Raw genomic sequence first — 57,671 nt, forward strand, 5'->3', positions numbered from 1 at the left:
TCACCCATGCCATAAAGATGATAAATCTCAGTAGTAAGCCTCGTTTATGTGGCTCATTGCGATTGTGTGCCCCGTCACGGGCTTTTAGATTGGTTTTGGTATGATTATCACACATAGCGCGTTACCTCCTGTGGTGCTGACAGTAGGCTGTCTAACTGGTCGCTTAAGTCCTCACTGATAGCGGCATTGCCTGATAGTGCCATGATGACCGCATTAATAACGCCCTTTGATACCGCGCAATCAACTTGTACCGCTTGCAGCGCCATTAATAAATGCTCAGTATCGAGCGTTAATAACACTAGGCGTTCATTGATATGCTCTAACTGATCGCTTGATACGCTGATATTATTTTTCACTGTCAGTATCTCCTACAAAATTAAGGCTAGGCTGCATCTGTTTAAGCGTGCTATCAATTTGCTGTTTTAGTTGTGGCTTGATCTGCTTGCCACCAACACAAAGAAAACGACCTGCACTGGTAAGCCCATCATCAACAATTTTGAGGTCATGGCATAGATCATTAAGCCGCTGGCTAAGTGCTGTCTGCTGGTTTGCGATTGCATCAAAAGCCCGTATGACCAATAACTGAAAGCGTGGACTGATCCACATGGCATAACTATAGACAAGCTCACGGCATACAAACGTGCCTTGTTGCGAGTTACCACCTTGAACGGTGTTGTAAGCTATTGATTTTGCTCCGTTGCTCATATCTGAGCATCGCTCTATTTCACTAATCAAAGACTTTGTATTCTCTAATCGCATAAAGTTTGCTGGCTTATGTTTTTTATTACTGCCACTGGCTCTATGTAGGTCGTTGAGTGAGTAAAGCCCATCTTTCATGCCTATGGTGCTGTTTGAGATAGTAAGCATAATTAAGCCCCCTCTACTGTTTGCTGTGCTGGCTGGTCTATCCAATAACGCTTAAACCGTTTGCCATTCTGTGTGACCATCTCATCATCAATACTCACGCCGCTGGCGCGTAGCTCACTGATCCTCTGTGCTAAGCAAGTCATGCCATATTCATCATAGGCTTGCATGTTGGTGATGGTCTTGCCTGCGAGTAGGTGCGCCATGATGATTTGGCCATAGGTCTGCTTTGTTTGCCGTGTGTTCATGGTTTACACCTCGCTAGTGGTTGAGGTGTGAGAGTTCAGCCATTCGTGGATCTCTGCATAGCTCCATGCTGTCATGGTGGGGCTTAGTTTTCTGCCAGCTGGGAAACGTCCATCTTTTGACCATTCAAACAAGGTGGTTTTGCTGAAAGGTAGGAACGGCAAAATATCCTTAGCTCTGCCCATGCCTGTAGTAGGCAGTTGCATAGCTGGACTGTTTGCGTTGGTTGGTTCGGTGTCGTTCGAGGTGTTATCAGTAAAAGGAATTACTGGCGTGTTTTGGTTTGGGTGTGTCATGTTCATATCTCCATGTCAGCTGTAGCGGTGTGCTACGGCTTTCAACATGGTTCTATGGTATGTGTTGATACTTCACGGAGGTTCTATAGTAGATAGCAAGTTATCTATAATAGATTACTTACTATCTACATTCATAAAAAAACCGCCTTTTAAGACGGTTGCTATTATTAGATATTAAGTTTTAATCATTGAGCTGTTTATGCAGTTGCAGCATACTTTTTAAACTATCAATACTATCAGGATATTTCTTAGCAAATTCCATAACAGCATTGTTATCATTCAAATTAAGACTGCTCATTTCCTGCATTGCTTTCTCATGCTGTTTTCTAGCTTTTCGAGCGTCCCATGCTTTCCTTATATCTTGACCTTCTTTAAAGCTCTTACTCCAATCGCTAGTGTCAATTACTGCATTATTTGCCTTTAATGGTGCATCGTTGTGCTGTTGCCATGATTGATCATGAACGTAAACGTCATAACGTTGGGCATGAGACAACATAGCAAGACTAAATCCCAAGGTAATTACAATTAGCTTACCCATCAAACACTCCTTGTCTTTTTTCTAAATTGTAAATAGTAAGTTATCTATAATAGATTACTTTAGTGGTTTTATATCGTTAATACGTGACAGCCATTTACCTACTGCTTGGTACTCAAGCGTCAACCCATCATTTTGCAATAGGGTAGTAATACTAGCGTTCAATGACGGGTTATTTTGGCTATATGGTTCTGTATTATCCAAGTTAGTAAGTTTAGCCATTGCATACATTACTCTATCTACAGTTCTGTATGATTGGTGTGGTACGTCTTTTAGGTCATCGGCTGGCTTATCTGATGGTTCATTTTTTGTTTGTACTAGCTGGCTTTCTAGACTAGCAATTCGCTTATCTTTACTTTCTAGTTTATCTTTTAAAAATCTGTTTTCACCTGATAATCTAATAATTTGTTGATCTCTATTTTCTTCTAGATCCGACGGAGAAAACATTTTTAATAACTCATCTTTTTTAAAGTACAGATCCTTAAGCTCTGTTTTAGCTGTTGTATCTAATATCATACTAAAGTCATTTGAGAATGGTTTGCTCGAACCCAGTACAACTTTTTGTTTCTCTTTTAATTCTATTGGATCTATTGGTTCAAGCTCTTGTGGAAGATATTTGGTAGCTATATGTTTTGATGTCATAATCTTATCTAGAAACCCCCTGCCAGTATTCACATAGTCTAAATTTAAGTCAGATGTCTTATCCTTTAATCGACGCAGCAAACGACTTCTTGAAAAGCCTAACAATTTAATCCATGCGTGAATATAGTTGCACTGAGTATAAATCTGGTAAGGTGTATTTTCGGCTTGATCAATTAAAGTATAGCCTTTGAAATTAATATAAAGTCTCACTGTTATTTCTGAATTCTCTAACCAACTTATAACCTGCGCTTCACCCTCATCTCTAGTTACTCCTAACAGTTCTTCCGAAAAATCAATAAAATCGTAAACTTTAATATATTCATGTTCAGACTTATCCCACATTATCATTTTTACACCCCTACACCCTTCAATCAAAATAGGTGCAAGGCAGTGACAGCATAAGGGTGTGTAAATAGCTGTCGTTCGGGTAATTAGTCCTAGCCTTGCATAGTTGGTGCTAAGCCTTAGCCTAGCTTTTGTTTTTGTTGTTTGAAGTCTGCACGGATCACGTTATCCAACTTGCCAGCGTAAGCATCATCAATGAAGTTTGCCCATTGGTGCATCATGTCGGTTCTATACTTTAGGTGCTGCGCCCCGTTATAGGCTGCACTTATCTTGTTTTCTCTATCGTGTGCCAATTGCAGCTCTATAGCTTCGTGCATGTATTCTTGTTCGTGTAGCGTGGTACTGGCTAACCCCCTAAAGCCGTGCCCCGTCATCTCACCTTTATAGCCCATATTCCATAAGGCATTAATAAATGCGTTTTGACTGTATGGCTTGCGGGTTGAGGTATTAAAGAAAACGTACTGATCCGAAAAACCTAGCTCTTTGATCTGCTCTAATATTGCTAGTGCTTGCGGTGCTAATGGCACGATATGCAAGCGCCCTGCTTTCATCTTGTCAGCTGGTATCGTCCATAAGCCGCGCTTAAAATCTATATCTTGCCATTCCATGAAGCGGATCTCATTGGTACGTACAAACGTATAGCATAAAAACCATAAGCCCAGCTTCACCAGTACATCACCACCATAAGCATCAATGTCTTTTAGTAGCTTAGGTAGTTGCTGGCTAGTGATACGGTGGTGATTGGTCGTTTTGTGTGGTTTGATCGCTTCGGCTAGGTCGGTGGCTGGGTTGTGTGTGGCTAGTCCATTGCGTATGGCGTGTTTGAATATCTGCCCTACTTCTCTAATGGTACGCCTTGCCATTTCGTTAGCGCCGCGGCTCTCTACTGCTTTGCCAATAGCCAGTATGTCAGGCGCGGTTATGTCGTTGATGCTCTTATGACCAATAGAGGGCTTTACATCGCGCATATAGGCGGAATAGTTACGGGAAAAGGTGCTTTCTGCTAGGTAGGTCTTGCGCTCGCTATACCATGACTGGGCTATGTTATCGAAAACATTTAAACCATTTTGACTGGCTTGCTGCTCTTTCTTATGGTCTTTTGGGTTCACACCATCGGCTATTAAGCGTTTTATCTCAATATTGCGTTGCCTTGCATCTTGTAGGCTCATGACTGGATAAGTGCCAATAGTGAGGGTTTGCTGCTTACCTTGCCAACGATAGGCGCTAATCCATGACTTCACGCCCGTATATCTAACCCATAATTGCAGCCCGTTACCGTCACTATGCTTGTCAGGTCGCTTGCTCTCGATAGCCTTTGCGCTAGGTTGTAGCTTATTGATGACCGTATGAGTTAAGGGCATTGGACTATCCTTTGTTGGTATTGAATAGGTGTATAAACTCTAATACCAACAATAATACCAACATTCTATATAGGACGCTATACCCCTATATGATACTCAAAACCCAAAAAACGCCCAAAATAAAGGGCTGACGGTCTATGACGGTCAGCCCTTTATCAATGTTTGGTGGAGATGGCGGGAGTTGAACCCGCGTCCGCCAGCATTACGCTCATGAATCTACATGTTTAGTTTCTGTCTTTAGTTTTAATCCGCACCGATCCGACAGTCAGGATGGATTGGACGATTCTCTACTTTTGAACCCAAGCGATTGAGACAATCACTTGTGGCGAACCTATATGCGGACGCTTCAACTGGGCTAACCAACTATAGGTAATCGGCAGCGCAGTAAGCAGGGTTTAAGCTGCTAGAGCGTAAGTTTCGTCGTTTGCGACTATAACAATATATGTTTGATTAACGAGAGGACATACACTCTCGACATGCATCATTGAGTTTCATCACCAGCGTCGAAGCCAGAACATCCCCAATAAGACTGAGTATTTTAGACTAACTTAAGCGTTGACTCAACCTATAACCGTTAGTTATTACATTAATTTACAGGTTGGCTATTACGTTTAAAGCTTATCCATCTGTCTGTCTTAATTACTCTACTTACTATATAGGGTCAACTCACCTGATTTCAATAGCTAAGAGACTATTTATAAGGCAATATTTATAAGAAAAAGTTAAGCTAAAACCTTATTTAACCATCTACCGATATTTTGAATCTGCGGCATACAGACTTGATGTGCCATCGGGTAAGTATGGTATTCAACGTTGTAGCCTTTATTTGTCAATAACTGCTGCGCCTGCTCGCCGAGCATCACGGGTACGACTGGATCATGCGTACCATGCTCAATCAAAATCGGCAGGTCTCTATTGGCAGCACTATACTCAATATTGTCATTGGTTGCTAAGTAGGTAGAGAGCGTCATCAGACCCGCCAAGCGCTCTGGATGACTGAGCGCCACATGATAAGCAACCGCCCCGCCCTGCGAAAACCCAGCGATAACGATATGTTCAGGTTTGACGCCGCGCTCAATTTCACGGGCAATCAAATCGCGAATCTGCTGCGCGGATGTCTCAATTTGTGTCACATCAACTTTGCGCTCAAGACTCATCTCCAAGATATCATACCAAGCCGGCATCACCATCCCACCATTGACCGTGACAGGACGCTTGGGCGCATGCGGAAAGATAAACCGTACTGCCATGTCGTCAGCCAGTCCGAGCTGCGGCACGACTGGCTCAAAATCATGTCCGCTCGCGCCAAGACCGTGCAGCCAAATCACCGCGCGATCTATCTTTTTTTGAGAGGGATTATGCTCAACGACGACGGCGTCTAAATAGTTACTCATAATTATCCTTAATAATGTAGTGAGATATGCCCTAAGCATTTCTATGTTTTTTGTCAAAATTATGTATGTGTCATTATATGGTCAATATCATCTGTTAGTTTGAGAATATGGTCAATAGTGATGTACTAAATGGACAATAGCAAAAATGAGAACAGTATAAGAAGGCACGTAAAATTTTACGACCGATAAGCCCAATACTATCAAGCTTATATACTGTCAACTGTCTACTCTTTAGTACATTTTCCTACAATTGTATCTGCATTAATGTTAAGTTCTTACAAAAATAAGCTCATACAAGAATGTCACGACCTTTAGCTTCTTTTAGCGAACAACAAGTAGCAACCAACGCTCAAACGTTATTTTTTGATTCCTACCAATATAACTGATGGGATTTTTTTATAATTTTGCAGGAACATTTTACATGACAATTTTTGATAAATCAGCGCTTGAGCTGAGTAAGCAAACGCTGGCTAAAGTTAACAAGATGAATCTTGCCTTACCTTTAACGCTTATCAGCTCATTATTGATAGTAGGCTGCACTACTGATAGCCGCTCAACACTCACATCAAAAGCATCTTCATCAATAGCGCAACCGCAATCACAGCCACAGCCTTCCTCACCTGTCGCATATACCTATGGAGTGCGTCCGTTTTACCTGATAAATGATATGGATGAAGGACCATTAAAAGAAGAGCTCCAAGCATGCAAAGGGCAATTACCAAGTAAGACAGACTTCTCTATTGCGCATCGAGGTGCGCCATTACAGCTTCCTGAACATACTTATGATAGCTACGTGGCGTCAGCACAAATGGGTGCTGGCATCTTGGAATGTGATGTTGCATTTACCAATGATGGAGAGCTTGTCTGTCGTCATGCCCAAAACGATTTGCACACCACGACTAATATTCTAACCACGCCGCTGGCCAAGCAATGTACCGTACCGCCTGTATTGGATGCTCAGGGTAAACTTACCAATGCCGATAGTATCGAATGTCGCACCTCAGATATCAGTGCCGCTCAATTTAAAACCTTGACGGGTAAGATGGATGCTGCCAATAAAAAAGCAACCAGTATTAGCGAGTATATGAATGCAACCGCACCTTGGCGAACGGACTTGTATTCACAAAATGGTCAGGTATTGACGTTAAAAGAGCATATCGCATTGGCTCGCCAGCTAGGCATGAAGCACACGCCTGAGCTAAAAGCACCAGCCGTGACCATGCCGTTTAATGGCTATCGTTTGAACGATTACCGCCAACAGCTGATAGATACTTATAAGGCAGCGGGCGTGCCTGCAAGCGATGTATTTGCCCAGTCATTCAATATAGAAGATCTGGATTACTGGATCAAAAACGAGCCAGCTTATGGCGCCAATGCCGTCTATCTTATTGATGACAGCAATGAGACCGCTAATAATAAGACATTTGATAAAAACGACGCAAGTACATGGAAGCACTCATTGGCTGATATCAAAGCACGCGGTATCAATACCATTGCACCAGCACTTTGGTTGTTAGTCACTACTGATGGTAAGGGAAATATGCAACCATCAGAATACGCGAAACAAGCCAAAGCCAATGGTCTAAAAATCATTACTTGGTCGATAGAGCGTTCAGGACCATTAACCGATGGTGGCGATTGGTACTATAGCGGTCTTGGAGATGCTATCAACAATGATGGTGATATGATGAATTATATTGATATACTAGCGCAGGATGTCGGTGTCCAAGGCATTTTTTCAGATTGGCCCGCTACGGTGAGCTACTATGCCAACTGCAAAGGTCTTAAATAGATTTAGTCTATTAATAGATAATCACGCTTAGTTTGTATTACCAAGGCCAGCTTATCCATTGAGCTGGCCTTTTTATTAAATGCATTAAAATGATTACCTCACAAACTATCTATTTAGCGCCCTACTTTTCCATTAATTTTTCACACCATTCGGTTCCTAGTAGCAAGAGCAGTCTGCTGTTTTGTGCTACGATAATTTACTAAGATTATAAGATGATGTAGAGACTATGACCCATATTTTACTGGTAGAAGATGATCCTGCGATTGCCATGTCACTCAAAGTTACTTGCAAGCGTGAGGGCTGGCAGATGACGTGGCTCGATAACGCCAGTAGTGTATTACCGATGCTACACAGTAATGAGACACAAGATTTATCGGCTATTATTCTAGATGTTGGGCTGCCCGATGGTGATGGGCTCAGTCTCTGTCAACAGATACGCCATACACCTGATATAGGCCGATTAAAAGATATCCCTGTGGTGTTTTTGACCGCGCGTAGCGATGAGGTTGATCGTATCTTGGGGCTAGAGATGGGCGGCGATGACTACTGCGCCAAGCCTTTTAGCCCTCGTGAGCTGGTCGCACGCCTAAAAGCCATTTGGCGTCGTGAGCAGCTGCTCTTTGAGCAATCAGCGGCCACGGCGGCTGTTACTGAGGCGGCTGAGAACGCAAATCAGGATGTATCTGCCCTTTCATCTAGCAGCACTCCTGCTCACCATCTATCAGGGCAAGCCTTAAGCTTTGAGTGTCAATCTGGCATCTGGCATTACCAGCCGCTCAATTACTCTTTGATGTGGCAAGATACAAAACTGGAGCTGAGTAATACCGAGCGTAAGATTTTATTAACCTTATTACAAGCGCCCAACCAAGTCTTTAGCCGTGAGCAGCTGCTAAATGCGGTAAGCGACTATCCTGATCATCGCCTCGCGCGGACGATAGACAGTCATATCAAATCCATCCGTAAGCAGCTGGCGATCGTCGATCCTAGCCGCGATGTTATCTACACGCATCGCGGTTTGGGATATGCCTTATGCCCAGCTTAGCTCATCCGCTATACTCAATTTATGATATTACTAAAGTGCTAAAGACATGAACGCTCCTGATAAGAGTCATCGTCACCTTGACAAAACACCTGCTAATCAGAGCAATTGGTATGCCAAACTGCACCCCATTGGAACCGCGCAACAAACCCGCAGTCCGAAACGCCTGCTAAATTTGAGCATATTTTTTCGGATTTGGCTTGCAGTCGCATTAGTGCTAAGCATTTGCGGTGTGGTCGCTTTCACGCAGCTGTTTGGCTACGTCAAACCCACCGCCCAACAAGTCATCGAAGACACGTTGCTAGATACCAGTAAACTGCTGGCTGCGACGCTGCAGCTGCCATTGGCATCAGGGCAATTGTACGATGATACTTATCAAGCCACCCTTGATGCGACGCTCAAGCACACTTCAGGCGCGAACTCTACCCTCGAGCCTACCCAAGAATCCTCAAATAATAATAACTCTCGCGTTTATGTAACAGACGCGAATGGCGTGGTCATATATGACTCTTTGCCTACCCCGCTCAATGCCGAAGGTCAGGACTATAGCCGCTGGAATGATGTGTACCTTACGCTGCAGGGGCGCTACGGCGCGAGGAGCACGGCAGATATCGATAGCACTCGTGGTAGCTCTATTATGTATGTAGCGCAGCCTATCATCGATAGCAGAGGTGCCGTGATCGGTGTCGTCAGTGTTGGCAAACCGGTCGATAGTGTGCTGCCGTATCTTGATAATACCCGCAATCGCATGCTCATTACCGCGCTGCTGATGAGCATTGCCGCTCTTATCCTCGCAGGACTGGTGGCATGGTGGCTCAAACAGAGCATTACTTTGGTCACGCACTACACCAATGCCTTAGCTGAAGACACCAAAAAACCCTATTTTTATTTCGGTCATGAGCTCAACAGCTTGACAGATACGATCGAGTCTATGAAACATCGGTTAGAAAACCGCGCCTATGTCACCGACTATGTCCATACCTTGACTCACGAACTCAAAAGCCCGCTAACCGCCATTCGTGCTAGTAGCGAGCTATTAGAAGATGAGCAACTAGATGTAGAAGATCGGCAGATGTTAAACCACTCGGTCGCTGAACAAAGCATCAAAATGCAGCAGCTGATTGATCGTTTATTACTACTGGCCAAGGTCGAGCAACCTACCTTTAAGCTCAATCGGCAACTGACAGCGCTACTGCCAGTATTGCAAACCCTCACAAAAAATAACAGCGCCAAACTACAACAGCAAAACCTACCACCTATCAATATTTATAGTGAGGATAAGTGTGTGACTGACTTGGTCATCGCCGAGGCTCCAATACGGGCTAATGCGTTGACAAACCCGCATGTCTTTGCTGATCCGTTTTGGTTGGTACAAGCGCTACAAAACGTGTTAGATAATGCCATTTATTTTGCCAACACTGAGGTCACCCTTACTGTGTATAGCCACTCTCACGATAGTAGCGACAAAACCGTGACCATTGATATCTTTAATGATGGCAAACCACTGCCCGAATACGCCCTCTCTAAAGCGTTTGATCGCTATTTTAGTCTCTCTCATCAAAGCCTGCAGACCCATCCCTCAACCTATCAAGCACCCGATCAAACCAATCAGACTGCGCCTGATCAGGCTAATACAGCGCTTAAAAAAGGCACGGGTCTGGGCCTCACCTTAGTCAAGCAAGTAATCGAACACCATGGCGGTCATGTGAAGATCAGTAATATCGGCACAGAGCAAGCCTTTGCTAGACATGACAAAAGTCCAAACGCTGGTGTCAGCGTACGCATTACCTTACCGCTGGCTTAAAACACACCCGTTATACCAATTCATCGATTTTTCATCAGAACTGCACAGGATTTCTACTCGCTTGTCTTACGATGACGTTATACACATTCATCACTTATCTTAGGAGTAGAGACCGCATGCCACAGTTATCAATGCATCCATCTATTGTCAAAAACTTAGTGGGGCAAAGCCGTCAGCGCTGTGCTCAGACTTTATCCGGCCAAGGGATAGATAGTATCGCGTTTGGTCATTGGCTTGCCATACCCAGTCAGCAGCTACTATTGATATTTCGGCATCAGCAGTGCGTGGCGATTGATACCTATCCGCTGGCAGCGTAACTGATTGACCACTCACAAAAAAGCCCTTTAGCATTTTTAGTCATGGCACACTAAAGACGCTAAAGGGCTGATACGCTAGATAACTGATACTATCTCACGATATTACGTAATTGAGGAGACCGGCGGCTCGACATCGGCGTTTTGACCACGGTGGCGCAGATAATGATCGAGTAACACAATCGCTAGCATCGCCTCGGCGATCGGGGTGGCACGTACTCCAACGCAAGGATCATGACGACCTTTGGTCAGCATGTCGACAGCTTCGCCTTGGGTATTGATGCTCTTGCCAGCCGTGGTGATACTAGAAGTTGGCTTGAGGGCGATGCTCACGCGGATATCTTGTCCTGATGAAATACCGCCCAAAATACCACCAGCATGATTGGCCGTAAAACCCTCTGGCGTCAGCTCATCACGAGAGCGATGACCGAACTGCCCTGCTACCGCCATACCATCGCCAATCTCCACCCCTTTGACCGCATTGATACTCATCATGGCGTGAGCGATATCCGCATCCAGACGGTCAAATACCGGCTCGCCCAGACCCACAGGCACGCCACTGGCGATCACTTCTAGACGCGCGCCGCAGCTGCTTCCTTCGCGGCGCAGACTGTCTATCAAAGCCTCAAACCGACCAATAGCGTCTTTATCCGCCGTAAAAAACGGATTGCTATTGACAAAGTCCCAATCAATTTGGCTAGTATCAGTGACGCTGCTATATTGATCGCCTATCTGCGTTACATGGCCACGGATTTGCACGCCCAAGCGCTCTTGCAGGTATCTTTTGGCGATAGCACCAGCCGCTACCCGCATCGCCGTCTCACGCGCTGACGAGCGACCGCCACCGCGATAATCGCGAAAGCCGTACTTTATGCTATATGTATAGTCGGCATGACCCGGGCGAAAGGTATCTTTGATATCGCTATAATCTTTGGATTTTTGATTGGTATTTCGAATCAGCAGCCCGATCGAAGTGCCTGTGGTCTTACCTTCAAAGACGCCTGAGAGTATCTCGACTTCATCGGCCTCACGGCGCTGGGTTGAGTATTTAGAGGTGCCTGGCTTGCGGCGATCCAGATCTACCTGCAAATCCTCTGCCGACAGTGCCAAACCAGGTGGCACGCCATCGACAATGGCCATCAATCCAGCGCCATGTGACTCACCGCACGTCGTGACGGTAAAAACCTGCCCAATACTATTGCCTGCCATATCTGTCCTTAAATCCGTAAAATCTATTGCGCTATCCTATTGAGGTGTTGACGCATGGTCGCAGCTTTTATTTGTCATCTAACAGCACCACCTACATACGACTACTGCGCGCTATCCAATAACTGCACATAAGCGGCAAACAGCTCGCGGTTTGCCACCAGCTCATCATAAGTCATGGCAAACACTCCATGACCACCACGAGCAAATTTTAGCCAGTCAAAACTGATATCAGGATAGGCTTGTTTTAGCGCCCATTCACTATCGCCCACCTCGCAGACAAGCAAGCCTTCAGGGCTCAAATAATCTGGCGCTTCAAATAAGATACGATGTACCAAGTCCAAACCGTCTTGACCCGCTGCCAATGCATGCTCAGGCTCATATAAAAACTCAGGCGGCAAATCAGCCATGATGGCAGCATCGACGTACGGCGGGTTGGTGACGATTAGCTCGTACTGGTTTTCAGCAGGTATCTTGGCAAACAAATCTGACTCAATGACATTGATTTGATGACCAAGCTCATGATGATCAACGTTGACCATCGCCACCTCTAGCGCCCCTTTATCGATATCGACTGCATCAACCAGCGCATCGACAAAACGGGTCGCAAGCGCAATGGCAATACAGCCAGAGCCTGTACATAGGTCTAAGATACGCTCAGGCTGTGATAGCTGTTTGACGTCCAAACCATGGTCATAAAATACCGAGGTTTGCTCATTGACATCGACGCCGAGCGGTTTGGCCAGCTCATTGACCTCAAAGTACGGATGAAACTGCTGGCGAATCAGCTCGGCGATGGGCGAGCGCGGGATGAGCACGCGCTCATCGACATAAAACGGTAAATCACAAAAGTACGATAAGTTGATTAAGTAGCTCAACGGTTTGCGCTCAGCGATACGCTCTTCTAATAAGCTCAGCACCAGCTGCTTTTCTGAAGACGTCAGGCGACAATCGAGGATTTGCTCATTGGCCGACCAGTCCAAAGACAAAGAATGTAAGACGATAGCAGAGGCTTCGGCAAACTCATCCGTGGTGCCTTGAGCGACGACCACATCATAATTGCGCAGCTGGGTGACCGAAAAACGGATAAAATCACGAATACTCACAAGCTGCTCACGTGCTTCTGCAAGCTCAGCATGTAAATTGGCAAATTGCTCATGCTCACCGAGCAGACCGGTCTCTAAATCATACGCCATATCACCTTCTGCGACCTGCGCGCCCTCTTCATTGAAGTACTGATTTTGAAACGCTTCTGCGCTCATTGTTTGCTCTTCTGACATATCGCACCTTGCTGATTGCATGCTCACGGATAGCATGCGGATGGATTAAATCGCCTGATAATAAAAGCCGATCTACTAAATAAAAATCTCGTTTACCATTATAGACGCAAACCGTAACTTGCGCCAATACTTGCATTTATACTGTCACATTTATCTTTGTTTCTATTTACTTTTATGTATCAGATTGCCTCAGCAGCTTACTTGGCCGTCTACACATTTTCACTATATTATTGCCCAACTGTAGTGAATACGTCAGCAGTTGACGTTTAGACGTCTTAAGATAGAAAAACATGTATCAAAAGTTTGCGAAGCGCCACAATTATGCGCATAATAACCCCATTAGTAGCAACCACAAGTAATGTCATATGATGAAAAAAAAGCCACTTATTACCGCTATCTCAATCGCTATCATTAGCGCCAGTGTTAGCGCGCTTGCCGCGCCAGATGAGACCGCGCGCACATTGCCAGTACGTACGGCTGAGACCCTACCAAGTCTTGCCCAAAAAGTCAGTCTTGATGTGCAAGAAAACCGGAGTCACGCGATTGAGCCGCGTGCGGCTGAGGCGACGTCCAGCGTCAAGCCAAACAAATCCGCCTCAAGCGATAGCATGACGCAGCTGATTGACTCAAAACAAGCCTCAGATACCGCCCCCAAGGCAAAAACGGCTGATAATATGAGTGCCGCCGATCTGACTTTAAAGGATGAGCAGTCTGAGCGCACAGATGACATCAGTGAAGGCCAAGCCGTTGCTGCGCCCAGCAATATCGATGCTATCGACTCCTCTGACCCGTTGTCTTTTGAGCTACCAGACAACGAAAAACGCCAAGACTTCAGCGACGACCCTACCATCAAAAGCATCGAAGACAAAAACGGTAAGCGCTATACCACGCTGAACTTGTCAAGCTATGCCAAACAAGTCAACGACGCCGTTTGGTCGCCGAACATGAAAGTCAACTCAGCGATGACGATAAAAATGCAGGCACTGCTAGATTGGAACCATGCCTCTCCTGGTCCTATCGATGGTGGCTGGGGTATGAACAGCAAAAAAGCATTGATCAACTTTCAAACCATGAAAGGCTTGCCCGCCACCGGCAGGATGGATCAAAAAACGTGGAATGCCTTAACCAAAAACATCCCCGCCAACAAGCCGGTACTGGTGACTTATACACTAACTGATGACGACATCAAAACCAACTTTGCCACTACACCTGCAGGCTCAGAAGCCAAGTCGAAAATGAAGGGCCTATACTACCAAGACATCAAAGAGATGCTGGCTGAGCGCTTTCATATGGACATTCGCTACTTGGACAAACTCAATAAAAACAAAACCTACAAAGCAGGCGAGACCATCACTGTCCTAAATACCCGCGACCCTCTCAACCAACGGATCAACCGCGTGGTCGCCAACAAAGCCGACAAAACACTGTATGCTTATAATGGTGACAAGCTTGTAGCCACTTATCCGACTACCGTAGGTAGTGACGCCACCCCGTCTCCACAAGGTACCTTCAAAATCATCAATAAGGTCAAGATGCCTTGGTACAAAGCGACTGTCGGTAAAGGCTCGCAGAAAAAAGTACACATGCTGCCACCAGGCCCAAACAACCCAGTCGGCGTCGTATGGATGGGTCTGTCTAAGCCATCATATGGTCTACATGGCTCGCCAAAGCCTGAAGGCATCAGCCGTCAAGCATCAGCAGGCTGTGTGCGTCTGACCAACTGGGATGTGCTCGAGGTATATGCCAATATCGAAAATGGCGCAACCGTCGAGTTAAAATAACTGTTTAACTGGTATTGTATACGCCAAAAAAAAGACCTTGCTTGCAAGGTCTTTTTTTTGGCGTATATAAAACAAGAGGCTTAAAGCAGTGGCTAGGTATAGGTTTGGTGCAAATCCAAAAACAGAAAGTCACCCATTCAGCTAAGATGCGATTACGTATTATAGCCTTCCTCATTACCCGTGATGCTGCCGACTTTTTTGGTAAAAAACAAACCTGCAGGAATAGAGAGCAAAAGACCGGCGACTACCGCGATTTGTACATGCGGAATTTGATTAAAACCTGTCACCAAAGCACCAATGATAAAGACACCGACTGTCACGGTCGCAGCGATTGAGTAAATAACAGAGAATAATGGCCAATTCATGAATTACTCCTTACTTTTTTTGTAGGTATAACTCCTTTATACACTAAATCCACAAAAAAAGTAAGTGTTTCTCACAAACCCTCAGGCCAGTTATAGCAAGTAACAACGGGCAAAGACCTTGCTATTATTAAGGTTTTTATAATAAACCTCTTTATCATTATTGCTACATCATTTTTATACTACCGATTTTTCCTATTGCCACGTCTCTGACTGAGTCCACCGTCCGTAGTTCATAGCCATCAACCGTGTTGCGCTAAATAACCATCCATTACTATCTTCGGTGCTGCCTGCTCTGATGCTGCTCGATGACGACTCGCAAAAAACCCACACATCTGCGGCCATTTATCATTACAATAGCGAGTGTCTTTTTTTGATAGAAAGCTACCTATTATGACGTCTGTTGATAAACAAAAAGCCCACCACTCATCCAGCCACACCGCTGATACAACGGCACCATCTCGCACGGATGAAAGCTTAGAGACGCCAACGACTAAGACAGACACTGATGTCGAACCTACTGTCACTGATGACGCCGAAATAGAAAATAGCGCTGATAACAGTAGAGGTGATGACGATGATAAAGATGACGATATGGCATGTGCCAAACCTCCTGAGTCTAAGATTAGCATGGAGTCCATCGCACCTGATGTCGTCGTTGCGACCTTAGAGACCACGGACCCCGATGCACCATCAGCAAACGACCAGCCAACCTCAGAATCAGAGCCTTTAAACCCTGATGCTGATGCTGAGCAAACGCCGACACAAACAGCCGAGCAAGCCTCTACATCCGTATCTCAGCAACAGACAGATACTAACGCCCTTGACCAAGAATATGATAAAGAAAATGACCAAGGACACGATAACAGCGAAGTAAATGAGGAGCAGCAAAACCCAGAGAATGCTGAGCAACAAACCAAAACTACCGACGCAGAGCAGCTAAAAGCGAGCAAAACAACAGACGAGCCAGCAACAGATGATAGCGACCAGCAAGAGGATGAGATAAAAGAAGAAAAAGAAGCCAAACTAGAGTCTTATAAGCAGTTTGCAGCGGAGCAGTTTAGCAACCAAAAAATCGACTATCCTGAGGTACGGGTAAAGATAGAGGCCAACGCCCTGCCCAGCAGGATGTATTTTATCATGAATATCCTCTCAGCCATCATTGCCAGCTATGGGCTGGTGACCAACTCAGCTGCGGTGGTGATTGGTGCGATGCTGGTGGCTATGATGCTCGGGCCCATCACGGGCGTGGCATTGGCCATTATCGATCACCGGATGCCGCTGCTGCGTAAATCGCTGATTACGGTACTTTTGGGCATCACTTTAGTGTTGATAGTTGGTTTCATCGTCGGCTGGCTGCACAAAGACCAACCTCTCACCGCCGAGATTTTATCGCGTACGCAGCCGACCTCTATGGATTTGATGATTGCCTTAGCAGGTGGCACAGCCGGCGCTTATGCTATGGTATCCCCGCATCTTTCGGTTGCCGTTGTTGGGGTGGCGGTGGCGACTGCTTTGGTACCACCACTGGCCGCCAGCGGGATTTTGTTTGCCAATGGTGAGATGCAGCTAGGCTTTGGCGCGCTGTTACTGGCAGTGACCAACATCATTGCGATTCAGTTTACCAACGCCTTAGTGCTGTGGGTGCTTGGGTTTCGGCGACTGGTCGATGACGACTACAAGTCCAGCAACTACCTGACTTTTTTGCAGCGTAACGCGGTGACGTTGTTATTGTTAGGCGGCCTCGGTACCTATCTAACCATCAACCTACAAACCAACGCCAAGCAGCAAGTGTTTGAAAGCAGTGTCAAAGAAGCCATCAATCGCTATTTTATTGATAAAGGCAACGTGCTGACCAACACTCAGTTTGATAGCACTGAGCAAAACCAAGTGGTCCGCGCTGTCATCCGCGGTGAGACGACACCGAGCGCTTATGACGTGCAGCAAATAGAAACCCGCATCACCCAAGATATGGCAAAAAACTTCCCTGATTATCTGCCGATAAAACTCCAGCTGCGTTACCTACCCGTACAGGTCATTGAGTCCAATCCGCTGACACAAGACAAACTCGACAAAACAGATGCCGCGATTTTGACCAATTCACGCTGAGGGCGTGTAAATCAAACGTATCGGCTGTACTCGATTGCTGACTTCCCAATGCCGTGTTAGTATCTAGGCTTTTTTTTACAGCCTTACTGCCATGCTCTTGTTGTCTGACGCGCAGTCGTCTGTCAATAAAGCATTGAATACTATACTTTGCGCCGCAGCAACAATTCAGGCAGATTAGCCTCACCAACCTAAACTTCAGGGATAGGAGTACATCATAGTGAACAAACAATCTTGGCAAATAGCCGCAGCCTATATGTCAGTAGTCGTTGGCGGTGGTTTTGCCTCTGGCCAAGAAGTCCTTCAGTTTTTTACCGGCTACGGGATAGCAAGTGTTATTGGCACACTGGTTAGTGCCGCGCTGTTTGCTTTTTTGGGTATGCAAATTGCGCGCATGAGCTCAAATATGCAGGCCCACTCACACAAAAAAGTACTGTATACCTTATTTGGTACGCGCGCTGGGTTTGTTGTAGATGTGGTGTTATCATTCTTTTTATTTGGTGTGGGCGTGGTCATGCTGGCTGGTAGTGGTTCCATCTTTACGCAGCAGTACGGTTGGCCACCACTGGTAGGCAGTGTTTTTATGACGGTACTGGTCGTCGCCACACTCTGCTTAAAAGTAAAAGGCATTATCAGGCTAATCAGTATCATCATGCCTGTGCTGCTGCTATTGATATTGGCGATTACCACCTACTCATTTTTTAACAGCACCGCCTCAAGTGAGACGCTAAATAAGGTAGCGCAAGAAATACCTACTATCAGCTCAGACTGGCCGATCTCAAATTGGTTTTTTGGGGCGGTGCTTTATGCCTCATTTAATATCGCGGTTGGCTTTCCTATGCTGGCAGTCATTGGCGGTATGACTCGCTCCGAAAAAACAGCAGCCAGCGGTGGCGCGATGGGCGGGCTCGGCTTGGGCTTGCTAGTATTTTTACTCAATATTGGCCTTTTCGCTAACATCGACACACTCATCGGTGTTGAGATGCCTACTCTAGGACTGGCTTCAAACATCTCACCCGTGTTGGCGATCATCATGTCAGCGACGCTCATTTGTATGATATACAGCACCGCCGTGGGTATGTTTTTTGCCTTTAGTACCCGCTTTGCAACACCAGGGACAAACCGCTTCAAAGCACTTAGCGCGTTTTTTGCTATCGTGGGTCTTGGTTTAAGCCAGCTCGGTTTTAGCACACTCATTAGCACCGTGTATCCCATGCTGGGCATTATTGGTCTCATCATGATCGTGGCTATTATTTGGGTATGGGTACGCAATCGCAAGCAGCCAATACAAGCGCAAGCTCAAACATCAAGTTAGCAGTTGAACGATTCATGCCGTCATTTGCGGTAAGACGTTCACGCTGATTGTTTGTAAATGAAAGCCTCATTGACCTTGGCACAATACCCCAACAGTGATAACTCTTATACCAAGAGCTTGGGCGTTTGTGCTAAAATCGCTTGCAAAATTATTTTACTCAATTCTATCCGTCAGTAAGGAGCCGCTGTGAGCCAGCCATCTCAAACAGCCGATATTCGCCAAGCCTTTATCGATTTTTTTATCAGCAAGCAGCATACCCAAGTGTCATCGTCTAGCTTGATTCCGCACAATGACCCGACATTGTTATTTACCAACGCGGGCATGAATCAGTTTAAAGAAACCTTTTTGGGCATGGAAACGCGCGACTATACGCGTGCGGTGACCTCGCAAAAATGCGTACGGGCTGGCGGCAAACACAATGATTTGGACAATGTAGGCTATACCGCGCGCCACCATACGTTTTTTGAGATGCTCGGTAACTTCTCGTTTGGCGATTACTTCAAAAAATCTGGTATCGAATATATCTGGGAGTTTTTGACCTCAGATAAGTGGTTGGCCATTGATAAAGACCGTCTGTATGTGACCATTTACGAAACGGATGATGAAGCGTTCGATATTTGGCACCATGACATCGGCATCCCAAGCGACCGTATTATCCGCATCGGTGATAATAAGGGCGCGCCTTATGCGTCAGATAACTTTTGGACCATGGGCGACACCGGTCCTTGTGGCCCATGTACCGAGGTCTTTTATGATCATGGTGCCGATGTCGAAGGCGGCCTGCCGGGTACGCCTGAAGAAGACGGCGACCGCTATATCGAGATTTGGAACTGCGTCTTTATGCAGTTTAATCGCCAAAAAGACGGCACAATGCTGCCGCTGCCTGCGCCAAGTGTCGATACGGGCATGGGGCTTGAGCGTATCAGCGCCATTATGCAAGGCGTCCATAGCAACTATGAGATAGATCTATTTGTACATCTCATGGAGGCAGCGGCTGAGATTTTAGAGATTGACAATCAGCAGCAGTCATCACTCAAAGTCATCGCCGACCACATTCGTGCAGTGGCGTTTTTGATTGCAGATGGCGTCACACCAAGCAACGAAGGCCGCGGTTATGTACTGCGCCGTGTCATTCGCCGCGCGGTACGTCATGGCAACAAACTGGGCGCTGATAGTGAATTTTTCTATAAAATGGTCGCGCCTTTAGTGGCAGAGATGGGCGACGCTTATCCCGAGCTAAAAGACAAACAAAGCGCGATTGAGAGCGCCATTCAAAAAGAAGAAGCGCAGTTTGCTAAGACACTCGCGCAAGGTCTGCGCCTGCTCGCCTCTGAGCTTGAAGGCCTAAAAGATGGTGATATCCTCTCTGGCGAAGCGGCGTTTAAGCTTTATGATACCTACGGCTTCCCGCTTGATTTGACAGCTGACATCACACGCGAGCGCGGTATCGCCATCAATGAGGCTGAGTTCGATGAACACATGCAAGCACAGCGCGAGCGGGCTCGTGATGCTGGTAAGTTTGATGTGGACTATAGCAGCGTCATTCAAGTTGAGAGTCCTACTGAATTTATTGGTTATGAGCAGCTAGAAGAAGATGGCGTGAGCATCGATGCCCTTTATCAAGATGGCAACCCTGTTGAGCGTTTGGCTGAAGGGATGGAAGGCGTCGTGGTCCTAGATCGCACCCCGTTTTATGCTGAAGGCGGTGGTCAAGTCGGTGAGCTGGGCGAAATCCACACTGCAACAGGCGTGTTTGCCGTACAAGACACCAAAAAATCTGGGCAAGCCATCATTCATCATGGCGTCGTGACCATGGGCGAGATTTGTAGCAGACAAACCGCCAATGCTCAAGTGCTCTCAAGCATCCGCGCGGCGAGTGCCAAAAACCACTCAGCCACTCACCTATTGCACGCAGCCCTAAGAGAAGTGCTGGGCGATGCGGTCACCCAAAAAGGCTCATTGGTATCCAGTGAGGTTTTGCGTTTTGACTTTGCTTACGACAAACCTGTCACGCCCGATGAGATTAGCCGTATTGAGCGCCTCGTCAATGAGCAAATTCAAGCCAACACCCCGACCCGTATCGAGCATATGTCCATCGATGAAGCCATGAACCAAGGGGCGATGGCGCTGTTTGGCGAAAAGTATGGCAGTGACGTCCGTGTATTGACGATGGGCACAGAGCGCATCGTAGATGGTCAGCGCAAGCCTTTCTCTATCGAGCTGTGCGGCGGTCTGCATGTGCAGCGCACCGGTGATATAGGCCTACTCAAAATCACCAGCGAATCTGGTATCGCCGCTGGTATCCGCCGTATTGAAGCCGTCACTGGCATGAACGCCATCAAAAACATACAGCAAGGCGAGCAGCAACTCAGCGAGCTGGCAAGTCAGCTAAAAGCCAAGCGCCCTGACGTGGCACAGCGTGTACGTACGATGGTCGACAAGCAGCGCGAGCTAGAAAAAGAGCTTGGGCGTTTGCAGCAAAAGATGGCCAGTGCCCAAGCAGCCAATCTACTCGATGAAGTACAGACCATCGCAGACACGCCTGTACTCATCAGCACCCTAAGCGGTATCGATGGCAAATCCATCCGTACCCTGATGGATGATATCAAATCCAAACTGCCAGATAGCGTCATTGTCCTGATCGGTGATAAAAACGAGCAATTGGCATTGGCCGCCAGTGTGGCAAAATCTGTCACCGACAAAATAAAGGCGGGCGATATTATTCGTCATCTAGCAAGCGAGCTGGGCGGTAAAGGCGGCGGCAAGCCTGACTATGCGCAAGGCGGCGCACCAAAATCTGACAGTGCAAAAGCCGTCATCGACGCACTACCCGCTTGGATTGCCGAGCAGTTAGGTTAGGGCATCTCGGGCATGGCGCTGGGACGAAAACCTAAGCGCTACCTAAACCAAATGCTATCCAGCCTAAATGCTATCTGAGTGTCATAGAGCAATCCTTGTCGCATGATGCGGGTTGGTTATGGCCTTCATAACCAATCGCCATGCATCTAAGCACTGCTGGCACTTAACGTTGCTTAGCAGATATGATATAAAGGTCAACGTTTGAACATATCGTTCATTCACTTGCTCAGCAGCACAACATAGCAAACAGCATAGGGCGCAACTCTTATAATACGGCTTTATCTATGCAGACATTGATTGGGCGTCACATAGATGCACAGCGATGATAAAAAAGGCCATTATTGAATAATAGGTAGATTTTTATGGCGTTAATAGTACAAAAATATGGCGGCACCTCGATGGGTAGTATCGACCGCATAAAAAACGTCGCCAAACGAGTCAAACGCTGGCATGATAACGGTCACCAAGTGGTCGTCGTGGTCTCAGCCATGAGCGGCGAAACCAACCGTTTGATCGATTTGGCACGCCAAATCAGTACCCAACCTGACCCACGTGAATACGACCAAATGGTCTCAACAGGAGAGCAAGTCTCCATCTCATTACTTGCGATGGCGTTAAAAGATCTGGGCGTGGGGGCGCGCTCATTGACGGGTCGCCAAGTGGCGATTAAAACCGATAACGCGTATAACAAAGCCCGTATCGAGAGCATCGATGACGAAAACATCCGCGAACAGCTCGATGCTGGCAATGTCGTCATCGTCGCAGGCTTTCAGGGTATCGACGCAGAAGGCAATGCCACCACCCTAGGCCGCGGCGGCTCTGATACTACCGGCGTGGCGATTGCAGCAGCACTAGGCGCTGATGAGTGTCAAATCTATACCGACGTCGATGGCGTCTATACCACCGATCCACGCGTGACCTCAAAAGCCAAAAAGCTTGAAAAAATTACCTTTGAAGAAATGCTTGAGATGGCAAGCCTTGGCTCCAAAATCCTACAGATTCGTTCGGTAGAGTTCGCTGGTAAATATGGCGTGCCGCTGCGTGTGCTATCTAGCTTTGATGAAAATACTGACGGTAGCTTTGACCAAGAATTTCAAGACAATGTCGGCACCCTAATTACGATAGACGAAGGAGACAGTATGGAACAGGCAATCATCTCAGGTATCGCCTTTAACCGAGACGAAGCAAAAATTGTAGTGCGCGGCGTACCTGATCACCCTGGTATTGCCTCTGCTATTTTAAGCCCGATTGGACGTGCCAATATCGAAATCGATATGATTGTACAAAACCTATCGGATCAAGGTACCACTGACTTCACCTTTACCGTCAACCGTACTGACTTAGACAAAGCTATGAAAGTGCTAAACGACGAAGTCAAAGACGACATCGGTGCCAAAGAAATTTTGGGTAACAGTGAAGTGGTCAAAGTATCTTTGGTCGGTGTGGGCATGCGCTCACACGCAGGGGTTGCAAGCCTGATGTTCCAAACCTTGGCCGAGCACAACATCAACATTCAGATGATCTCGACCAGTGAAATCAAAGTCTCTGTCTTGATTCAAGATCAGCATCTAGAAAAAGCGGTCAAATCATTGCATACAGCGTTCGGTCTAGACCGCGACGATGGCGATAGCAAAGTCGCTGGGCTATAATTTATAATTGATATCACCATTAAACCTATCAACTTAGCATCAACGGTTATCAATTAAATCAGTATCAATTACTTTGTCTAATATATTTAATAAAATAGGGTCTTTTTAGATCCTATTTTTATTTTTTATTATTACTAGGCTGCGTATTTACCCAATAGTTTTGTGAAAACCCGTGACAGTAACTGTTATGCCCCCTATAATGGGGGCTTCATTTGGGCTAAATGAATCTACCTATCATCGCCGTTATTGGCACAATCATTATGTTGTGATCAACACATGGTTTGTTTTGTGCTGCGGCGATGTCCTGCAATCGAGAAGTAATCTGATGAGTAATAATTTGTTGATGCGACATAAGGAGTGTGACGCATGTTAATTTTGACACGCCGCGTGGGCGAAACGCTAATGATTGGTGATGAGGTCAGTGTGACTGTCCTTGGTGTCAAAGGCAATCAAGTACGTATCGGTGTAAACGCACCCAAAGATATTGCCGTACACCGCGAAGAGATTTACCAACGTATTCAGCATGAGCGTTCTGTACAGTCGCAAATGCAGCATCTTGAGCAAGGCAATTTTGCGCCTTCATTTGATGACGAAGACTATTTTAATCGTTGAGCGATAAAACTGAACGATTAATCACGAATAATCATTGAGCATCTATTAGAAGTGTGTTTTTATAAATACGCTGTGTTTTTAGAAGTACTGTCGTTTTTATAACTATATAATCTAATAGGTTTATTTTTTAATCTGCTCTGAGGTCATTTATTTATGAGTATCCGCCAATCAGATGTATCGGCCCTACTTAATGGTTTGGACAAAAAAGCCATTGGATTCAATGATGTCATCAGTTTTATTGATGATTTTTATCGTTATGCGCCAGCGCCTTTTGTCAACGGTATGGTACATAATGCTGCTGGTGAAAACGAAGGCAGTGCCAAGATTTTTGGGTTTGCCAAGCATCATGGCCTAAACCAATTAGACACGCTAAAACTGTTTGGCGAGCATTATGCCAAAGTCCTAGCGACGCCTAACGGCACAGATCATGCCAATATTCGCAACTTTTTACATTGGGGCTGGCAAGGGTTTTTGATGCAAAAAAACCCACTAACGGTTCGCCCTAGTGTGGATACCACTGCACTTTAAAACCTAATCTATCAAACCAAAAAAAGCCACGCTCATGAGCGTGGCTTTTTGCTGTGTGCTCCTCAGTCAACTCAATACAAAGATAACTTCAATACACAATCAACTGAGCGCTTATTTTGCTTATCACGGTCTGTTTACTGCTTATTGCGAAACTTCACAGGCTGTACCGCGCCTTTGGGATTGGGCATGTTTGGATAGTGATGCTCATGCTCGACATCACACTCTGCCCCAACGACTGAGCCATCGTCTTTTACTGGCTTATGAATATAGCCGGTACGCTCAGAGGGCGGCAGATGCTCGTGCTCCCATACCATCACCGCTTGCATGCAAGTCTCGCGCTGCTCCGCGCTTAGCTTACGACCATCTGGCCATTTACCCAGCTCAATCGCCATACGAAACTTATCGACCACCTCTGGCGTCAAACTCGCTAATATCGTTTCTTTATCCATCGTGCCTACTCTCACTATGTATGACTGTGTTTTTTATCATCTAAGATATTTGTGTCTTAAAAACGCTTATTCATCGTCTATGATATCATCATCGACATCCATACTGAATTCTTCAGCATGGACGTTCCAGTGTAGCTTGGTGCGACATGCCTCATAAAAATCAAAACCTGGCGGGTGCAGTAGCGTCAATTTGTCGGGGTGCTTACGGATATATAGGCGCTGCTCTTGATCTAAGGGTACGCTTGGCTTGCCATCTGCGCTCACCATCGGCTGGGTGCGGTTGTCTTCATGTATGCGAATACACACCTCACTGTTTCCGCTCACCACAATCGGCCTGCTCGAGAGCGTATGAGGATGCATGGGCACCAGACAAATGGCATCCATACTTGGATGGATGATAGGGCCACCGCCTGATAGCGCGTAGGCTGTGGAGCCGGTTGGCGTCGCCGCGATCAAGCCATCACTATGCTGCCGATAGACATCTTGATCATCGATTTTCATCTGAAAGTCGATCATATGGACTGACTTACCGGCATGCAGCACCACGTCGTTGAGTGCCATGTCTTCATGAATGATGTTGCGCCCTTCTCGTATCTCCATGGTCAATAAAAACCGATGATCCAGCTGATAATTACCCATCAGTACTTGGCGCAGTTTAAAGGCCGCCTCGTCCGGCTTTACGTCCGCCAAAAACCCAAGGCGACCGCGGTTGACCCCAAGAACAGGCACACGGTAGCGTGCCAACGCCTCGGCCGCATGCAGGATAGAGCCATCCCCACCGACAACGATGACCAAATCACAAATCTCGCCGATCAAGCTGCGTTTGACGATTTTGACTTTTTCGATTTCGGTAAGGTTTAACGTCGGTAAGTTGGCGGTTTGCATATCCATGATCAACGTCAAGTTCATGTCATTGATGGTTTGGGCAATTTGCACCAGACTTTGGGTCACACTGCGCTTGCCGGCACGCCCCATGAGGCCAATACGCCGAAAAGCTGGGTTTTTGATGGCGTGGAACAGCTCGGATTCGTGTAAATGTGGCAATCTTGCAGACTGCGCTGAGTTTTCCATAAAAAGACTCGGTATAACAGTAAAATACCAGCTCATGATAGCGATAAATACGTGCTTAGACTAGCATGTTTATGCATTATCGTTGTTAACAGTCGTAATCGACCCCAGATAAAAACCAGTGCACGCTACCACTAGATGAGTTTGTAGCTGTGCTTGTTTGGCTACCAAAATGCTGCCATTGCTGGGTGTAGATCAGCGCTTTATAACGCCGCGCAGCCTTGCTTTTCATCACGCAAACACAGTTGACAATGATGGCGGTTTTGCTAAAGTAGCTGACATTACTATTTTTATATTTAATTAAGGACATATGTATGGCCAATCCTATTGTCAGTCGCGCAGAGCTTGCGATCGGCGGTAACCCAATGACGGTCAAGGGCGTGATTCAAAAGACCAGTCTGCTACTCGGGTTATCTGCCATCACTGGTGTGGGTTTTTTCTTTTATGCACTGATGGCAGGCCTATCACAAGGCTTTATCACGATGGCCGCCATGGTAAGTATGTTTGCCGCGTTTGGTCTTGCCATTTTTATCACCTTTAAACCACAAAAAGCCAAGACGTTTGCTGTCCCTTATGCTCTGTTAGAGGGTGTGTTTTTGGGCGGTATCTCGCTGTTTTTTATGCGCATGTACCCAAGCGTGCCGGTCACGGCGATGTGTGCGACGTTTGTGACGGCAGCGGTGATGCTGGGGCTATACCGCTCAGGGCTGGTAAAGGTCACTGAAAAGTTCCGCTCTATCGTCACCTCAGCGGTCATTGCCATTATGCTTGTCTATGTCGCGCAGTGGGTGTTGTCGTTGGTATTTGGCTCGACCTTGCCTTTCTTGTTTGAGGGCGGCGCTATCGCTATTGGTTTTAGCTTATTTGTCATCGTCATTGCTTCTTTTACCTTGCTACTAGACTTCGATAATATCGATCGCGGTGTGGCAATGGGCGTATCAGAGGATTACGAGTGGTTATTTAGTATCGGCATTCTTGCCACGCTAGTCTGGATGTACATTGAGTTTATGCGCTTATTAAGCTACCTACAAGACTAAATGATATACAACGCTATCACCGTGAACAAAAACCGCCTTGGTTAAGGCGGTTTTTTTATGCATAAGCTTATAGAGTCCCAGTGACTCGGTGGCAGCTACGCGCGTTTTAGCCGCAGGGCGTTTAACACCACAAACAAAGAGCTAAGCGACATGCCAATGGCCGCTAACCATGGCGGTACATAACCGAGCGCCGCTGGTATCAGTACACTGCCATTATAAATAATTGCCCAGCGAAAATTTTGTTTGATGATGCGTTCGGTTTTATCAGCGATACGCTTGGCTGCGGTAATGGCTTCGATTTGACCGTCCAAAATAATACTATCACTCGATACCTGTGCTAAGTCTGCCGCGCCTGCTATCGAGGTTGACACATCGGCAGCAGCAAGCACTGGCGCATCATTGATGCCATCTCCGACCATCAGCACCACCGCCCCTTGTGCCTGTAGGCTTTGGATATGATCGACCTTATCTGTCGGCGACAAACCATTGTAGGCGGCCTGCATGCCCAAACTCTCAGCCATACGCAGCGCTTGCGGGCTTGGGTCACCTGTCAGCATGACAGACTCGATACCCAAATCCTTTAACGCATCGAGCATCGGCTTGGCACTATCACGCACTTTGTCATTAAAATAAAAGCAGGCCAACGCTTGCCATGACGCACCCGCACTTTGCTGACAAGACAACACCACCGCCGAGCTTGCGCGCTCAGCCACCAAGTCAATATGTCGCCCATGATCTGTACTGTCTAAGGCAAAATCCACATGGCCAATACGATAGCGTACATCATCAATTACCGCCTCGACGCCGCCTGCAGGATAGTACTGCAACAACTGAGTGGTAGGCAGATGCAACTGATACGCTGCGGTCAACAGTGCATGGGCAATCGGGTGACGGCTACCGACTTCTAAGGCGGCGGCTATCGCCAGCATTTTGTCTTTTTGCTCAGCGCGTGTCTGCCCTGCTTGCTCGCTGTCTGGCAACAGAGTCATCAGCTCAATATTTAATAAGTTAGGCTTGCCGTACGTCAGGGTACCTGTTTTATCAAACGCCACATGAGTAATCTCTGCAAGCGTCTGTAGCGTATGTCCACGCGTGGTCAAAAACCCATAGCTTGCCAAACGGTTGGTCGAAACCGTCAAGGCAATAGGCGTGGCCAAAGATAGCGCGCAAGGACAAGTCGCCACTAGTACTGCGACCGTTGCCCAAATCGCTTGGCTAGGATCGACGATATACCAGCCGACAAACACCAATACCGACAGTACTAAGATACGCGCCACAAACCAGCGTGCCAGCTTATCTGCCTGCTGAGCAAGCTTGGGTTTTTCGCTCATGGCGCGGTTCATCAGTCTATCGATCAAGCCGATTTGGCTGTCTTTTGGCAAGGCGGTAATCAACATCTCAAACGGCTGACTGTCGTTTTGTGCGCCGCCGACGATATAGTCGCCTTGCGTTTTGAGAATCAAATCGCCCTCACCGGTCAACAAACTCTGCGAGACGGTGGCTGTCTGACTGAGCAATATCCCATCACTGATGATCTCAGAGCCTGCCTCTACCAAAATAATATCGCCCACTTGCAAGCTATGCGCAGTGACCATCTGCTTGTCTTCTGTATCGTATGCAGCGTTTGCGCGCTGTGCTTGCCACGCTTGCGCGATGCGCACTGTCAGCTGCTGCAGACTGCTATCCATACTTTGGGTAAAGTCCGCGATGGCGTCTGATGCGCCGCCTGTGTTTTTTTGGGCCGCTGCTATGCTCGCGTCACCAAGTTTAGCAGCACTCGAGGGGTTTTTCGCGCCATCTTGTATCGAGGGGCTCTGCTCAAAATGCTGTAATATCTGTGCAGCGGCATCCTTGTTTTCAGCAATTTTTTGTACCAATACCGGCTCAACCACCACCAAGTCATTGGCCATGGTCGCCGCTTTTAGGCGAGCATTATGCTCGATATAACGCCCCGCCAATAAAAAGAAAATAAACATACTGACCGAATCATAGTATGTCTCACCTTGCCCAGTAACGGTGGCGTACAGACTGGCAAAAAAAGTGACAACCAGTGCGATACTGACGGGCACATCCATATTCACCTGACGTGCGCGAATCGCAGACCATGCCGAGGTAAAAAACGGAATACCTGCATAAAAGAAAACCGGCGTACTGACAAACAACGACACCCAGCGCAAAAAATCACGCTGAAATATCAGCATATCGCTGTATTCCCCAAAATAAATCGCAACGGCATACATCATCGCTTGCATCGAGCCCAGCGCTGCAATACCCAAGCGCAGGAGCATTTGATTGTTATGACGTGCCAGCATCGCCTCGTGAGTGTCTTGACGGTATGGCTTGGCTTCGTAGCCGATCTCGTTGATGACTGCTAAAATACGGCTGATCGGTAGGCGGCTTTCATCCCAGATCACACGCATGCGCTGGTTGGTCAAGTTGACTTGGCATTTGCTAATGCCCTCTAGCTCATCTAAGCGCGACTCAATCAGCCAAGTACAGGCGGCGCAGCGCAGGTTGTTGACCGACAGCTCAGCCACCGACATACCGTCTTGTGCGTAGACAAATTGTGATTTGATCTCTTCATGATCATAGGCTTCAAGACGCGTCAGCTGCGTAGGTAGGCTGGCGGTGCGGTTGATCTCTGAGCGGTCCAAATAATACTGCTCAAGCCCAGCCTCTACGATGCTCTCAGAGGCAAGCTGACACCCCATACAGCACATTTCACGCGATTGCCCCAATATCTCAGTATAAAATGGCGGCTCAGGCACAGGGTCTCCGCAGTGAAAACAATGGCCTGCAAGAGGCAACACCAAACCTTCGGTGATAGAGCTATCTTCATAGCGTTGACTGGTAGATGCCGTTTGTGATGGAACACTAGACATAATCGCCCTTATTTCCTTTAGACAGGTTTGCTCGAACCTTATTTGCTTTAAATTTGCGTTACATAAACTGACTAGGTCGTGTCTGCATTGTAAATAAATAGGCCACGCCGTCGCGGATTCATAAAAATTACATCATGGTCGCCTAGACAAACTGCTATCGTGTGTCAGTAGCTGACATGCTCTTTAGACTGCCCGTAACATTCTGCTGGTGACGAGGGTATGACCTGTATCAGCTTAGTGTCTATTAGCTTAGAATCTATCAACTTAGAATCACTGTGCAGTTTGACTATCGATTATACTATAAGCAACTCCCTCAAGCAGCGGTAACTACTGACCGCTAAATACCCATGAATACTGTCGTTGACGATGATAGATTGAAAAAGTTGTCAATTTGCGTCATTATGAGGCAGTTTTTTTATCCCAAAACGGTGCGACATCAGTGCAAAAATCCAATTTTAAGCGATCCACTCTCACTTTGCCTCAGTCTTCTAGACCTGCTATCGGCACGCTGCCTTCACAGCAGCGTGGTATCGTCTTTAGTAGTCTGATTTTACTTGTTATCATCGCAGGCATGGTGTTGTTGGCGCTCTATTTGATCAAACTTGATCGCACTATTACTCATAAGTTTGAGGGTAAGCGCTGGGATATTCCGGCCAAAGTCTACTCGCAGCCGCTTGAGCTATACCAAGGGGCAAACGTCGATCGCGAAACGATGAAAACCTGGCTTGAGCTGCTCAATTATCAAAGTAACAAATCCTATGATCGCACAGGGACTTATCACCGCTCGGGCAATACTTATTTTATTCACACGCGCGGCTTTACCTACAGTGCCAATGACAAAGACGCCGAGCAAGTCATTAAGATGACCATCTCAGGCAATAAGGTTGCGTCTATTCAAAGCACACTGCCGGCCAAAAGTGGCATCATTCGTTTGGAGCCAGTAAATATCGGCGGTATCTATCCAGACAGCAACGAAGATCGCTTGGTGGTGTCGTTAGATGAAGTGCCGCAGCCATTGATTGATGCGCTGATTGCCACCGAAGATCGGGCGTTTTATGAGCATAAAGGGGTCTCGATACGCGGTATCGCGCGCGCCGTGCTCAACAACTTCTCTGGCGGCTCGATGCAAGGCGGCTCGACCATCACTCAGCAGCTTATCAAAAACTTTTATCTCAACTCAGATCGCACGCTCAAACGTAAGGCCAACGAAGCGTTGATGGCGGTTTTATTGGAGCTGCACTACAGCAAAGATGAGATTTTGCAGACGTATCTTAATGAGATTTATTTGGGTCAAAACGGCAACCGTTCTATTAACGGCTTTGGATTGGCATCACAGTTTTATTTTGACAAACCCCTAAAAGAGCTACGTATAGATCAGCAAGCCATGCTGGTCGGTATGGCAAAAGGCCCTAGTATCTATAATCCGCGCCGTCATCCAAACGACTCAAAAGCGCGCCGTGACGTCGTGCTAAACAACATGCTGGCGATGGGTACTTTGAGCCAAGAAGACTACGAAAAAGCTTTGGAGCAGCCGCTGGGCGTGGTGGATAAGCCAGTTGAAGGCAAAAGCCAATTCCCTGACTTCTTAGATATCGTCAAGCGTGAGCTAAATACTGTTTACTATGCTGACGATCTCAAAAACGAAGGTCTGATCATCATCAGTACCTTAGACCCTATTGCTCAGTTGGCCGCTGACAAAGCGGTCGATAAAAAACTGAGCGAGCTGCGCCGTAATAGTAGTAAAACCAAAGATCTACAAGGCGCGCTGGTCAGTGCCAACCCTGAAACAGGTGAGCTGGTCTCTGTGGTGGGCAGTGGCAGTGAGTTTACAGGCTTTAACCGTGCGGTCGATGCCAAACGCCAGGTCGGCTCTTTATTAAAACCAGTCATTTATATGACCGCGCTCGAAAGTGGCCGTTATAACTTGGCAAGTCCAGTAGATGATTCGCCGATTACCGTCACCCTAGCCGATGGCACCAAGTGGAGCCCCAAAAACTACTCAAACCGTGATCATGGCTATGTCCCCTTGACCACCGCTCTTGCCAAGTCTTATAACCAAAGCACGGTACGTTTGGGCATGGAGTTTGGTGTCGACACTTTTGCCAGACAGTTGCGTCGTCTGGGTGTACAAGAAAAAATCCCGCCTTACCCTTCAGCATTATTGGGCTCTGTCAATCTAAGCCCCATGGATATGCTTGGTGTTTATCAAGTCTTTGCCACCGGCGGCTTTCGTACGCCCATTCATAGTATTCGTACGGTGATCGACAATCGTGGCCGGATTTTGCAGCGTACGGGGCTAAACACGCAGCGCAGCATCCCGCCTGAGACCAACTTTTTAACCAATTACGCCTTACAACAAGTGGTGTCAAACGGTACGGCCAGACGCGCCCAGTCGCTGGGTAGTCACTTAAATCTGGCGGGCAAGACAGGTACGACCAACAACTATCGCGACGCCTGGTTTGCCGGCTATAGTGGCAACTATGTCAGCGTAGTATGGGTTGGCCGTGATGACAACAAACCTATCGGCTTGAGCGGTGGTACTGGCGCCCTACCCGTTTGGATTGACTACATGAAACGCCTGAAGCTGACGCCCGTGGCGCTACCGGAGCCTGAAGGCATCGAGTGGCTCTGGCTAGAAAACAACTCAGGCAAACTCTCTGATGAGCGCTGTGCCGATGCACGCTATTTGCCTGTCTTATCCGCGCACCTACCAAAAGAAGCCAGTGCCTGTGCTCTTGAATTATACCAGCAAGAGCGAGCGCGTGAGCAGCTGCAATGGCAAAGCCAGCAAGGCGTCATCAATCAACAACGTCGCCGCGAAGGTTTGGAGATTCCAAATGGCGAAGCGGTCGATTCTGACAATGATGAGGGGCAAGCTGACAGCAATGATGCACAAAGTCGTGCAGATACATGGTATGACCGCGCTGTTGAATGGTTTTAATATTTTGGTAATTTATAAAGGGGCTCTCTATGCTGTCATTGATCAAACACACTGTCTTAGGTAACCATCGTCTGATGCCAACCTCTATAAGAACCACATTGAGTACCGTTAAGTTCACTCGCCGTTTGGTTTTTTCTGGCGCTGTGATAGGCATGCTGAGTTTGAGCGCTTGTCAAACGGTACCTAGCACGCCTACTTCAGCTAAACAGACGCCATCAGGGGCATCAAGCACCGCCGACCCCGCGCGACATGACACGACCTATCCGGTGACACAAGCCCCCATTGTCAAACAAGACGGCACAGGCAGCGCTGGTGCTTACCCAAATGACGGCTCTTCTGAGTCAGCAAACCCACTGACAAAAGATACGCCGCAGACCCACCTACCCAGTCAAGATCCCATCGTCAGTCAGCCAGATGTGGTCATTCTCACGCCTTCTCGTGAAGACTATATGATCTCTGAGCCTGCAGCACCCTCACACAATGAGCTGCTAGAGCGCGCTAGAAAAAACTCACAACAACGCAGCCAGAGTACCACCAGCAATAACAGCGACCTGCCTGCATTTCGCAATCTGATGCAAGCGGGTATCAGTCAGCTCAAAGCTGGCAGCCTGACCAATGCCGAAAACAGTTTTACCCGCGCCCAGCGCTTGGCACCCAGATCCTCTGCCGTCTATTTTTATCTGGCACAAGTTGCACTAAAAAAGAACCAACCACGTAAAGCAGAAGCCATGGCGCGCCGCGGCCTTAGCGTGTCGCAAGACGCCAGTCGTAGACGTGCGCTATGGCAAGTCATCCTGCAATCAGGGCAAGCTCAGGGCAATGGGCGAGTGATTAACGAAGCAAAACGAGCACTGCGTTAATCTGGCGCCAACGTATGACCTCAGCAGCTAAAAGCACACGCGTAGAATATCGCGAATGAGGTCAAGCCCACCTATCTCAATGGATATCAAGTAGCCATCGTAGCAATACATGAGCTGCTTTTTCACTACTGTTTCTTGTTGAAATACGTATTTATTTTTCTCACTTTTTTCTTTTATTTAAGGGTATCGTTATGGCATGGCAACAACTACATTTACAATGCGAAAAGGCAAACGTTGATTTGGCCGAAGCGCTGCTATTAGAAGCAGGCGCACTCTCAATCGCGCTCGATGACGCAGGCGATCAACCTTTGTTTGAGCCGTTGCCTGGTGAGTCGCCGCTTTGGGACGAGGTTATTTTGACTGGGCTCTTTGATGCGAGCACTGATGACGGCAGTCGGCAGGCCGTCGAGCAGCTAAGCCACGAAATCGCCGCACAAGTACAAGCCAGCCGCATTTGGCTGACCGCTGTCGACGATAAAGACTGGGAACGCGAATGGATGAGCAACTACCAGCCGATAGAATGCGCCAACGATCTTTGGATTGTGCCCAACTGGCTTACGCCGCCGAGCCCTGAAGCGACCAACATCATTATGGACCCAGGTTTGGCATTTGGTACTGGCTATCATGCCACCACGCGTTTATGCCTCGACTGGCTCACAGAGCAAGACCTAACAGACAAGGTGGTGATTGACTATGGCTGCGGCTCAGGTATTTTGGGCATCGCCGCCTTGCTGCTAGGCGCACGAAAAGTCTACGCTGTCGATATCGATCCACAAGCAGTGCTGGCCACCAATCAAAATGCAGAGCGCAACCAAGTTGATGATCGTCTGCAAGCATTTTTGCCAGAAGCATTTAATGAATACTGTGCTGAGCATGAAGTTGTGCCAGTCGAAGTACTGGTCGCCAATATTTTGGCGAAACCCCTGATCGGCTTAGCCCCGTATTTTGCTACATTGGTCAAACCCAGCAGCCGTATCGTACTGGCAGGCTTGATTGAATCACAAACCGACGACGTCGTCGCCGCTTATCAGCCTTACTTTGCTATGGATCCTAAGCATGCTTTTACTGACCAAGAAGACCAGCACTGGCAACGATTATCTGGTACATTTACAGGCTAGCAACATTTAATTACATCTGTTACGATAGAGGGCAGTCAAATGTTATGTGTTTGACGCCACTCTGTCCTTGCCCATGATTCATACATGAGATATTTTGTTAATGCGCAGTATATACCCCATAGGCAGCTGTTGGTGAGTGGAAAAGCGGTATTGATCACCATACTTTTTTGGACTCGACCCTATGACCACGCCCATAAAAACTCAGTGCCCCCATTGTCACGCTTGCTCTAAAGTACAACAAACCCAATTGAACAAAGTAAACGCCACTGTCAACTGCGAGCAGTGTCATCAGAGCTTCTTAGTCAATCAGCACCTCATCGTCACCGCCGACACTGCCCCCAGCCCTCACGCTGCGACCGATACCGCCACTTCTACATCAAACAAAGCCGCAGCTCACAATGAGCTTATTCACGACGATTTGATTCATGATGATCTGATTGATGACGATCTCATCCACGATGAGCTGATTCATGATGACATGGATATAGAGGAGTCAGAAACCGACTTATTAGAGTACGATTCGCTTGACAGTATGGATGCATGGCTGACACAGGCGAGTCATCGCAACCATACCTCCAACCAGCAGCCATCTGCAGCGCAGACAAGCCCGGACTCATCGGCACAAGCAGCGCTAAGCTCTGCCGCCGCCAATGATATTCATGCCAATGTCGATGACAATGCGGACAATGCTTGGCTTGAGGCGTTGTTGAAAGAAGAAAGCCAAAACACACACAAAACACCAGACAACACCGACCTATCACAAATCTTACAAAAAATGGGTGTGCCGTTTAGTGACGAAGAAAAAAGCCAAAACGCCCGTATAAAAGAAGCACAAGCAAGGTTTTCACCAACGCCTGCGCGGCGCTCAGTGGCATCATTACTATGGACCCTTGGTTGCTTGGTATTGGCGCTGCTCTTATTGGCGCAATATGTCATCTTTAATATAGACACCTTGGTCAAAGACCCTGCCCACGCCGAGCGCCTACACCGCATCTGCTCCGTTGCCGTTTGTAGCTTGCCTAGTGCGGACCTAACAGCATTGAGCATTAGTCACATTACTCACCAAAAAAGCCGTATCAACACCACAGGCGCGTTTAGCGATGTCAGCGCCGCCCTTTATAATCAAAGCACCAAAGCGCAGCTCTATCCGAGCGTAAAGGTCAGTGTGTACGGCAAAGATACTATGATTGGTGAGTTTATCGCAGCGCCAGCAGATTACTTATTAAGCAAGCAAAAACAACTCGCCGCCAATAGTCAGCAGCAGTTATTGTTTACCATCCCTGTGGCCAATACTCAGATTCGCGACGTTCAGATAACGCCTTTGTATTAACGCTTCATTGAGCGACTTGATGGTCATGTATTTGATAACTGAGTACTTGATAACTGGGTATCGGATATAACCTCGAATCTATCAGCGCCAAAGGCCATTAATTTGATATAATACCCTGATATCTGATGGTTTGATTTTCTCTAACCCAAGGACTTTATCTTATGGCACCTCATGCACAGCATAATGCCCACCATTTTGCTACCAGCTCTGAGCATCCTGCCGACTACTCCAAACCCCATACCAACACTGCTCATGAGCCACTGCGTGTACATGTTGAGCGTGTGGTGCGCCAGTACTTTGCCTTGTTAGGTGATGAGGTGCCAACCGATTTATACGAGCTGATTTTAAGACAAGTTGAAGAACCGCTACTATCGGTCGTCCTCGAACAAACGCGCGGCAATCAAACCAAATGCGCCCAAATCCTCGGGCTAAATCGCGGTACACTACGCAAAAAACTCAAAACTTATGACTTAATGTAGCATCAGCTATATGCGCCTATCTATTTTGATTGACAGTCATTATGCAGGGCAATTGAGCGGTGATGATCTCAGTTTTTTTGAGGTTATCTGCCACCATTGTCGTTATCATCTTGCCAGACGTTGATGTCGGGCTTTTTTTATGGAAGTTTTTTTATGAGTACAACCCCACTCGCCTTATTATCAGTCTCTGATAAATCCAATATCGTTGAATTTGCTCAAGGTCTCATCAAGGCAGGCTTTGGTTTGTTATCTACTGGCGGTACGTATCGGCTACTCACCGAAAATAACGTCGCTGTAACCGAGGTCTCAGACTATACTGGCTTTCCTGAGATGATGGACGGCCGCGTCAAGACACTACATCCTAAAATCCATGGCGGTATCTTAGGTCGACGCGGGACTGATGATGGCGTCATGAGTGACCATCAAATCGAGCGTATTGATCTGGTGGTGGTAAACTTATATCCATTTGCGCAAACCATCGCGCGCGCCGATGTGACCATGGCTGATGCTATCGAAAACATCGATATCGGCGGCCCTACTATGGTACGGGCAGCAGCAAAAAACCATGCCCATGTCGGTATCGTCACGGACCCTGCTGACTATGAGCGCGTCCTTACCGCTCTCGGTGACAGCACTGAGCTGACTTCGGCGCTGCGTTATGACTTAGCGGTCAAAGCTTTCGAGCATACTGCCCAGTATGACGGTATGATTGCCAACTTCTTGGGCAGCCGCCTCAGCACCACGCAGGAGCCAGAAAACTTCCCACGCACCTTTAACGTGCAGCTCGAAAAAGCACAAGACTTACGTTATGGTGAGAACCCGCATCAAAACGCCGCTTTTTATGTTGAAAACCACCCATTAAAGAGCCAGCAAGCCTCTATCGCGACCGCCTCGCAGTTGCAAGGCAAAGCGCTGTCGTATAATAACATCGCCGATACAGATGCCGCACTGGAGTGTGTCAAAGCCTTTAGCGCACCTGCTTGTGTGATCGTCAAACACGCCAACCCTTGCGGCGTGGCTGTGGATCAAGACCAAGTTGCTGCATACCAAACGGCCTTTAGTACCGACCCTGAGTCTTCTTTTGGTGGCATCATTGCCTTTAACCGTCCCTTGACGCTAGCCGCGGCTAAAGCCATCATTGACAATCAGTTCGTCGAAGTCATCATCGCACCAAGTATCGAAGAAGGCGTCCTCGATATCACAGCCAGCAAGAAAAACGTCCGCGTCTTGGTGTGCGGCGAGCTGCCAGCACCAGACCAACGCGACGCTCAGCTTGATTATAAGCGCGTCAATGGTGGCCTACTCGTACAAGAACAAGACCTTGGCTTAATCACTGCCAATGATCTAAAAATTGTCACCGACGTACAGCCAACAGAGGCGCAGATTGCAGACTTGCTATTTAGCTGGAACGTCGCAAAATATGTCAAATCAAACGCCATCGTCTATGCCAAAGCGCAGCGCACCATCGGTGTTGGTGCCGGTCAAATGAGCCGTGTCAACTCAGCCCGTATCGCCGCTATCAAAGCTGAACACGCAGGACTTGCCACCGAAGGCGCGGTTATGGCCTCAGATGCCTTCTTCCCATTCCGTGATGGCATCGATAATGCAGCGGATGTCGGCATCTCTGCTATCATTCAGCCGGGTGGCTCGATGCGCGATGACGAAACCATCGCAGCGGCCAATGAGCATGGTATCGCCATGGTGTTCACAGGTATGCGTCATTTCCGCCACTAGTCTTTTGTAACTGAGCCGGCGCGCATGAGGCGGGTCGGTTTTGATTGCTAAATTACAGATCAAAAAAAAGCCACTGTCCTTGATACAGTGGCTTTTTTACGTCTTTATGTGCGAGCGGTTATCGTCATTTAAACCATTTAAGATGACTCAATTATCGATATTTAACGATTTGTATTTAACGACCTTGCGCGTTGGCCATGTTGGTGTCGTTAATCTCAACCTGATACACCATCCGCAGATGCTCTAAGTAATCTTGCAGTTGATCTTGGCCTAAATTATCACGAATAATAGCCGCCGTTTGCGCTCTTTGCACATCAGATAATGGTGATTGCTGCTCCGTTTTGATGCGGTCACCGACCAACAAGCTGGCACCCACTTCCGTCTCGCCTGCGATGGCTACCACAGCGTTATCATCAGCTTGCTGGCTAAAGGCCATGCTACGCTCTTTTTCGGTCAATTGTGTCGTTTGACGATTGATCTGACCGAGCGCTTGCAGTGTTACAGGCTGCTTGCTGATATCTGCTGGCGTTTTGATACTAGCAGCGATGGCTTTGGCTTCTTTTAGGGCCAATGCTGTGGCTTTTTGGCGACGTAGTATCTGCGTAATTTTTGGCGTCGCCGCTGACAAAGATAAGGTTTTAGTAGGACGATAATTGCTCGGTTGTACCCACACCTTGCTGTTACCTACTTCGATACCTGCGGTTACTGCCTGATCTTGAATGGTAAATTCATCAAAGGCTTGTTTGAGCACAGCTGGCTGTGACAGGACCGATTGGTTATTTTCTTTACGGTAGTCTTTGATGCGTTTTAGTGGGACGTTTTCTTGCTGAGCAATATCTTCGATACTAAAACCATCAGCCGCCAAATCATTAATGGCCGTGACTTTGTCGGCATAAATCTCTTGACGCTTGTACTCTTTTGCTTTCGCCGTTAGCTCATCGCGCATGCTCTCCAGACTTGGCACCTTGCTACCATTATCTTCGGTCACTGTAAATATCTGATAGCCAAAGCTGGTTTTGATGGGTGCGGTGACATCCCCAACACTTAGGCCCTCAAGCGCTTTTTCGACCGCAGCAGCATCGCTACCAAACACCGAGGTATTCAGACGACCGATATCGCCGCCGTTCTCTCCTGACGGATCATCGGACTCGGCTTTGGCAAGCGCGGCAAACGACTCACCTTTGTCTAAACGTGCCTGAATTTTTTCAGCACGCGCCTTGGCGTTGTCACCTGTGAGGAGTATTTGGCTGATTCTACGCTCGTCTACCACCGCTTGGCTTTGCTTATACGCTTCATACTGCTGCTGTAGATCCGCTTCAGTGACCTCATCAACCTGAATGGCTTGCGGGTCTAGTTGAATATAAGCCAAATCCACCATCGCGGCACTTTTTAGTGTGTCTTTATTCGCATCATAATAAGCCTGAATATCGCTTTTGCTGACCTCGACTTGATCGGCATAGTCTTGCCAATTAAACCGATGGAGCCAGATGTTGCGCGACTCCATTTGCAAATCAATCAATTGACTGACCGCTTGCATCGGATAAATCGCAGTACCGACGATACTGGCATTGAGCTGATCGAGGCTTAACTGATTGCGAAACTCAGCAAACAGCTGGTTTTTTGTCATACCACGATTGCGCAAAAAGTTTGCAAACTGCTCATTAGAAAAATTGCCGTCCGCATCTTTAAATGCTTCTTCTTGACGCAGCAAACGGTTGATGGTGTCATCAGAGACCGTCATCCCAAGCTTACCTGCCTGCTGCTCTAACAATGTGCGATCTATAAGGCCTTTTAGCACCTGCTCGTGTAGCACATCCTCATTTAAGAGGCTGGCATCATCAACTTGCTCTAAGATTTCGGTACGACGGTTATTTACCGCAGCTTGATACTCAGACAGTCCCACACTTGCCTCACCCACCTGAGCGACTTGGTTTGGGTCGACACTACCGCCAAAGTAGCTTTCGACACCCAATAGCGCAAGCGGTGACAGGCATAAAATCAATAAAATGCGACCTGGCCAGCTTTTTAAAAAATCGCGCAATTTATCCATAGTTATCTCTGCTTTATTAACCTATGTTGATGAAAAACCATTGTAATATTATGCCTATCGACGCTGTGGTAACGATGCTATCTAAGCCGGCAATGGTATGAGTAAGGGCGTGTGAGTTTTGGTGCAAAACCAAGAGATATCAATCAATCTTGATTTAGACAATGCATCTACAGCGCGCCCTATGATACGTGATTTTTAAGACAGACTCAAAATATTCATGATGTCTGATACAAACTATCGCAATAAAAAAAGCACCTAAATATTAGGTGCTTTTTGCTATTTGGCTCATGGCTTAAATAATAAGCAAATCCATGAGCGACCTTCTATCTTTTTACGGCCTACAGACACTGCATTTATACGTATCTTGTATCCAATTTTAGTCTCTGCCTAATAGGTGGCCGTAGTTTTATAGTGGTCTATACCTTATATAGTCTTAAAAAGTACTATCTTAACAAAGGCTTAGTTTAAGCGCTCTTTTAAGTTTTTACCAGCTTTAAAGCTTGGTACTTTGCTTGCTGGGATGTTTAGCTCTTCACCAGTCTTAGGGTTACGGCCAGTACGTGCTTTGCGGTCTTTTACGCTAAAAGTACCAAAACCAACCAAAGAGATGCTGTCGCCAGCTTCTAAAGCTTCACCAACACTTTCCATGACAGCGTTTAGTGCATCGCCAGCTTGGGTTTTGTTCAGACCACTTTTTTCTGCGATGCTATCAATCAATTCTGACTTATTCATAAAATTTCCTTCAAGTTTAAGGGGGATAATACACGCTCACGCCAGGTATTGTAACGCTCTCATAGCACTTAAGCAATAAAAACTACCTGACTTGCGTATTAACAGGTTTCGCTTTGTTATCGTCTTTATATCAAGGCCGCATAAGGAGCGCAAGCGATTTTACATATTTTTGTGCCGCTTACTACGTATTTGACACTCAATGTTACGCAAAACCCCTGCAATTTTTTTATCAACTCACTACTTTACCTTAGACAGCTTGACTACCTACTGTTTTGTCCAGTAAATTGCTCTCATTATAGTATTTGAACCTATCCTTAGCTTAAAAATACTAATGAGTCATCAACAAGCCACTACTGGCTCTAAGACAACAGGCAGCCAAAGCCGAAAATAGCACAAAAAATATCGACTTATCAATACACTTGACACATCGACTTATCAATACACTTGACACAAAGGGTACCAAGAGTCAGAAACTTGCGTTACTTTTTATTATAAAGACGTTACTATAAGCAAAATATAATCGCATATTTTGGGTGTATCTTGATTTTTAAGTTGTTTTTTATTGATCAAATCCTCATTTTACGACACGTTACTAAAATAACCACGGATTATCTACATGAAGCGTTCTACGTTATCTCACTCTTTTCTCAATATCTTTTTGGTGTTCATCGAGTCAGCATTGACCTTACTGTTACGCCTAGATCCTGAATTACGTAAAGCAGCTTATCCTTTAGCCAAGCAAGGTACTGTCGTCGCGCTGCGCTTGTACCTCCCCCATGTAGAAGTTTTTGCCACCTTTAGTACCAAAGGCGTATTATTAGACGCGCAACTGCCGATAGGCCGTAGTGAGCCTGATGTCGTCATCAATGCCTACAGTATCCAAGTCATCAACGCCATCACCACTCACGATAGCGAAAGCACCGAAAAGCTACAAATGCGCGGGGAGTCAGTGCAAGTACAGTTGGTCAAGCAATTTATCATGCAATTGGGTCTAGGCAGCCTCATCCAAGGACTGGTGAAAAAGTTCAAAGGCGGTAAAGGCAAATCTAAGCCCACTGAAGCGGAGATGGCAGAAAAAAAGGAAAGCTACAAACTGCGTATCAAAGAGCAACAAACGCAAATCAACACCTTAACCATCAAAAACCGCGAGCTTGAAACCACGGTCAAAGAGCTACAAAGCAAACAAAAAACACTGACGATTGTAACTGTCGTCGCCCTGCTTGTCATGATTGGCGCGATTATCGCATTATTAATAAATTAGGTGGTGGTTCAAAAAGTAGGCTAACATTAGACATACCCATGATTGATGTAAAAGAAAGCTAAATCAAAGGCTTTAAAGTGATTTTCCAGCTTTTTAGAAAAGTTACAACTTCGCCTAAATGCTCGCCTTACTCGATGTCTGATAGTGCAATTATTACCTTCAATGCCTTTTGCAGTCTTTGTATTTATAGTTTCGCTTACCATAGCTTTTGAAACCATTTTTCTTTATATAGTCGATACACTCTAAAAATGTCATAGCGCTACTGGGATGAATTTTGCGTAGCCTCTGGGAACGCAGCACGCAAGTAAAATTTATACCAGTAGCGCGTTTAAATCCATAACAGTTTTACATTCAGCTAACTATATTGTCACTTAGACAGGCTGGGCATTTGATGTATAGTGTCATTTGCATTTCACTATTTATCAATTTCTCAGCCTGTTTTTTTCCAGCCTACTTTTTGAACCACCACCCGGATATAAATGTAGCTATGAATAAAACAACTTTTAAAATATCGAAGATGGACTGCCCTTCGGAGGAAAACCTAATCCGAATGAAATTAGAGGGCCACTCGAATATTGAACATCTTGAGTTCGACATTCCTAACCGTCAATTAACTGTGTTTCATCATGACAATATAGAAGGGATAGAGACTGCTATTCATGACCTAAAATTAGGAGACACCCTACTCTCGACCGAAACCATTGACCCCTCTGATCCCAACAATAATTTTAAAATTGATGCTGACTCTAGTCACAAAAAAGATGCTGAGCAAAGAAAGCTACTATGGATAGTGCTGGTCATTAACTTTGCTTTCTTTATTATTGAAATGAGCACGGGACTGATTTCTCGTTCGATGGGGTTGGTCGCCGACAGCTTAGATATGTTAGCAGATAGCTTCGTGTACGGAATTAGCTTATTTGCGGTCGGTGGAACGGTCATTAAGAAAAAACGGATTGCTAGAATTGCCGGATATTTTCAAATTACGCTAGCGATTCTTGGTTTTTTAGAAGTACTAAGACGTTTCTTTGGCAATGAGCAGTTACCTGACTTTTCTACCATGATAGTCATATCGATTCTTGCGCTAATTGCAAACTCGATTTGCCTCTATTTACTACAAAAATCGAAAAGCAAAGAAGAAGCCCATATGCAAGCCAGTATGATTTTCACTTCAAACGATGTGATTATCAATTTAGGGGTAATTGTTGCAGGGATTTTGGTTAATTGGTTACACTCTAGTACGCCTGATTTGATTATTGGTAGCATCGTATTTGCTTTAGTTATTCAGGGCGCCTTTAGAATATTGAAGTTGAGTAAGTAGCCAAGCCTAATAACTGAAGCAAATAGCTCAAGTAAGTAGCTTAATTAAACCGCTAAGTGTAAAGTAACTGGGTTTGAAGCAAATAAACATCATAAGGATATGAGACCTCAAGCAATGATTGAACAAACTTTAAATCTAGTCACCACCAAAGACCATCAGCAAGTTGCCGTTTGGCGAATAATAGATGATGAAGTCTTTGATAAGAATCTGGTGGTGGTCAACTAATTTAGGACACTAATAAAATTCAAACCTACATCGCCATTACTTATAACCCTACCTTCTCCTACCTTGCCTTTTATCAAGTATCGTTAATTCTAAACCAAAAAAAATGTAGCTATTATGCCGCATGCGACTGGTATCAACTTTTCTTGCGTGCTGCTTATTTTTGAAGCTTTACGGCATTTATACCTATAACACTGGGTTTGTTTTATAGTGCACCCACTATATCTTTACTCCTCATTTGTTTTTACTCTTGATTATTATCCATCATTGCTTTTATGCATCATTGTTTTTATCAACCATAGCCATCAGCTTGATTAACCATTCAACCATACTTTAATCTTGACTAAATTACTCAGGATTAAGTATAATTGGCTTAATCGTTGCACACATCGGGTTGACCATCTGTTGTTTAACGACGATAAGACACCACTTAGCAGATGACTTTTATTTGAGCATGGCAGAGGTTTTGCCTTTTTTATCTTTCGCTTTGGTAGAGAGTCTCTTACTAAGATCGTTGTTAAATAAAAATGATATATAAGTTTGGAGATAACACATGCGTTTGACTACTCGAGGCAGATACGCCGTGACCGCGTTGCTAGATTTGGCGCTACAAACCAGCCAACAAGACAGTGCGGTATCCTTATCTGATATCGCTAAACGGCAATCAATATCTATCTCTTACCTCGAACAGTTATTTTCCAAACTACGCAAAGGTGGGCTTGTCACCAGTATACGTGGTGCCGCTGGTGGTTATCACTTAGCCAAACCGCTAAACGAGATAGATGTGATGAGCATCATATCTGCGGTCGATGAGTCGGTTAATGCGATGCAGTGTGAAGGACGTGGCGACTGCCAAGGTGGTACAATGTGCCTAACCCATGATCTATGGTGTGCATTGTCCAATCACATCGAGCAGTACTTGAAAAACATAACATTAGCGCAATTATTAGATATGGAAAATGTGCAGTCCGTCTCAGAGCGACAGCACACTTCCACCAAAGAAGTTTCTATAAAAGACATTAATACCATTACCCTATCGAACAGCGAGGCAAACCCAGCATGAGCCAACATAACAACCTTATATATTTAGATTATGCCGCCACCACGCCAGTTGCTAAATCAGTAGCTGCCAAGATGAGCGAGTATCTGACTGTAGATGGCATCTTTGGTAACCCAGCCTCGCGCTCGCACGGCTACGGCTGGCAAGCAGAAGAAGCTGTAGAAACCGCGCGTCAGCAAGTAGCTGAAGTCATCAACGCTGATCCTCGTGAAATCGTCTTTACCTCTGGTGCGACTGAATCCGACAACCTTGCCATCAAAGGCGCGGCGCATTTTTATCAATCGCGCGGCAAGCACATCATTACCAGTAAAATTGAGCACAAAGCAGTTTTAGATACCTGCCGTGAGCTTGAGCAAGAAGGTTTTGAGATTACTTACTTAGAGCCACAAGCCGGTACGGGTCTTATTTTGCCAGAGCAAGTAAAAGATGCATTACGTGACGATACGATTTTGGTATCACTGATGATGGTAAACAATGAGCTTGGTACCATCACCGATGTCGCAGCGATTGGTGAAATCACTCGTGACGCTGGCGTGGTTTTCCATGTCGATGGCGCGCAGTCTGTCGGTAAAGTAAAAATCAATCTTGAAGAAATGAAAATTGATTTGATGAGTTTCTCAGGACACAAAGTCTATGGTCCTAAAGGGATTGGCGCCTTGTTTGTCCGCCGTAAGCCGCGCATTCGCCTAAAAGCTGAGCAGCATGGTGGTGGTCATGAGCGTGGTATGCGCTCAGGTACATTACCGACGCATCAAATTGTAGGTTTAGGAGCGGCATTTGCCCTAGCCAATGAGCGCTTTGAAGAGGATCATGCTCACGTTGCCAAGCTCCGCCAAAAACTATGGGATGGCCTGCAAGACATCGAAGAGATCTACCTAAATGGTGATCTTGAGAATAGCGTGCCAAACATTGTAAACATTAGCTTTAACTTTGTTGAAGGCGAGTCATTGATGATGTCGCTAAAAGACTTAGCTGTTTCATCAGGCTCAGCCTGTACGTCTGCGACGCTTGAGCCATCATATGTATTACGTGCTATTGGTCGTCCAGATGAGTTGGCTCACAGCTCAATCCGCTTCAGCTTTGGCCGTTATACTACCGAAGAAGACATCGACCGTGTAATCAAACAAATGCACGAAGCGGTTGAGAAACTGCGCGCCCTATCACCACTTTGGGATATGTATCAAGAAGGTGTGGATTTAGATTCAGTGGAATGGGCTGAGCACTAACATTTACCAAACAAATCGCCTTTGCGCGCTTTGTTTTAAATATTTATAAAACGATTGATCAGACAATTACAGTAAGCGTTTGACCCCAATTATCGATGAGCGACGGATACATAGTAAACAATCTATCGCTCATCCCCTAACTAGGAGAAAACCCCATGGCCTATAGTGACCAAGTTATTGATCATTACGAAAACCCACGCAACGTCGGCAATCTTGATAAAAACGCCAAAAACGTTGGTACAGGTATGGTCGGCGCCCCAGCGTGTGGCGATGTGATGCGCCTACAGATCCAAGTAGATGATAACGGTATCATCGAAGATGCACGTTTTAAAACGTACGGCTGCGGCTCAGCGATTGCCTCAAGCTCACTTGTCACCGAGTGGCTAAAAGGCAAAAGCTTGGACCAAGCTGGCGAGATTAAAAATATGGACATCGCTGAAGAGTTGGCTTTGCCACCTGTAAAAGTGCATTGCTCTGTACTCGCAGAAGACGCCATCAAAGCGGCTATTAGCGACTATAAAGGCAAGCATGGTACCGCTGAAGAAGCGACCAGCTAAGCTTATTGGCCGTATGCATTGTTTTATTAGCAAGGCGTCAGTAGAACTCTAATGGATCGCTACTGAGGCCATAAAGGTGACAATAACGCTACTGTAATTGTCACCTTTTATTTTCTAACTGGCGCAAACACATAAGTCTGGTAGATTTGCTACTAGTCTCATATTCGTTATTAATAGCCGTCATTGATTTTATGGTCGATGACATCATATTGAAAGATATCTTTATTATTGATAGTCAATGGGAGTTGGCATGATTGAAATGACAGAACGCGCCGCCCAGCATGTTCGAGAGTTTTTGGACAATCGCGGCAAAGGCGAAGGTATCCGTGTGGGTATTCGTACCGCAGGCTGTTCAGGCTTGGCCTATGTCTTGGAGTTTGTAGACACCCCTGATGACAATGACACACGTTATGAAAGCCGCGGTGTGAGCATCTTTATCGATCCGAAAAGCTTGGTCTATTTAGACGGCTTATTGATGGATTATGAAAAAGAAGGCTTAAATGAAGGCTTTAAGTTCACCAACCCCAACCAAAAAGGCGAATGTGGTTGCGGTGAGTCGTTTACTGTTTAGAGTTGCCCACCCTTAGCCATTGGCCCATTGGCCCATTGGCCATCATTATGACTGAGGCCTACTGGCCTTTAAGCATGTTGTATTTTGATAAAAAATGTCGTTTGCAACATTTCTATTATTCAGTTGGTAGGCTATACATCACCCAATCTGGCGCTTGATAGCCCACTGGATATGATAAGCACTGGTATCTCAGACACTTTATAATAAATAAAAGCAAGGCGTATGATATGACAGACATCACCGCAGAAGCACAGTTTGATAACTTTTTTGCTCTATTTGAGCAGCCCGCTCAGTTTGAGATTGATCAGGCCCGTCTGGATCAGCAGTTACGTCTACTACAAAAACGCTATCACCCTGATAATCTGATGGTAGATAGCACAAAAGACGTGACGAGTGTGACGGAGGCCAAACAGCAATCAGAGCAAGCTTCAGCACTGATAAATCAAGCATACCAAACCTTAAAGGCTCCTGATAGCCGCGCCGGCTACCTATTAGAGATGGCAAATCAGGCTCATAATCTTGAGCACTCAATTGCCGATTTAGATTTTTTAGAAGACGCCATGCAGATGCGTATCGATCTAGATGAAGCGTTCGAAGATAAGGATCGGACAACGCTTGCGCAGCTACAACCCCAGATTACCACTCATCTGAGCAAACAGTCTGAGCGCTTTAGCAGTGCCTATCAAAAGCAAGACTGGCAGACCGCGATTGATGCCACCCAAAAGCTTAAGTTTTTGGTAAAACTCAATGCCGATGTGACGACTGGTCTCGATGAAGTCGCCAGTGCTGAGCACTCTGATGACGATGACTTATATGTTTAGGGTGTCTAGATAAACATACCTTCAATATGTAAATTTAAAGATTGATATTTATCATCATTCGTCAGCGCAATTCGTCATCATAATTGCGCCATTTCCTTTATTTATTTTATCTTTGAGTGATTTTATGTCTTTATTGCAAATTGCCGAACCCAATCAAAGTGCCCAACCTCATCAGCATCGTTTTGGTCTAGGTATCGACCTTGGCACCACACGCTCACTGGTTGCAGTCGTACGCTCAGGCAAAGCGCAAGTCTTAGAGGCAGGCGCTGACAACGATACGTTGCTGCCCTCTGTCGTCTACTACCCCAGCACTGGCAAACCCATGGTAGGATATGATGCCTTAGCGCATTTGGCCGATGACCCAAAAAACACCATCGTATCTGCCAAGCGCTTTATGGGTCGTAGTCAAGCGGATATTAAGTTCTCTCATCCTTATGAGTTAAGTGGTAATGCAGACGACATGCCAGCTTTTGTCACCGCCCAAGGTAAGGTATCCCCTGTCGAAGTCTCAGCACGTATCCTAGCCGCCCTCGAGCAGCGCGCCGCAAGCGCATTACCTGCCGACAGCATCGAAGGGGCGGTGATCACTGTTCCCGCTTATTTTGATGAGGCCCAGCGCCAAGCGACCAAGGATGCCGCACAAGCTGCTGGTATCAATGTGCTACGTCTGTTAAATGAGCCCACGGCAGCCGCTGTCGCCTACGGCCTTGATAAGCCTACTCAAGATAACACGCAAAGCCATTACTTAATTTATGATTTGGGTGGCGGTACCTTTGATGTCTCTATCTTAAAGCTCACTGATGGGGTTTTTGAAGTCTTAGCAACTGGCGGCAACAGTGCGTTAGGCGGTGATGATATCGACCGATTGCTGACCAACTGGTTGATCAAACAATTAGGTATCGACCCAAAAGACGTCAGTCGGCACGACAAGTCAATCCTTGCCCAGCGAGCCAAAGCATATAAGCAAGCTTTGACGGACGCCGAGCAGGTCGCTATCGACATTACGGTCAACGGCCACTCTTATCAAGGCAACTTACGCCGTGACGATTTGTTGACCATTGCCGAGCCTGTCAATCGCCGTACGCTTAGCGTCTGCGAGCAGGTATTACGCGATGCCAAGCTATCTATTGACGATTTAGATGAAGTCATCTTGGTGGGCGGCTCAACCCGTATGCCAGCTGTGCAACAAGTGGTGAGCACGTTTTTTGGCAAGCAGCCGCTTTGCCGTCTGAATCCAGATGAAGTCGTCGCCTTAGGTGCTGCACAAACAGCGCATCAGCTGGTCAATGGCAATAGCGACAATACACTCTTATTATTAGATGTCACTCCTTTGTCACTCGGTCTTGAGACCATGGGCGGCCTAGTTGAAGTACTTATCCCACGTAATACCCCTATCCCTGTCAAAAAACGCCAAGTATTTACCACCTATCAGGACGGTCAGACAGGCATAGTGATTCATGTGGTTCAAGGCGAGCGCGAAACTGTCGAAAACTGCCGTTCGCTTGGACGTTTTGAATTATATGGCATCCCGCCGATGAAAGCGGGCTTTGCCCGTATCGAGGTCACCTTTAGCATTGATGCCAATGGTCAATTGACAGTCAGCGCGCAAGAAACCACCACCAAGACAGAAAGCAAAATTGAGATTGTGCCTTCTTATGGCTTGTCAGATGAGCAAAAAGAGCAATTGCTTATGGCGGGGTTTGAGCACGCTGAAGAAGATAAAAATGCACGCTCTTTAATCGAGACCAAAGTAGAAGCAGAACGCGAAGTATTAGCGCTACAGTCTGCGCTGCAAGAGTTTGCAGCCTTATTGACCCCTGATGAACAGCAAGCTCTAACGCAGCAAACACAAGCACTACAAACGGCACTAAGCACCGATGATCTCACTCTCATTGAAGCCGAACAAGCCAAGCTCAAACCGCATAGCGATGCATTTGCTGCTCGCATTATGAATCAAAGCGTCAAGGCCAGCATGGCAGGCACCAGCGCTCAAGATTGGTAAAAACGCGTATAGAATTTATCTAGATACGGCTTAGCCATAATAGATGTGATGACGTGTAACAGACCTGATATATTTTTGAGTTTTTATTTTTTAATTGATTAGCACCGGACAGATAATTTATGCCAAAGATTACCGTATTACCTCATCATGAGATTTGCCCCGAAGGCACTGAAGTCGAGCTAGAAGCTGGCCAGAACCTATGCAAAGCCCTACTAGAAAAAGGTATTAAGATAGAGCACGCGTGTGAGATGTCAAAAGCCTGTACCACCTGTCATGTGGTGGTGCGTAAAGGATTTAATAGCCTAGATGAGATGGACGATATCGAAGCGGATCTGTTAGACCGTGCTTGGGGGCTGGAGCCAGACTCACGTTTGTCTTGTCAGGTGATGCTAGAAGACGATGACTTGACCATCGAGATTCCCAAATACACGCTCAACCATGCTAAAGAAAACCACTGATAACATACCACTAATAACATATAGTCAAAGCCATCATAAAACGCCAACGATGACTGCGTATCATGGTTGGCGTTTTTGTCTGCTCACGGACGAGCTGACATATTAAGTATGAAGTTAAATATGGTCATACAGATGTCAAATCAGTAAAAGAGCGCTATTGATCGTTATAACGCTGGCTCTCTGCTGCAATAGCATTTGCTACTTTTTCTTGCTCTTGTTCGATACGCTCGAGAGCGAGGTTTAGACGCTCTCGGATGTCTTGATAGTCTTGATCTTTCATGTCTTTGAAATTTAGATGCAAATTAAATCCTGGTAACGTATGGTCCACCCATTTTGATAGCTGACCTTTATTGGCATCAGGATCGAGGACTTGCCAAGCATTGACTTTTTCGTCGAAGCCTTTTAGCTGAAACGCACCTGCATGCTGACATTCATAATTGTGGCAAACATAATCATAAGTACTTTCGCTGACGAGTATCTCATCTTTGCCCGCACTACTCTCCAGCCGCGCCGCGAGATTGGCCTCTTTGCCAATCAATGTATAGCTCAAGCGATTATTACTACCAAAGTTGCCGACATGACAATAGCCTGTCGTGATACCAACGCGTATATACAGCCCTGCAAAACCCATTAGCCGCCACTTATGCCTGAGGGTACGCATCTCACGGCGCATGTCTAGCGCCATTGCCACACAGTCAAGCGCATCTTGACGCGCACCTTGACTGCTAGGCTCTCCAAAAAAACACACCATCCCATCGCCGACGAACTTATCAAGCACAGCGCCATGCTTATTGGCGATAACCGTCATGCAGTGCATATAGGTATTTAAAATATCTGCCAGGTTGTCCGAGCTTAAACTATCAGACAGCTCTGTAAAACCCACAATGTCCGAAAACATAATCGTCAGCTTAGCACGTTTGTTTGACACACTAACGAGCGCATCTGTTTTTACAATTGGCTCCCAAATCTGCGGTGGCACAAAACGGGTCAGCTTATTGATAACTGAAACCATGGTACTTAAACGCCCTACCGCTTGCTGCGCGCGCTGTTGGTGACCCATGTACTTTTGATACACATAGCGAAACTGACACAGCATCACCGCCATACTGGACAGTAGCACCACTGGCGTCAGCCAACTGTCATGGCAGTCCATCTGCGTGCTGTTTAAAATCACGCTGACATAATAAAAAACAATCACAGTCACTATCGAGACAATGACCAGTCTAATTTGGTTTTCAGGACTACTAATAATAATACGTAGCGCAATCAAAGCTGCCAGACTGATCGACATGACCGTGCACAGCTGTATCGAACCTATGACTGCAGACAGCAAAATAATGACGATATTGGAGGTCCAAAAACTGGTCTGACGGCGATAGTTATATATCAAAATCAGCAAGCTTGGCAGGCTAACGACGATCAGCAGTGCCATCGAGGTAGCACTAAAGTCAAAATGCAGGGCAAGAAGCACAACCGTTAGGATCAAGACAAACACTTCTGGATAGTCGAATCGATACATACCATTCGTCTGCGATGAAAATTTTGGTCTCAACGTATCTAAAAGAAGCATATGAAGTGTTCGCTTAATAAAGCAGACGATCGATAAATATTAGGAGAAGGAAGATAGCACAATGACAGTTAATGTCGTTATGAGCATACTATTTTCAAAACCCAAGCAACAGGCAGACAAACCCTTAGCCGACTACCACATCTCGCCAACACCGATGACTTTTTAGGTTTGGTATAAGGCAAGCTGAAAGACTATTATACGTTTTCATTTTTATAAAACCCACGTTACTGATACGCAAAACCCTACCGTTGGTCACTTAATGAGCAAGCCATAATAAGCAAGTTTATAGCCTTACTTGGCACTTGGCTGTCTTACTGCACCCTAAAGCTGCTTGAGGCACCAGAGTAAGGCTTAATCTTGCCTGTCCAGCCGCTTTTCCAGTCGCCAGCATGGATCAGTCGATATGTCCCTGCTGGCATGTCGGCACTGATGCGCCAATCGATAATCGCTTTGCTATAGGCCGCTCCTTCTCGTTGCCACGTGTAGGTGGTCTCAAAGTCACGGTCGCTCAGATAGTCCTCCCATTGACCATCTTGGTAACGCTGCACCTTAAGAAAGCTGTCTTCGGCACGTAGGTTGTTTTTGGGGTGCGCTGCGCGAAATACCGCCGTAGCGACTTCCCCGCTTTGGTAACTAGGGTTTGGCTGCGTGAGTACTTGCCCCCAGCGTTGATGTATGGGTTTGTCATCGAATACCACACTTGGGCGCTCGTTAAATGACTTATTTGAGCGATCAGGCGGCGTCGCCGTATCATAAACCTCTATGTTATCGCGCATGGCTTGAGCCAGCTGGGTATATTCTTGAATATAAGCGCTAGTCTGGTAAGGACCAAACTCAGTGGAGGCACCTTCATAATGCTGGGCGGCAAACTCCTCACGCGTACTCAAATAGCCGCTATAGTTATTGGCCAAGCCATTGACAATGACGGTATCGACCCCTGCGTCTTTGAGCTGCGTCAGCACGGCGGCACGTATACGTCGTCCGACCATAGTAGTTGGTTCACCAGGGATGGCGACTAAGGCGATATTACCGATACGCATCAGCTGTACAGGCTGCTCAGTATTTATCCAGCCCCACTTGCCAGTTGGCAGTAGCACTTGTTTTTCTGCCTGACAGTCGTCTTGGTTGACAGTTGAGACGATACCAAAGGCGCTGCGTGTCAAACTGGCCAAAAGCGACTGATCGACTTTATTGATGTCGTCATTGATCCGAAAGCTCGCGCGCGTCATGCCTTCGTATATGCCAGGGATATTTGATGGCCCGTTTTCGCCGCCTGCAGCAAAAGAATAACCTCGGGCAGGCGTACATAAGACTTTATTACCCGCACCACTGGTGAACCTGCTCTCGACCTGATAGCCTTTTAGATCAACCCAGCGCGCGCGGACATCCACCGGCCCCGCGACAGGGACACCTTGATGCCATAGTTCAGCAGCCTTATCAAGCTGCAGCTGCCCATCGCGTCGGACGTTTTCCCACTCGTTATCACTACCTTGAAAGCCGGGTTTTGAGTTGGCATTACCGCCTGCCGCCAATACGTCCCCTTCATCAGCATTGGCAAAGGCCGCGATAAAAGGTCTGTCCGCGTTGTTATTAAACAGCTTTTCGGCGCCAAGCTGAGCATAGCCCTTGTTATCAGCACTTAGATGCATAAACTGATTGCTAAAGCTGGTCGGGTGCAGGGCAAACCAATTGATTAGTCCCATCGGTGTGCCATCGGCAGCATCTAGGCGCAGCTGAGTCATGGTCTCATTGACATTACTATCAAACTCTTGCGCATCGACATTGTTGTTATACGCAATCTGTGAGCGGTTAACAGTCACCCCTTTTAGTTCGCCTTGTGCCACAGATAACGTCCCTGGTGTCAATGATTCATGAGCGCGTTTGATCGAAGTGACAATTCCACCGACGATAGCGTTGAAGTTTTGCTGACTATAGCCCGCTAGTGTGTCGTCTGTGCTGGCGATTTGATACAGCTGCTGGTGCGAATAGCCAGCATTTCCCACGTGAGTATGCGTGGCGGCAAGCATCACGTTATCGTCGTTATACAAGTCGCCAAAATCTGCTTGTAAGCGTTTGATGACCTCAAGCTTGACCGCGGTAAACATCGCGCCCATATCCGCTGAAACATAGACAACTCGGTTGCTTGCATTGCTATCCGCTTCGCCGACAATAAAAGCATGAGAATATAGACGATCATTGATACCCTGCACCACCTGACCTGCAGCATAGCCAAACATGCCCGTTTCGGCCGCAGCTCCTGTGATATCAGCTTTACCAGTACCGACAAGGTAACGGGGCGCGACCGATTTAGCAGCAGCGCTGGCGCTAAAGTTTGACGTAATAGAGCGATTAGATGGATCAGCATCAGTCGTGATGGTTTGTGTCGCAGCAGGCGACATGGCGGTAGGCTCAGTAGAGTCTGTTTCACAGGCCGTCATACCCAGCAACGCGGTACAAATCGAGAGAAACAACATAGTAGGTCGTCGTGACGTGGGTGGTGAGATAGAGGAAGTAGCCATTTGTTGTCCTTAACATAGAGTGAAATCTTAAATCAAACAATCCTGATTTAAAATTGAAGGTCTCAGCACTTCGCACCGCATCTACTCTGATGTGACACAGCAAAGACACTGAGCTGACAAGCTGGCTATATCCATTTAGCCAACTTACACTCTAATATAACGACTGATAGACAAATGTAAAATATTTTTCATATAGCCGTACAATAAACTCATTAACACAGAGAGCTATGCTTACAGACAAACGCTCACGCCTATGCATCTTTAACTGTTTATTACCAAAGGCTTATTGCTAAAAGACCTATTGCATCTGCCAATCAAACGGCATTTGATGATGACCACGCAGCGCCATCATCAAAGTTTGCTGCATCTGCGCCAGTACTTCTTTGGTGTAAGGTACAGCAGGGACGCCCCACACTGGGTTGGGCCACTGCATATCGTTTTGGTAACGAACGATATGATGAAAATGAAGCTGCGGTACTTGATTGCCCAGCGCAGCCACGTTCATCTTGTCAGCCTGAAAAGTCTTGGCAAGTTGGCTGGACAACCAGCTCGACTCACGCAAAAACTGCGCTTGGTCGGCCTCAGACAGCTCATACAATTCTTTGATACCAGAGACACGTGGCACCAATATCAACCAAGGAAACTGACAATCATTGATTAAACGGCAGGTCGATAATGGGAAATCTCCCACCAAAAAACTGTCGGCTGCAAGTTTATGATGAAGTTGGAACATAATGACGGTTCTCTTGTTATGAAGGGGATAACGCTTAAATACTAAAAAAAGGGTGACCAAGACCTATCGGACGCTATAGGCCATAGAGCAGACACAGAGTATCTGCTATTTTATCAGTTATCCAGTAGATAAAATAGCGCCTTAATAGATTGGCTACTGTTTTACTGTGCTGCTACCTAGTAGATGGGGCGCTTGATACGATGACTGGCGTCACTCAAAGCGCTAAGCGAGCTCTGCCACCATATGCTCGCTAAAGTAGCGCAGCAACTCCTCAAGCACAGTCACGCGTTGCTGCGGCGTGGCCAGCTTATTGGCATCTTGATAGCGAATGCCAGAGGCGCCATTCATCCGGTAGCGCTGTCCATCTTTTTGAATAAGCTGGATAATTGCCAAAGCATCAACTGGCGTATCAGGAGCAAACTCTAACGTTATGCTGTTACTATTGGCATCGATTTTGTTGATCTTCAATGGCTCGGCCTGTATACGCAGTCTATGGATGGCAAATAAATGCTTGGTCTGATCTGGCAGTGTGCCAAAACGATCAATCATCTCGGTACGGATATCGGTGAGCGCCTCAAAATCATCAGCATTACTGATGCGCTTATAAAATAGCAAACGCTGATGCACATCATGCAAGTATTCTTCTGGTATCAGCGCTGAGCTATGCAGATTGATCTCACTGGTAAGTGACAATGGGGTATTCAAATCAGGCTCTTTGCCCGCCTTGATGGCCTTTGTCGCACGCTCTAGCATATCCATATACAAGCTAAAGCCAATGGCTTGCATGTTACCGCTTTGCTGCTTGCCCAGTATCTCACCTGCCCCGCGAATCTCCAAATCCTCACTCGCCAGCATAAAGCCTGCACCCAATGTATTGGCGCGTTCAATGGCGTGCAGACGGCGCTTGGCATCGCCTTTTAAGCCTTTGATAGATGGCACGAGCAAGTAGCAATACGCCTGGTGATGACTACGACCTACGCGGCCTCGCAGCTGATGCAGCTGCGCCAAACCAAACTTATCCGCGCGCTCAATGATGATGGTATTGGCATTTGGTACGTCGATACCGGTCTCGATGATGGTCGAACACACCAGCACATTGAACTTTTTATGATAAAACTGCTCCATAATCTGCTCAAGCTGGCGCTCTTGCATTTGCCCATGCGCGACCCCTACTCTAGCCTCGGGCACCAGCTCACGTATCGTCTCTGCCATGCGCTCAATGCTCGCCACATCATTATGCAGCAAGTAGACTTGCCCGCCGCGTAATAGCTCACGCAAGATAGCCTCTTTCATCAAGGCATCGGTCTTTTGCATAACAAAGGTTTTGATCGCCAGACGACGAGCAGGCGGCGTGGCGATAATCGACATATCACGCATACCAGATAGTGCCATATTAAGCGTACGCGGAATCGGCGTCGCTGTCATCGACATACTATCTACATCGGTCTGAATGGCTTTGATACGCTCTTTATGGCGCACACCAAAGCGGTGCTCTTCATCAACGATCATCAAGCCTAAATTGGCAAACTTTACATCCGGCTGCAACAGTTTATGGGTACCAATGATGATATCGACCTTACCCGCGGCAAGGTCTGCCAATACTGTATCTTGATGCTTTTTGCCACCAAAACGCGATAGTGTCTCGATACGTACTGGCCAGTCGGCAAAACGGTCGCGGAAATTGTCTTCGTGCTGACCTGCCAGCAGCGTCGTTGGCACCAATACCGCCACTTGATAACCGGCACTGACCGCAATGAACGCCGCGCGCATCGCCACTTCTGTCTTACCAAAACCCACATCACCGCAAATGAGGCGATCCATCGGCTGGTTTTGTCTCATGTCTTCCATCACCGCCTGGATAGCATTGGCCTGATCGGCGGTCTCTTCAAAGGCAAACTGACTGGCAAACAGCTCGTATTGTGAAGGGTCAATTTTGAAGTGAATACCGACTTTGGCCTCACGCCTTGCCTGCATATTGAGCAGCTCAGCGGCGACATCATGGATTTGTTCCAGCGCTTTTTGTTTGGCTTTATCCCACTTGCCACTACCTATTTTGTGGAGTGGCGCAAGCGCAGGGTCACCGCCGCTGTAGCGGCTGATCATTTGCAAATTGGCAACGGGTACATAAATACTGGCGTCGTCCGCGTATTTTAGATGAATAAACTCTTGCTCGCCATCGCCCACATCTAAGGTAATCAGCCCATTATAGCGACCGATACCATGCTCGATATGCACCACTGGACTGCCTTCGGTGATCTCTGTGACGCTTTTGACCAAAAACTCTTCTGACACCCCGCTTTGGCGGCGGCGACGTGTTTGTAGCACTTGCCTACCAAACAGCTG

48 protein-coding genes, 1 other RNA gene and 2 pseudogenes (2 of these 51 running past the window's edge) are annotated in these 57,671 nt (G+C 46.7%); 27 read left to right on the top strand and 24 right to left on the bottom strand.

Annotated elements, in window-relative coordinates:
* The 10 genes from ACNFVB_RS09180 to ACNFVB_RS09225 form a co-directional block, all read right to left on the bottom strand.
* Positions 1-115, bottom strand: partial view of a hypothetical protein gene (locus ACNFVB_RS09180; protein WP_430737284.1) — the beginning only. It extends 425 nt beyond the left edge of the window; 115 of the gene's 540 nt are visible here — the first part of the coding sequence; it begins with the start codon at positions 113-115; the stop codon falls past the left edge of the window.
* Positions 108-356: a hypothetical protein gene (locus tag ACNFVB_RS09185; RefSeq protein WP_430737285.1), complete on the bottom strand. Its 249-nt coding sequence runs from the start codon at positions 354-356 to the stop codon at positions 108-110. The genes ACNFVB_RS09180 and ACNFVB_RS09185 overlap by 8 nt, the downstream gene beginning before the upstream one ends.
* On the bottom strand, positions 346-867 hold the full coding sequence (locus ACNFVB_RS09190) for a KilA-N domain-containing protein (RefSeq protein WP_430737286.1): 522 nt from the start codon (positions 865-867) through the stop codon (positions 346-348). The genes ACNFVB_RS09185 and ACNFVB_RS09190 overlap by 11 nt, the downstream gene beginning before the upstream one ends.
* Before the next feature lie 2 nt (positions 868-869).
* Positions 870-1,112: a helix-turn-helix domain-containing protein gene (locus ACNFVB_RS09195; protein WP_430737287.1), complete on the bottom strand. Its 243-nt coding sequence runs from the start codon at positions 1,110-1,112 to the stop codon at positions 870-872.
* Positions 1,113-1,115: 3 nt separating this feature from the next.
* Positions 1,116-1,406, bottom strand: a complete 291-nt coding sequence (locus ACNFVB_RS09200) for a helix-turn-helix transcriptional regulator (protein WP_430737288.1) — start codon at positions 1,404-1,406, stop codon at positions 1,116-1,118.
* Between the two features lie 181 nt (positions 1,407-1,587).
* On the bottom strand, positions 1,588-1,944 hold the full coding sequence (locus tag ACNFVB_RS09205) for a hypothetical protein (RefSeq protein WP_430737289.1): 357 nt from the start codon (positions 1,942-1,944) through the stop codon (positions 1,588-1,590).
* Between the two features lie 54 nt (positions 1,945-1,998).
* Entirely contained in the window at positions 1,999-2,931 is a 933-nt protein-coding gene (locus tag ACNFVB_RS09210) for a hypothetical protein (RefSeq protein ID WP_430737290.1), read from the bottom strand.
* 116 nt (positions 2,932-3,047) lie between these two features.
* The gene (locus ACNFVB_RS09215; RefSeq protein WP_430737291.1) at positions 3,048-4,289 is read right to left on the bottom strand and encodes a tyrosine-type recombinase/integrase; all 1,242 of its coding nucleotides are present in this window, start codon (positions 4,287-4,289) and stop codon (positions 3,048-3,050) included.
* Positions 4,290-4,452: 163 nt separating this feature from the next.
* Positions 4,453-4,811, bottom strand: a transfer-messenger RNA (tmRNA) gene (gene ssrA, locus ACNFVB_RS09220).
* Positions 4,812-5,011: 200 nt separating this feature from the next.
* Positions 5,012-5,683: an alpha/beta hydrolase gene (locus tag ACNFVB_RS09225; protein WP_430737292.1), complete on the bottom strand. Its 672-nt coding sequence runs from the start codon at positions 5,681-5,683 to the stop codon at positions 5,012-5,014.
* A gap of 421 nt (positions 5,684-6,104) precedes the next feature.
* Here ACNFVB_RS09225 and ACNFVB_RS09230 point away from each other — a divergent pair, with 421 nt between their 5' ends.
* The 4 genes from ACNFVB_RS09230 (at position 6,105) to ACNFVB_RS09245 (ending at position 10,635) form a co-directional block, all read left to right on the top strand.
* Positions 6,105-7,475 carry a glycerophosphodiester phosphodiesterase family protein gene (locus tag ACNFVB_RS09230; protein WP_288996749.1) on the top strand — a complete coding sequence of 457 codons (1,371 nt, stop codon included), beginning with the start codon at positions 6,105-6,107 and terminating at the stop codon, positions 7,473-7,475.
* 226 nt (positions 7,476-7,701) lie between these two features.
* Complete coding sequence (locus tag ACNFVB_RS09235; RefSeq protein ID WP_430737293.1) at positions 7,702-8,517, top strand: response regulator; 816 nt, start codon at positions 7,702-7,704, stop codon at positions 8,515-8,517.
* A 46-nt stretch (positions 8,518-8,563) separates the two neighbouring features.
* Positions 8,564-10,318 (top strand): two-component system sensor histidine kinase CreC, encoded by a 1,755-nt coding sequence (gene creC / locus ACNFVB_RS09240; RefSeq protein ID WP_430737294.1) that lies wholly within the window; start codon positions 8,564-8,566, stop codon positions 10,316-10,318.
* Positions 10,319-10,434: 116 nt separating this feature from the next.
* A complete protein-coding gene (locus ACNFVB_RS09245) occupies positions 10,435-10,635 on the top strand; it encodes a hypothetical protein (RefSeq protein ID WP_430737295.1) in 201 nt (66 codons plus the stop codon).
* Between the two features lie 102 nt (positions 10,636-10,737).
* Here ACNFVB_RS09245 and aroC read toward each other — a convergent pair whose 3' ends face one another.
* The gene (gene aroC / locus ACNFVB_RS09250; RefSeq protein WP_430737296.1) at positions 10,738-11,841 is read right to left on the bottom strand and encodes a chorismate synthase; all 1,104 of its coding nucleotides are present in this window, start codon (positions 11,839-11,841) and stop codon (positions 10,738-10,740) included.
* 101 nt (positions 11,842-11,942) lie between these two features.
* Entirely contained in the window at positions 11,943-13,118 is a 1,176-nt protein-coding gene (gene prmB, locus ACNFVB_RS09255) for a 50S ribosomal protein L3 N(5)-glutamine methyltransferase (protein ID WP_430737297.1), read from the bottom strand.
* 365 nt (positions 13,119-13,483) lie between these two features.
* Here prmB and ACNFVB_RS09260 point away from each other — a divergent pair, with 365 nt between their 5' ends.
* The gene (locus ACNFVB_RS09260) at positions 13,484-14,899 is read left to right on the top strand and encodes a L,D-transpeptidase family protein (RefSeq protein WP_430737298.1); all 1,416 of its coding nucleotides are present in this window, start codon (positions 13,484-13,486) and stop codon (positions 14,897-14,899) included.
* Positions 14,900-15,051: 152 nt separating this feature from the next.
* Here the strand turns inward: ACNFVB_RS09260 and ACNFVB_RS09265 are convergent, their stop codons facing one another.
* Positions 15,052-15,264, bottom strand: coding sequence for a hypothetical protein (locus ACNFVB_RS09265; protein ID WP_105243791.1), 213 nt, complete (start codon positions 15,262-15,264; stop codon positions 15,052-15,054).
* A gap of 390 nt (positions 15,265-15,654) precedes the next feature.
* Between ACNFVB_RS09265 and ACNFVB_RS09270 the strand changes: the two genes are divergently transcribed.
* The 6 genes and pseudogenes from ACNFVB_RS09270 to ACNFVB_RS09295 all read left to right on the top strand — a co-directional run bounded on the left by ACNFVB_RS09270 (position 15,655) and on the right by ACNFVB_RS09295 (position 24,330).
* Positions 15,655-17,370 carry a TIGR00341 family protein gene (locus ACNFVB_RS09270; RefSeq protein ID WP_430737299.1) on the top strand — a complete coding sequence of 572 codons (1,716 nt, stop codon included), beginning with the start codon at positions 15,655-15,657 and terminating at the stop codon, positions 17,368-17,370.
* 217 nt (positions 17,371-17,587) lie between these two features.
* Entirely contained in the window at positions 17,588-18,682 is a 1,095-nt protein-coding gene (locus tag ACNFVB_RS09275) for a YkvI family membrane protein (RefSeq protein ID WP_430737300.1), read from the top strand.
* Positions 18,683-18,868: 186 nt separating this feature from the next.
* Complete coding sequence (gene alaS, locus ACNFVB_RS09280) at positions 18,869-21,541, top strand: alanine--tRNA ligase (protein WP_430737301.1); 2,673 nt, start codon at positions 18,869-18,871, stop codon at positions 21,539-21,541.
* 362 nt (positions 21,542-21,903) lie between these two features.
* The gene (locus tag ACNFVB_RS09285) at positions 21,904-23,190 is read left to right on the top strand and encodes an aspartate kinase (RefSeq protein ID WP_105243795.1); all 1,287 of its coding nucleotides are present in this window, start codon (positions 21,904-21,906) and stop codon (positions 23,188-23,190) included.
* A 366-nt stretch (positions 23,191-23,556) separates the two neighbouring features.
* A pseudogene (csrA, locus tag ACNFVB_RS09290) lies at positions 23,557-23,724 on the top strand (carbon storage regulator CsrA); the annotation flags it as partial.
* Positions 23,725-23,955: 231 nt separating this feature from the next.
* Complete coding sequence (locus tag ACNFVB_RS09295; RefSeq protein ID WP_075101716.1) at positions 23,956-24,330, top strand: HopJ type III effector protein; 375 nt, start codon at positions 23,956-23,958, stop codon at positions 24,328-24,330.
* Between the two features lie 134 nt (positions 24,331-24,464).
* Here ACNFVB_RS09295 and ACNFVB_RS09300 read toward each other — a convergent pair whose 3' ends face one another.
* The 3 genes from ACNFVB_RS09300 to ACNFVB_RS09310 all read right to left on the bottom strand — a co-directional run bounded on the left by ACNFVB_RS09300 (position 24,465) and on the right by ACNFVB_RS09310 (position 26,157).
* On the bottom strand, positions 24,465-24,779 hold the full coding sequence (locus ACNFVB_RS09300; RefSeq protein ID WP_201584742.1) for a YeaC family protein: 315 nt from the start codon (positions 24,777-24,779) through the stop codon (positions 24,465-24,467).
* A 66-nt stretch (positions 24,780-24,845) separates the two neighbouring features.
* Positions 24,846-25,850, bottom strand: a complete 1,005-nt coding sequence (locus ACNFVB_RS09305; RefSeq protein ID WP_430737302.1) for an NAD(+) kinase — start codon at positions 25,848-25,850, stop codon at positions 24,846-24,848.
* A gap of 85 nt (positions 25,851-25,935) precedes the next feature.
* A complete protein-coding gene (locus ACNFVB_RS09310) occupies positions 25,936-26,157 on the bottom strand; it encodes a hypothetical protein (protein WP_430737303.1) in 222 nt (73 codons plus the stop codon).
* A 4-nt stretch (positions 26,158-26,161) separates the two neighbouring features.
* Here ACNFVB_RS09310 and ACNFVB_RS09315 point away from each other — a divergent pair, with 4 nt between their 5' ends.
* Entirely contained in the window at positions 26,162-26,884 is a 723-nt protein-coding gene (locus tag ACNFVB_RS09315; protein ID WP_075102647.1) for a Bax inhibitor-1/YccA family protein, read from the top strand.
* A 95-nt stretch (positions 26,885-26,979) separates the two neighbouring features.
* On the opposite strand, the gene ACNFVB_RS09320 is transcribed toward ACNFVB_RS09315, so the two are convergent.
* Complete coding sequence (locus ACNFVB_RS09320; protein WP_430737304.1) at positions 26,980-29,766, bottom strand: heavy metal translocating P-type ATPase; 2,787 nt, start codon at positions 29,764-29,766, stop codon at positions 26,980-26,982.
* Positions 29,767-30,205: 439 nt separating this feature from the next.
* On the opposite strand from ACNFVB_RS09320, the gene mrcB reads away from it, so the two are divergent.
* The 6 genes from mrcB to purH all read left to right on the top strand — a co-directional run bounded on the left by mrcB (position 30,206) and on the right by purH (position 38,228).
* The gene (mrcB, locus tag ACNFVB_RS09325; RefSeq protein ID WP_430737305.1) at positions 30,206-32,707 is read left to right on the top strand and encodes a penicillin-binding protein 1B; all 2,502 of its coding nucleotides are present in this window, start codon (positions 30,206-30,208) and stop codon (positions 32,705-32,707) included.
* A gap of 29 nt (positions 32,708-32,736) precedes the next feature.
* Positions 32,737-33,567 (top strand): tetratricopeptide repeat protein, encoded by an 831-nt coding sequence (locus tag ACNFVB_RS09330; RefSeq protein WP_430737306.1) that lies wholly within the window; start codon positions 32,737-32,739, stop codon positions 33,565-33,567.
* 191 nt (positions 33,568-33,758) lie between these two features.
* Positions 33,759-34,685: a 50S ribosomal protein L11 methyltransferase gene (prmA, locus tag ACNFVB_RS09335; RefSeq protein WP_430737307.1), complete on the top strand. Its 927-nt coding sequence runs from the start codon at positions 33,759-33,761 to the stop codon at positions 34,683-34,685.
* A 181-nt stretch (positions 34,686-34,866) separates the two neighbouring features.
* A complete protein-coding gene (locus tag ACNFVB_RS09340; RefSeq protein ID WP_430737308.1) occupies positions 34,867-36,015 on the top strand; it encodes a DUF3426 domain-containing protein in 1,149 nt (382 codons plus the stop codon).
* A gap of 161 nt (positions 36,016-36,176) precedes the next feature.
* On the top strand, positions 36,177-36,494 hold the full coding sequence (gene fis, locus ACNFVB_RS09345; RefSeq protein ID WP_274633213.1) for a DNA-binding transcriptional regulator Fis: 318 nt from the start codon (positions 36,177-36,179) through the stop codon (positions 36,492-36,494).
* A 153-nt stretch (positions 36,495-36,647) separates the two neighbouring features.
* Positions 36,648-38,228, top strand: coding sequence for a bifunctional phosphoribosylaminoimidazolecarboxamide formyltransferase/IMP cyclohydrolase (gene purH / locus ACNFVB_RS09350; RefSeq protein WP_430737309.1), 1,581 nt, complete (start codon positions 36,648-36,650; stop codon positions 38,226-38,228).
* 175 nt (positions 38,229-38,403) lie between these two features.
* Here purH and ACNFVB_RS09355 read toward each other — a convergent pair whose 3' ends face one another.
* On the bottom strand, positions 38,404-40,278 hold the full coding sequence (locus tag ACNFVB_RS09355; protein WP_430737310.1) for a SurA N-terminal domain-containing protein: 1,875 nt from the start codon (positions 40,276-40,278) through the stop codon (positions 38,404-38,406).
* A 459-nt stretch (positions 40,279-40,737) separates the two neighbouring features.
* On the bottom strand, positions 40,738-41,010 hold the full coding sequence (locus tag ACNFVB_RS09360; protein ID WP_075100718.1) for an HU family DNA-binding protein: 273 nt from the start codon (positions 41,008-41,010) through the stop codon (positions 40,738-40,740).
* Positions 41,011-41,626: 616 nt separating this feature from the next.
* Here ACNFVB_RS09360 and ACNFVB_RS09365 point away from each other — a divergent pair.
* The gene (locus tag ACNFVB_RS09365; protein WP_274631670.1) at positions 41,627-42,271 is read left to right on the top strand and encodes a hypothetical protein; all 645 of its coding nucleotides are present in this window, start codon (positions 41,627-41,629) and stop codon (positions 42,269-42,271) included.
* 26 nt (positions 42,272-42,297) lie between these two features.
* On the opposite strand, the pseudogene ACNFVB_RS09370 reads toward ACNFVB_RS09365, so the two are convergent.
* Positions 42,298-42,438 (bottom strand): annotated as a pseudogene (locus tag ACNFVB_RS09370) (IS1 family transposase); the annotation flags it as partial.
* Positions 42,439-42,758: 320 nt separating this feature from the next.
* Here ACNFVB_RS09370 and ACNFVB_RS09375 point away from each other — a divergent pair.
* The 8 genes from ACNFVB_RS09375 to fdx all read left to right on the top strand — a co-directional run bounded on the left by ACNFVB_RS09375 (position 42,759) and on the right by fdx (position 50,506).
* Positions 42,759-43,589, top strand: coding sequence for a cation transporter (locus tag ACNFVB_RS09375; protein ID WP_087814222.1), 831 nt, complete (start codon positions 42,759-42,761; stop codon positions 43,587-43,589).
* A gap of 775 nt (positions 43,590-44,364) precedes the next feature.
* Positions 44,365-44,874, top strand: coding sequence for an Rrf2 family transcriptional regulator (locus ACNFVB_RS09380; protein ID WP_430737311.1), 510 nt, complete (start codon positions 44,365-44,367; stop codon positions 44,872-44,874).
* A complete protein-coding gene (locus tag ACNFVB_RS09385) occupies positions 44,871-46,097 on the top strand; it encodes an IscS subfamily cysteine desulfurase (RefSeq protein ID WP_105243806.1) in 1,227 nt (408 codons plus the stop codon). The genes ACNFVB_RS09380 and ACNFVB_RS09385 overlap by 4 nt, the downstream gene beginning before the upstream one ends.
* 155 nt (positions 46,098-46,252) lie before the next feature.
* The gene (iscU, locus tag ACNFVB_RS09390; protein ID WP_100749875.1) at positions 46,253-46,654 is read left to right on the top strand and encodes a Fe-S cluster assembly scaffold IscU; all 402 of its coding nucleotides are present in this window, start codon (positions 46,253-46,255) and stop codon (positions 46,652-46,654) included.
* A 250-nt stretch (positions 46,655-46,904) separates the two neighbouring features.
* Complete coding sequence (iscA, locus tag ACNFVB_RS09395) at positions 46,905-47,225, top strand: iron-sulfur cluster assembly protein IscA (protein ID WP_075100713.1); 321 nt, start codon at positions 46,905-46,907, stop codon at positions 47,223-47,225.
* A gap of 227 nt (positions 47,226-47,452) precedes the next feature.
* Entirely contained in the window at positions 47,453-48,046 is a 594-nt protein-coding gene (gene hscB / locus ACNFVB_RS09400) for a Fe-S protein assembly co-chaperone HscB (RefSeq protein ID WP_430737312.1), read from the top strand.
* Between the two features lie 124 nt (positions 48,047-48,170).
* Positions 48,171-50,048, top strand: a complete 1,878-nt coding sequence (gene hscA / locus ACNFVB_RS09405) for a Fe-S protein assembly chaperone HscA (protein WP_430737313.1) — start codon at positions 48,171-48,173, stop codon at positions 50,046-50,048.
* 119 nt (positions 50,049-50,167) lie between these two features.
* Positions 50,168-50,506 carry an ISC system 2Fe-2S type ferredoxin gene (gene fdx, locus ACNFVB_RS09410; RefSeq protein ID WP_075100710.1) on the top strand — a complete coding sequence of 113 codons (339 nt, stop codon included), beginning with the start codon at positions 50,168-50,170 and terminating at the stop codon, positions 50,504-50,506.
* Positions 50,507-50,660: 154 nt separating this feature from the next.
* Here the strand turns inward: fdx and ACNFVB_RS09415 are convergent, their stop codons facing one another.
* The 4 genes from ACNFVB_RS09415 to mfd all read right to left on the bottom strand — a co-directional run.
* A complete protein-coding gene (locus ACNFVB_RS09415) occupies positions 50,661-52,025 on the bottom strand; it encodes an adenylate/guanylate cyclase domain-containing protein (RefSeq protein WP_430737314.1) in 1,365 nt (454 codons plus the stop codon).
* Positions 52,026-52,387: 362 nt separating this feature from the next.
* Positions 52,388-54,595, bottom strand: coding sequence for a neutral/alkaline non-lysosomal ceramidase N-terminal domain-containing protein (locus ACNFVB_RS09420; RefSeq protein WP_430737315.1), 2,208 nt, complete (start codon positions 54,593-54,595; stop codon positions 52,388-52,390).
* A gap of 298 nt (positions 54,596-54,893) precedes the next feature.
* Positions 54,894-55,328 (bottom strand): HIT domain-containing protein, encoded by a 435-nt coding sequence (locus tag ACNFVB_RS09425; RefSeq protein WP_075100708.1) that lies wholly within the window; start codon positions 55,326-55,328, stop codon positions 54,894-54,896.
* Positions 55,329-55,550: 222 nt separating this feature from the next.
* A protein-coding gene (gene mfd, locus ACNFVB_RS09430; RefSeq protein ID WP_430737316.1) for a transcription-repair coupling factor crosses the window boundary here: on the bottom strand, positions 55,551-57,671 show its 3' portion. 1,563 nt of this gene lie beyond the right edge of the window; the window shows 2,121 of its 3,684 coding nt (coding positions 1,564-3,684); its start codon lies off the right edge, out of view; the stop codon is at positions 55,551-55,553.

This window comes from Psychrobacter sp. VH5 (assembly GCF_050572635.1).
GTDB lineage: Bacteria > Pseudomonadota > Gammaproteobacteria > Pseudomonadales > Moraxellaceae > Psychrobacter > Psychrobacter celer.

What these genes read in the sequence shown, in the direction of transcription:
- ACNFVB_RS09190 (WP_430737286.1), bottom strand. Translation starts at nt 867, where the DNA reads ATGCTTACTATCTCAAACAGCACCATAGGCATGAAAGATGGGCTTTAC.
- ACNFVB_RS09195 (WP_430737287.1), bottom strand. Translation starts at nt 1,112, where the DNA reads ATGAACACACGGCAAACAAAGCAGACCTATGGCCAAATCATCATGGCG.
- ACNFVB_RS09200 (WP_430737288.1), bottom strand. Translation starts at nt 1,406, where the DNA reads ATGACACACCCAAACCAAAACACGCCAGTAATTCCTTTTACTGATAAC.
- ACNFVB_RS09205 (WP_430737289.1), bottom strand. Translation starts at nt 1,944, where the DNA reads ATGGGTAAGCTAATTGTAATTACCTTGGGATTTAGTCTTGCTATGTTG.
- ACNFVB_RS09210 (WP_430737290.1), bottom strand. Translation starts at nt 2,931, where the DNA reads ATGATAATGTGGGATAAGTCTGAACATGAATATATTAAAGTTTACGAT.
- ACNFVB_RS09215 (WP_430737291.1), bottom strand. Translation starts at nt 4,289, where the DNA reads ATGCCCTTAACTCATACGGTCATCAATAAGCTACAACCTAGCGCAAAG.
- ACNFVB_RS09225 (WP_430737292.1), bottom strand. Translation starts at nt 5,683, where the DNA reads ATGAGTAACTATTTAGACGCCGTCGTCGTTGAGCATAATCCCTCTCAA.
- ACNFVB_RS09230 (WP_288996749.1), top strand. Translation starts at nt 6,105, where the DNA reads ATGACAATTTTTGATAAATCAGCGCTTGAGCTGAGTAAGCAAACGCTG.
- ACNFVB_RS09235 (WP_430737293.1), top strand. Translation starts at nt 7,702, where the DNA reads ATGACCCATATTTTACTGGTAGAAGATGATCCTGCGATTGCCATGTCA.
- creC (WP_430737294.1), top strand. Translation starts at nt 8,564, where the DNA reads ATGAACGCTCCTGATAAGAGTCATCGTCACCTTGACAAAACACCTGCT.
- ACNFVB_RS09245 (WP_430737295.1), top strand. Translation starts at nt 10,435, where the DNA reads ATGCCACAGTTATCAATGCATCCATCTATTGTCAAAAACTTAGTGGGG.
- aroC (WP_430737296.1), bottom strand. Translation starts at nt 11,841, where the DNA reads ATGGCAGGCAATAGTATTGGGCAGGTTTTTACCGTCACGACGTGCGGT.
- prmB (WP_430737297.1), bottom strand. Translation starts at nt 13,118, where the DNA reads ATGTCAGAAGAGCAAACAATGAGCGCAGAAGCGTTTCAAAATCAGTAC.
- ACNFVB_RS09260 (WP_430737298.1), top strand. Translation starts at nt 13,484, where the DNA reads ATGATGAAAAAAAAGCCACTTATTACCGCTATCTCAATCGCTATCATT.
- ACNFVB_RS09265 (WP_105243791.1), bottom strand. Translation starts at nt 15,264, where the DNA reads ATGAATTGGCCATTATTCTCTGTTATTTACTCAATCGCTGCGACCGTG.
- ACNFVB_RS09270 (WP_430737299.1), top strand. Translation starts at nt 15,655, where the DNA reads ATGACGTCTGTTGATAAACAAAAAGCCCACCACTCATCCAGCCACACC.
- ACNFVB_RS09285 (WP_105243795.1), top strand. Translation starts at nt 21,904, where the DNA reads ATGGCGTTAATAGTACAAAAATATGGCGGCACCTCGATGGGTAGTATC.
- ACNFVB_RS09295 (WP_075101716.1), top strand. Translation starts at nt 23,956, where the DNA reads ATGAGTATCCGCCAATCAGATGTATCGGCCCTACTTAATGGTTTGGAC.
- ACNFVB_RS09300 (WP_201584742.1), bottom strand. Translation starts at nt 24,779, where the DNA reads ATGGATAAAGAAACGATATTAGCGAGTTTGACGCCAGAGGTGGTCGAT.
- ACNFVB_RS09305 (WP_430737302.1), bottom strand. Translation starts at nt 25,850, where the DNA reads ATGGAAAACTCAGCGCAGTCTGCAAGATTGCCACATTTACACGAATCC.
- ACNFVB_RS09310 (WP_430737303.1), bottom strand. Translation starts at nt 26,157, where the DNA reads ATGTCCTTAATTAAATATAAAAATAGTAATGTCAGCTACTTTAGCAAA.
- ACNFVB_RS09315 (WP_075102647.1), top strand. Translation starts at nt 26,162, where the DNA reads ATGGCCAATCCTATTGTCAGTCGCGCAGAGCTTGCGATCGGCGGTAAC.
- ACNFVB_RS09320 (WP_430737304.1), bottom strand. Translation starts at nt 29,766, where the DNA reads ATGTCTAGTGTTCCATCACAAACGGCATCTACCAGTCAACGCTATGAA.
- ACNFVB_RS09330 (WP_430737306.1), top strand. Translation starts at nt 32,737, where the DNA reads ATGCTGTCATTGATCAAACACACTGTCTTAGGTAACCATCGTCTGATG.
- prmA (WP_430737307.1), top strand. Translation starts at nt 33,759, where the DNA reads ATGGCATGGCAACAACTACATTTACAATGCGAAAAGGCAAACGTTGAT.
- ACNFVB_RS09340 (WP_430737308.1), top strand. Translation starts at nt 34,867, where the DNA reads ATGACCACGCCCATAAAAACTCAGTGCCCCCATTGTCACGCTTGCTCT.
- fis (WP_274633213.1), top strand. Translation starts at nt 36,177, where the DNA reads ATGGCACCTCATGCACAGCATAATGCCCACCATTTTGCTACCAGCTCT.
- purH (WP_430737309.1), top strand. Translation starts at nt 36,648, where the DNA reads ATGAGTACAACCCCACTCGCCTTATTATCAGTCTCTGATAAATCCAAT.
- ACNFVB_RS09355 (WP_430737310.1), bottom strand. Translation starts at nt 40,278, where the DNA reads ATGGATAAATTGCGCGATTTTTTAAAAAGCTGGCCAGGTCGCATTTTA.
- ACNFVB_RS09360 (WP_075100718.1), bottom strand. Translation starts at nt 41,010, where the DNA reads ATGAATAAGTCAGAATTGATTGATAGCATCGCAGAAAAAAGTGGTCTG.
- ACNFVB_RS09365 (WP_274631670.1), top strand. Translation starts at nt 41,627, where the DNA reads ATGAAGCGTTCTACGTTATCTCACTCTTTTCTCAATATCTTTTTGGTG.
- ACNFVB_RS09375 (WP_087814222.1), top strand. Translation starts at nt 42,759, where the DNA reads ATGAATAAAACAACTTTTAAAATATCGAAGATGGACTGCCCTTCGGAG.
- ACNFVB_RS09380 (WP_430737311.1), top strand. Translation starts at nt 44,365, where the DNA reads ATGCGTTTGACTACTCGAGGCAGATACGCCGTGACCGCGTTGCTAGAT.
- ACNFVB_RS09385 (WP_105243806.1), top strand. Translation starts at nt 44,871, where the DNA reads ATGAGCCAACATAACAACCTTATATATTTAGATTATGCCGCCACCACG.
- iscU (WP_100749875.1), top strand. Translation starts at nt 46,253, where the DNA reads ATGGCCTATAGTGACCAAGTTATTGATCATTACGAAAACCCACGCAAC.
- iscA (WP_075100713.1), top strand. Translation starts at nt 46,905, where the DNA reads ATGATTGAAATGACAGAACGCGCCGCCCAGCATGTTCGAGAGTTTTTG.
- hscB (WP_430737312.1), top strand. Translation starts at nt 47,453, where the DNA reads ATGACAGACATCACCGCAGAAGCACAGTTTGATAACTTTTTTGCTCTA.
- hscA (WP_430737313.1), top strand. Translation starts at nt 48,171, where the DNA reads ATGTCTTTATTGCAAATTGCCGAACCCAATCAAAGTGCCCAACCTCAT.
- fdx (WP_075100710.1), top strand. Translation starts at nt 50,168, where the DNA reads ATGCCAAAGATTACCGTATTACCTCATCATGAGATTTGCCCCGAAGGC.
- ACNFVB_RS09415 (WP_430737314.1), bottom strand. Translation starts at nt 52,025, where the DNA reads ATGTATCGATTCGACTATCCAGAAGTGTTTGTCTTGATCCTAACGGTT.
- ACNFVB_RS09420 (WP_430737315.1), bottom strand. Translation starts at nt 54,595, where the DNA reads ATGGCTACTTCCTCTATCTCACCACCCACGTCACGACGACCTACTATG.
- ACNFVB_RS09425 (WP_075100708.1), bottom strand. Translation starts at nt 55,328, where the DNA reads ATGTTCCAACTTCATCATAAACTTGCAGCCGACAGTTTTTTGGTGGGA.